This is a genomic window from uncultured Actinomyces sp. (genome assembly GCF_963542285.1).
GTDB lineage: Bacteria > Actinomycetota > Actinomycetes > Actinomycetales > Actinomycetaceae > Pauljensenia.
In genome coordinates, this window is sequence record NZ_CAUTWQ010000004.1 from 57,672 (window position 1) to 115,342 (window position 57,671).

49 protein-coding genes, 1 tRNA gene and 1 riboswitch (2 of these 51 cut by a window edge) are annotated in these 57,671 nt (G+C 57.1%); of the genes, 29 read left to right on the top strand and 21 right to left on the bottom strand.

Annotated features, from left to right (window positions below; all coding sequences use genetic code 11):
- Both RW023_RS02920 and RW023_RS02925 read right to left on the bottom strand, forming a co-directional pair.
- A protein-coding gene (locus RW023_RS02920; RefSeq protein ID WP_315579810.1) for a 3'-5' exonuclease crosses the window boundary here: on the bottom strand, nucleotides 1–1,195 show its 5' portion. 158 nt of this gene lie to the left of the window's left edge; 1,195 of the gene's 1,353 nt are visible here — the first part of the coding sequence; its start codon is at nucleotides 1,193–1,195; its stop codon lies off the left edge, out of view.
- 91 nt (nucleotides 1,196–1,286) lie between these two features.
- Nucleotides 1,287–3,014: a putative PEP-binding protein gene (locus tag RW023_RS02925; RefSeq protein ID WP_315579811.1), complete on the bottom strand. Its 1,728-nt coding sequence runs from the start codon at nucleotides 3,012–3,014 to the stop codon at nucleotides 1,287–1,289.
- Between the two features lie 184 nt (nucleotides 3,015–3,198).
- On the opposite strand from RW023_RS02925, the gene RW023_RS02930 reads away from it, so the two are divergent.
- Entirely contained in the window at nucleotides 3,199–4,515 is a 1,317-nt protein-coding gene (locus RW023_RS02930) for an aspartate kinase (RefSeq protein WP_315579812.1), read from the top strand.
- A gap of 32 nt (nucleotides 4,516–4,547) precedes the next feature.
- Nucleotides 4,548–5,597 carry an aspartate-semialdehyde dehydrogenase gene (locus tag RW023_RS02935; RefSeq protein ID WP_315579813.1) on the top strand — a complete coding sequence of 350 codons (1,050 nt, stop codon included), beginning with the start codon at nucleotides 4,548–4,550 and terminating at the stop codon, nucleotides 5,595–5,597.
- 114 nt (nucleotides 5,598–5,711) lie between these two features.
- Here the strand turns inward: RW023_RS02935 and trxA are convergent, their stop codons facing one another.
- The 3 genes from trxA to RW023_RS02950 form a co-directional block, all read right to left on the bottom strand.
- Nucleotides 5,712–6,086, bottom strand: coding sequence for a thioredoxin (gene trxA / locus RW023_RS02940; RefSeq protein ID WP_178704894.1), 375 nt, complete (start codon nucleotides 6,084–6,086; stop codon nucleotides 5,712–5,714).
- Between the two features lie 116 nt (nucleotides 6,087–6,202).
- Nucleotides 6,203–6,916: a TetR/AcrR family transcriptional regulator gene (locus tag RW023_RS02945; RefSeq protein WP_315579814.1), complete on the bottom strand. Its 714-nt coding sequence runs from the start codon at nucleotides 6,914–6,916 to the stop codon at nucleotides 6,203–6,205.
- 48 nt (nucleotides 6,917–6,964) lie between these two features.
- On the bottom strand, nucleotides 6,965–7,429 hold the full coding sequence (locus RW023_RS02950; protein WP_315579815.1) for an NUDIX domain-containing protein: 465 nt from the start codon (nucleotides 7,427–7,429) through the stop codon (nucleotides 6,965–6,967).
- 75 nt (nucleotides 7,430–7,504) lie between these two features.
- Here RW023_RS02950 and RW023_RS02955 point away from each other — a divergent pair.
- Nucleotides 7,505–7,578, top strand: a tRNA-Gly gene (locus tag RW023_RS02955).
- A 242-nt stretch (nucleotides 7,579–7,820) separates the two neighbouring features.
- Here the strand turns inward: RW023_RS02955 and RW023_RS02960 are convergent.
- The 4 genes from RW023_RS02960 to RW023_RS02975 are packed head-to-tail and all read right to left on the bottom strand — an operon-like array spanning nucleotide 7,821 to nucleotide 13,133.
- Complete coding sequence (locus tag RW023_RS02960) at nucleotides 7,821–8,264, bottom strand: hypothetical protein (RefSeq protein ID WP_315579816.1); 444 nt, start codon at nucleotides 8,262–8,264, stop codon at nucleotides 7,821–7,823.
- A gap of 2 nt (nucleotides 8,265–8,266) precedes the next feature.
- Nucleotides 8,267–10,846, bottom strand: a complete 2,580-nt coding sequence (locus RW023_RS02965) for a DEAD/DEAH box helicase family protein (protein ID WP_315579817.1) — start codon at nucleotides 10,844–10,846, stop codon at nucleotides 8,267–8,269.
- On the bottom strand, nucleotides 10,846–12,486 hold the full coding sequence (locus RW023_RS02970; RefSeq protein ID WP_315579818.1) for an Eco57I restriction-modification methylase domain-containing protein: 1,641 nt from the start codon (nucleotides 12,484–12,486) through the stop codon (nucleotides 10,846–10,848). Before RW023_RS02970 ends, RW023_RS02965 begins: the two co-directional genes overlap by 1 nt.
- Nucleotides 12,483–13,133 (bottom strand): N-6 DNA methylase, encoded by a 651-nt coding sequence (locus RW023_RS02975; protein WP_315579819.1) that lies wholly within the window; start codon nucleotides 13,131–13,133, stop codon nucleotides 12,483–12,485. The genes RW023_RS02970 and RW023_RS02975 overlap by 4 nt, the downstream gene beginning before the upstream one ends.
- 1,183 nt (nucleotides 13,134–14,316) lie before the next feature.
- Here RW023_RS02975 and RW023_RS02980 point away from each other — a divergent pair.
- From RW023_RS02980 to RW023_RS03000, 5 genes are all read left to right on the top strand, one after another.
- Nucleotides 14,317–14,709, top strand: a complete 393-nt coding sequence (locus tag RW023_RS02980) for an MmcQ/YjbR family DNA-binding protein (protein ID WP_315579820.1) — start codon at nucleotides 14,317–14,319, stop codon at nucleotides 14,707–14,709.
- Between the two features lie 181 nt (nucleotides 14,710–14,890).
- Nucleotides 14,891–15,964: an efflux RND transporter periplasmic adaptor subunit gene (locus RW023_RS02985; RefSeq protein ID WP_315579821.1), complete on the top strand. Its 1,074-nt coding sequence runs from the start codon at nucleotides 14,891–14,893 to the stop codon at nucleotides 15,962–15,964.
- Entirely contained in the window at nucleotides 15,961–16,743 is a 783-nt protein-coding gene (locus tag RW023_RS02990; RefSeq protein ID WP_315579822.1) for an ABC transporter ATP-binding protein, read from the top strand. Before RW023_RS02985 ends, RW023_RS02990 begins: the two co-directional genes overlap by 4 nt.
- Entirely contained in the window at nucleotides 16,740–18,032 is a 1,293-nt protein-coding gene (locus tag RW023_RS02995; RefSeq protein ID WP_315579823.1) for an FtsX-like permease family protein, read from the top strand. Before RW023_RS02990 ends, RW023_RS02995 begins: the two co-directional genes overlap by 4 nt.
- 180 nt (nucleotides 18,033–18,212) lie before the next feature.
- Entirely contained in the window at nucleotides 18,213–19,025 is an 813-nt protein-coding gene (locus RW023_RS03000; RefSeq protein WP_315579824.1) for an alpha/beta fold hydrolase, read from the top strand.
- Nucleotides 19,026–19,039: 14 nt separating this feature from the next.
- On the opposite strand, the gene RW023_RS03005 is transcribed toward RW023_RS03000, so the two are convergent.
- Entirely contained in the window at nucleotides 19,040–19,723 is a 684-nt protein-coding gene (locus RW023_RS03005; protein WP_315579825.1) for a GntR family transcriptional regulator, read from the bottom strand.
- A gap of 102 nt (nucleotides 19,724–19,825) precedes the next feature.
- Between RW023_RS03005 and RW023_RS03010 the strand changes: the two genes are divergently transcribed.
- The 6 genes from RW023_RS03010 to RW023_RS03035 all read left to right on the top strand — a co-directional run bounded on the left by RW023_RS03010 (nucleotide 19,826) and on the right by RW023_RS03035 (nucleotide 26,544).
- Nucleotides 19,826–20,635 carry an alpha/beta fold hydrolase gene (locus RW023_RS03010; RefSeq protein ID WP_315579826.1) on the top strand — a complete coding sequence of 270 codons (810 nt, stop codon included), beginning with the start codon at nucleotides 19,826–19,828 and terminating at the stop codon, nucleotides 20,633–20,635.
- Between the two features lie 6 nt (nucleotides 20,636–20,641).
- The gene (locus RW023_RS03015; RefSeq protein WP_315579827.1) at nucleotides 20,642–21,622 is read left to right on the top strand and encodes an alpha/beta hydrolase; all 981 of its coding nucleotides are present in this window, start codon (nucleotides 20,642–20,644) and stop codon (nucleotides 21,620–21,622) included.
- Nucleotide 21,623: 1 nt separating this feature from the next.
- Nucleotides 21,624–23,036 carry a sugar porter family MFS transporter gene (locus tag RW023_RS03020; protein ID WP_315579828.1) on the top strand — a complete coding sequence of 471 codons (1,413 nt, stop codon included), beginning with the start codon at nucleotides 21,624–21,626 and terminating at the stop codon, nucleotides 23,034–23,036.
- A gap of 337 nt (nucleotides 23,037–23,373) precedes the next feature.
- Complete coding sequence (locus tag RW023_RS03025) at nucleotides 23,374–24,741, top strand: extracellular solute-binding protein (RefSeq protein ID WP_315579829.1); 1,368 nt, start codon at nucleotides 23,374–23,376, stop codon at nucleotides 24,739–24,741.
- Between the two features lies 1 nt (nucleotide 24,742).
- Nucleotides 24,743–25,684: a sugar ABC transporter permease gene (locus RW023_RS03030; protein ID WP_315579830.1), complete on the top strand. Its 942-nt coding sequence runs from the start codon at nucleotides 24,743–24,745 to the stop codon at nucleotides 25,682–25,684.
- Complete coding sequence (locus RW023_RS03035; protein WP_315579831.1) at nucleotides 25,684–26,544, top strand: carbohydrate ABC transporter permease; 861 nt, start codon at nucleotides 25,684–25,686, stop codon at nucleotides 26,542–26,544. Before RW023_RS03030 ends, RW023_RS03035 begins: the two co-directional genes overlap by 1 nt.
- A 28-nt stretch (nucleotides 26,545–26,572) precedes the next feature.
- Here the strand turns inward: RW023_RS03035 and RW023_RS03040 are convergent, their stop codons facing one another.
- A complete protein-coding gene (locus tag RW023_RS03040; RefSeq protein ID WP_315579832.1) occupies nucleotides 26,573–27,436 on the bottom strand; it encodes an A/G-specific adenine glycosylase in 864 nt (287 codons plus the stop codon).
- A 114-nt stretch (nucleotides 27,437–27,550) separates the two neighbouring features.
- Here RW023_RS03040 and dcd point away from each other — a divergent pair, with 114 nt between their 5' ends.
- From dcd to RW023_RS03055, 3 genes are all read left to right on the top strand, one after another.
- Nucleotides 27,551–28,132, top strand: coding sequence for a dCTP deaminase (gene dcd, locus RW023_RS03045; RefSeq protein WP_009408384.1), 582 nt, complete (start codon nucleotides 27,551–27,553; stop codon nucleotides 28,130–28,132).
- A 2-nt stretch (nucleotides 28,133–28,134) separates the two neighbouring features.
- Entirely contained in the window at nucleotides 28,135–29,394 is a 1,260-nt protein-coding gene (locus RW023_RS03050) for a hypothetical protein (RefSeq protein ID WP_315579833.1), read from the top strand.
- A gap of 116 nt (nucleotides 29,395–29,510) precedes the next feature.
- Nucleotides 29,511–31,355 (top strand): Ig-like domain-containing protein, encoded by a 1,845-nt coding sequence (locus RW023_RS03055; protein ID WP_315579834.1) that lies wholly within the window; start codon nucleotides 29,511–29,513, stop codon nucleotides 31,353–31,355.
- 233 nt (nucleotides 31,356–31,588) lie between these two features.
- Here the strand turns inward: RW023_RS03055 and RW023_RS03060 are convergent, their stop codons facing one another.
- The 5 genes from RW023_RS03060 to RW023_RS03080 form a co-directional block, all read right to left on the bottom strand.
- Nucleotides 31,589–31,843 (bottom strand): DUF3073 domain-containing protein, encoded by a 255-nt coding sequence (locus RW023_RS03060; RefSeq protein ID WP_314500621.1) that lies wholly within the window; start codon nucleotides 31,841–31,843, stop codon nucleotides 31,589–31,591.
- A 135-nt stretch (nucleotides 31,844–31,978) separates the two neighbouring features.
- Entirely contained in the window at nucleotides 31,979–32,311 is a 333-nt protein-coding gene (locus RW023_RS03065; protein WP_315579835.1) for a DUF3618 domain-containing protein, read from the bottom strand.
- On the bottom strand, nucleotides 32,308–32,733 hold the full coding sequence (locus RW023_RS03070) for a phage holin family protein (RefSeq protein ID WP_315579836.1): 426 nt from the start codon (nucleotides 32,731–32,733) through the stop codon (nucleotides 32,308–32,310). The genes RW023_RS03065 and RW023_RS03070 overlap by 4 nt, the downstream gene beginning before the upstream one ends.
- Nucleotides 32,734–32,802: 69 nt before the next feature.
- Complete coding sequence (locus tag RW023_RS03075; protein ID WP_315579837.1) at nucleotides 32,803–34,146, bottom strand: hypothetical protein; 1,344 nt, start codon at nucleotides 34,144–34,146, stop codon at nucleotides 32,803–32,805.
- Nucleotides 34,147–34,205: 59 nt separating this feature from the next.
- A complete protein-coding gene (locus RW023_RS03080) occupies nucleotides 34,206–34,952 on the bottom strand; it encodes a TetR family transcriptional regulator (protein WP_315579838.1) in 747 nt (248 codons plus the stop codon).
- A 58-nt stretch (nucleotides 34,953–35,010) separates the two neighbouring features.
- Between RW023_RS03080 and RW023_RS03085 the strand changes: the two genes are divergently transcribed.
- Both RW023_RS03085 and RW023_RS03090 read left to right on the top strand, forming a co-directional pair.
- Nucleotides 35,011–39,621 carry an acyl-CoA dehydratase activase-related protein gene (locus RW023_RS03085; protein ID WP_315579839.1) on the top strand — a complete coding sequence of 1,537 codons (4,611 nt, stop codon included), beginning with the start codon at nucleotides 35,011–35,013 and terminating at the stop codon, nucleotides 39,619–39,621.
- A gap of 164 nt (nucleotides 39,622–39,785) precedes the next feature.
- Complete coding sequence (locus tag RW023_RS03090; RefSeq protein WP_315579840.1) at nucleotides 39,786–40,772, top strand: MsnO8 family LLM class oxidoreductase; 987 nt, start codon at nucleotides 39,786–39,788, stop codon at nucleotides 40,770–40,772.
- A 90-nt stretch (nucleotides 40,773–40,862) separates the two neighbouring features.
- On the opposite strand, the gene RW023_RS03095 is transcribed toward RW023_RS03090, so the two are convergent.
- Entirely contained in the window at nucleotides 40,863–41,573 is a 711-nt protein-coding gene (locus tag RW023_RS03095) for a superoxide dismutase (protein ID WP_315579841.1), read from the bottom strand.
- Between the two features lie 125 nt (nucleotides 41,574–41,698).
- Nucleotides 41,699–42,661 carry a DUF808 domain-containing protein gene (locus RW023_RS03100; protein WP_315579842.1) on the bottom strand — a complete coding sequence of 321 codons (963 nt, stop codon included), beginning with the start codon at nucleotides 42,659–42,661 and terminating at the stop codon, nucleotides 41,699–41,701.
- A 146-nt stretch (nucleotides 42,662–42,807) separates the two neighbouring features.
- On the opposite strand from RW023_RS03100, the gene RW023_RS03105 reads away from it, so the two are divergent.
- Both RW023_RS03105 and cls read left to right on the top strand, forming a co-directional pair.
- Nucleotides 42,808–44,385 (top strand): methyltransferase, encoded by a 1,578-nt coding sequence (locus tag RW023_RS03105; RefSeq protein WP_315579843.1) that lies wholly within the window; start codon nucleotides 42,808–42,810, stop codon nucleotides 44,383–44,385.
- A gap of 5 nt (nucleotides 44,386–44,390) precedes the next feature.
- Nucleotides 44,391–45,911 (top strand): cardiolipin synthase, encoded by a 1,521-nt coding sequence (gene cls, locus RW023_RS03110; RefSeq protein WP_315579844.1) that lies wholly within the window; start codon nucleotides 44,391–44,393, stop codon nucleotides 45,909–45,911.
- A gap of 12 nt (nucleotides 45,912–45,923) precedes the next feature.
- On the opposite strand, the gene RW023_RS03115 is transcribed toward cls, so the two are convergent.
- Entirely contained in the window at nucleotides 45,924–46,190 is a 267-nt protein-coding gene (locus RW023_RS03115) for a Txe/YoeB family addiction module toxin (protein ID WP_315579845.1), read from the bottom strand.
- A gap of 2 nt (nucleotides 46,191–46,192) precedes the next feature.
- Nucleotides 46,193–46,456: a type II toxin-antitoxin system Phd/YefM family antitoxin gene (locus RW023_RS03120; protein ID WP_072456901.1), complete on the bottom strand. Its 264-nt coding sequence runs from the start codon at nucleotides 46,454–46,456 to the stop codon at nucleotides 46,193–46,195.
- Between the two features lie 276 nt (nucleotides 46,457–46,732).
- Here RW023_RS03120 and topA point away from each other — a divergent pair, with 276 nt between their 5' ends.
- The 5 genes from topA (at nucleotide 46,733) to RW023_RS03145 (ending at nucleotide 53,794) form a co-directional block, all read left to right on the top strand.
- Nucleotides 46,733–49,456, top strand: coding sequence for a type I DNA topoisomerase (gene topA, locus RW023_RS03125; protein WP_315579846.1), 2,724 nt, complete (start codon nucleotides 46,733–46,735; stop codon nucleotides 49,454–49,456).
- A gap of 84 nt (nucleotides 49,457–49,540) precedes the next feature.
- Entirely contained in the window at nucleotides 49,541–50,275 is a 735-nt protein-coding gene (gene tmk, locus RW023_RS03130) for a dTMP kinase (RefSeq protein ID WP_315579865.1), read from the top strand.
- Nucleotides 50,272–51,519, top strand: coding sequence for a DNA polymerase III subunit delta' (locus RW023_RS03135; RefSeq protein ID WP_315579847.1), 1,248 nt, complete (start codon nucleotides 50,272–50,274; stop codon nucleotides 51,517–51,519). Before tmk ends, RW023_RS03135 begins: the two co-directional genes overlap by 4 nt.
- Nucleotides 51,520–51,539: 20 nt before the next feature.
- The gene (locus RW023_RS03140) at nucleotides 51,540–53,189 is read left to right on the top strand and encodes an alpha/beta hydrolase (protein WP_315579848.1); all 1,650 of its coding nucleotides are present in this window, start codon (nucleotides 51,540–51,542) and stop codon (nucleotides 53,187–53,189) included.
- Nucleotides 53,190–53,314: 125 nt separating this feature from the next.
- The gene (locus tag RW023_RS03145; protein WP_009408404.1) at nucleotides 53,315–53,794 is read left to right on the top strand and encodes a hypothetical protein; all 480 of its coding nucleotides are present in this window, start codon (nucleotides 53,315–53,317) and stop codon (nucleotides 53,792–53,794) included.
- Here the strand turns inward: RW023_RS03145 and RW023_RS03150 are convergent.
- Nucleotides 53,776–54,180, bottom strand: coding sequence for a DUF2218 domain-containing protein (locus RW023_RS03150; protein ID WP_315579849.1), 405 nt, complete (start codon nucleotides 54,178–54,180; stop codon nucleotides 53,776–53,778). The two genes, RW023_RS03145 and RW023_RS03150, sit on opposite strands and share 19 nt — an antisense overlap.
- A gap of 64 nt (nucleotides 54,181–54,244) precedes the next feature.
- On the opposite strand from RW023_RS03150, the gene RW023_RS03155 reads away from it, so the two are divergent.
- The 3 genes from RW023_RS03155 to RW023_RS03165 all read left to right on the top strand — a co-directional run.
- Nucleotides 54,245–55,672 (top strand): amino acid permease, encoded by a 1,428-nt coding sequence (locus RW023_RS03155; protein ID WP_315579850.1) that lies wholly within the window; start codon nucleotides 54,245–54,247, stop codon nucleotides 55,670–55,672.
- A gap of 14 nt (nucleotides 55,673–55,686) precedes the next feature.
- Nucleotides 55,687–55,786: riboswitch (TPP riboswitch) on the top strand.
- A 47-nt stretch (nucleotides 55,787–55,833) separates the two neighbouring features.
- Complete coding sequence (locus RW023_RS03160; RefSeq protein ID WP_315579851.1) at nucleotides 55,834–56,919, top strand: thiamine ABC transporter substrate-binding protein; 1,086 nt, start codon at nucleotides 55,834–55,836, stop codon at nucleotides 56,917–56,919.
- Nucleotides 56,916–57,671, top strand: the beginning of a protein-coding gene (locus tag RW023_RS03165) for an iron ABC transporter permease (protein ID WP_315579852.1). Its footprint extends 912 nt past the window's final position; the window shows 756 of its 1,668 coding nt (coding positions 1–756); it begins with the start codon at nucleotides 56,916–56,918; the stop codon falls past the right edge of the window. The genes RW023_RS03160 and RW023_RS03165 overlap by 4 nt, the downstream gene beginning before the upstream one ends.

Genomic DNA, 57,671 nt, shown 5'->3' on the forward strand with positions numbered 1-57,671 from the left:
TCCGATAGGAACAGAAGAAGTCGCTTGGCAGCGTCTGCGTCCGGAAGAACTCATCCAGCTCTTGCCAGACTCTTTTATCGAAGGATGCGTTGTGCGCATACATGGGAAGTCCGGCAGAAAAACGCAGTGCATAGGGTGCAACATCTGTCCATGACGGGGAGTGATGGACGTCGTGGGCAGTAATCCCGTGGATGTGCGTGAATTCAAAGTGATCGTAACCCGAAGGGGGTTTAATCAGCGTCGACATGCGGTCAATGACTTGGCCCTGATGGACTTTGACAAGTGCGATCTGGCACGCAGAGACGCCACCCATGCGATTTGCGGTCTCGAAATCGACAGCGACGAAGGTTGGCGCCGCAAGGATTTTTGATGGAGCGGACCACGCTGAACTGCGTAGCTGCTCGCTTCTTGACGAGGCCGCTCGTGCGGGCGCAGATGAGCGTGCCTGCGCGAAGGGGCGGCGGTCCGGACTGTGTTGCTCTGTGATGCGTGGGGTTGAGTGCTCTTCACCGGTGATTGATGTGTAACCGGTTGTCGGCGCGTCAAAATACGTTGTGTTTTTGACGTGTTTTTCAAGCTCGACGAGCCGTTTCCATTCGGCGTTATACGCGGAGGCATCCTCACCGCGTTGTTTAGCAAGCATTTCCTGTGCTTTGGCGCGGCGCTTCTGAAGGTCGATGCGGTAATCCTCGCGAGGCGCGGGAAGACCCAGCGAGAACCATCTGTCCAAGGTTGCGAGCTCGCCAGAGTAGTCCTTCATCTTGTGCTGAATGATGGTTACCTGCGCGACGTAGTATTCCATAACGCATTGAGGGTTTTGGAGTGCAGCTTTGACCATTTCTGTGAGGCAAGCTTGGGCAAGCGCCAGCGCCTGGTCGAGGTCTCCCGAGCGCTTGAGAGCTTTGATGTCATCGATCCATTCGAAGAGGAAGCGCCCGTTGTAGCGAGGGACTAGGCACTCGGTGGTATTCGCAGCGGGAGAAGTTGTGGCGAGTGGAGACGTGGGGAAAGAACCTGTGGGAGTAGGAACAACTGGGGCAGCAGAGCCATTGAAGGGCTGAAGGAAGGACTCCACGCGAGACTGAACCGCACCGACGCGCGATTGCACGGCCTCGACGTGGGACTGAACTGTGCGATCAATGTTTCCGGGTACGGTTAAGTTCGAAATATCGCGAATGATGTCACGCAGACCCACTGTAACTCTCCTGATAACGACGTCGTCATCGCTGATAGTACAGCATTTCTTCGGCCAAATTGCAGGCTTTTTGGACCTATTCTCGCGAGGCCTAAAACTCCACCTGGAGCGCCCCGCGTGCACGGTAGCGCGCCTCGCCGGGATCAGAGGCCTCGACAACGGAAGCGGCAGCTAAGCGGCACTGTGCCAGACTGACCTGAGCAAGCTGCGCGCCCACCGAGGGAATTGCCAAGCGCGGCATCGACAGCGCGGGGATACCCATACCAACGAAAACGCAGGCGAGCAGCGGGTCTGCCGCGGCCTCGCCACACACGCTCACACTTACCCCGTGCTCAAGGCCAGCGCGCGCAACCTGTGCAATCAGGCGCAAAGGTGCGGGCTGCCAGGGATCGGAATACTCGGCCAAGTCAGGTGACATGCGATCTGCAGCCATCGTGTACTGCGTCAGATCATTCGTCCCAATCGATACGAAATCGACGTATTTCATCATGGAATCGATCAAAAGCGCCGCGGCTGGAACCTCGATCATAATTCCCGCGCGCAGTTCAACCTCGAAGCGTTCGGAAAGCTGACGGACGGTCGAAGCGAACCACTGGGCTTCGGAAATCGTTGAAATCATGGGAGCCATGATTGATACCGAGGTTTCTCGGTGTTGGATGGCTGCCAGAGCGATCGCTTCCAGTTGGTCGTGAAGGATCTGCGGGTGAGGACCAGAGGTTCGGATTCCTCGGACGCCAAGCGCGGGATTGTCTTCGCCGGGGATTGTCGCATAGGCCAGTGGCTTATCTGAACCCGCATCCAGGGTGCGCACGCATACCGAATGCCCGCGGAATTGCTCAAAAACCCCGGAGTAAAAGTTCACTTGCTCGTCAATTGTTGGCTCGCTGTGTGCGTTCAAGAAGGCCAGTTCTGAACGCAAGAGGCCGATTGATTCAAGGTGGGGGGAGTGAGCCGCGGCCTGCGCGCTTGCGAGGTCGTGAATATTGGCCAAGAGCTTCACTGGGTGTTCATCGCTGGTGTGAGCGGGCGCGTTCCAATGAGCTACCGCCTGTGCGCGCTTTTGATCTCGCTGAACCGCTGCCTGTGCCTCTTCGGCAGGAACCTCAGTTGCCAAAGACCCCACAAAGGCATCCATCAATACAAGATCCCCCTGGCGCAATTCACTCAAGTTGCGCACGGCGACGATGCAGGGGATCCCCAACTGGCGCGCAATAATCGATGTGTGCGAGGTCGGACCGCCCAGTTCCGTTGCAATTCCAACGCAATACTTGGGATCAAGGCTCGCCGCATCCGAAGGGGATAGGTCGCGTGCGCACACAATATAGGGAGCGAAAGGGGCCGCTTTCTGAGAAGCAGCGACTGGCGTCCCCGCCCCTGACGCCATCCCAGAGTCGGCCTCGGCAAGGTGAGCAAGGACCAGGTCACGGACGTCGTAGAGGTCAGCGATGCGCTCCAGCATCAGACCACCGGAGGAACGAAAAACCTCGACGAATTTATCGGTCGCGCGAACAACTGATTGCGGCGCCGGAACACCGGAGAAGATCCACGACTGAGCTTCGCGGATCCACGTCGGGTCAGTCGCTAAAGACGCGGTCATGACGAGGACGTCTGAGACGTCGCCCAGTGCCTGCGTTGAGCGCTCGAAGAGCTCCTCGCCGACTTTCTTGCAGACCTCCTCAAGGGATGCGGCAATGGCGGGGCGGTCCTCGGGCGGTAGGGGAGTGAAATCGTCGGAAGGAAGGGCTGGGTGGGACGTCCAAACAAGCGGCGCATAGGAGACACCGTGAACAACCGGGGTCCCGTAAATCGTGTGCGGCATCGAGGACTCCTTCCGTGGATGTAGCTCAACCATATTCGTTGGTCCTAGGAATATGCCAAGTGTGCCGAAAGTTACGCTCATAAATTGACACAAACGTTCACGTGTTGGTCAGTACTCGTCATATTTACGAGTTTTCAGGGACGATAAGAACAGATAACCCAAACGCAGACAGTTAGGACCACTCGTGGCGCTCATCGTGCAAAAGTACGGAGGCTCATCCGTGTCCGATGTTGAAGCGATTAAACGCGTTGCAAAGCGCATCGTTGAGACTCGGAACGCGGGACACAAGCTTGTTGTCGTCGTTTCAGCAATGGGCGACACAACCGACGAGCTCCTGGACACCGCCGCGCAGATTACCGACAACGCACCCGAACGCGAGATGGACATCCTTCTCACCGCCGGCGAGCGTATTTCGATGTCCCTTCTGTCCATGGCAATTAACGAGTTGGGTGTTCCCGCACAGGCCTTCACCGGCGCACAGGCCGGAATCCACACGACTTCCGCTTATGGTCGCGCCCAGATCACCGGCATGGTCCCCGAACGCGTCGCCCGTTCAATCTCTGAAGGTCGGGTCGCAATTGTCGCCGGTTTCCAAGGAATTTCTGACGATGATGATGTGACGACTTTGGGCCGAGGCGGTTCCGATACGACCGCGGTTGCGCTCGCGGCTGCCTTGCACGCCGATGTGTGCGAGATTTACACCGACGTCGACGGCCTGTTCTCTGCTGATCCGCGAATCGTTGCCAAGGCACACCGCCTGCGCTCGATCTCAACGGAAGAAACCCTGGAACTTGCTGCGCATGGTGCAAAGATTCTTCACCTGCGCGCGGTCGAATTCGCCCGCCGCTACAAGGTTCCCCTACACGTTCGTTCCTCCTTCTCCGAGAAGGAAGGAACCTGGATTTCAGACCGCCCGGCCTCGCCGGCGCTCAAGGGATTGGTCCCTGACGCCGCATTCCTCGACCCGAAAGAAGGAAAGATGGAACAGCCCATCATCTCTGGAATTGCCCACGACCGCGGCCAGGACAAGATTACGGTTGCCGGTGTCCCGAACCACCCCGGCCGCGCCGCGATGGTTTTTCAGACGATCGCCGCTGCGGGCGCGAACATCGACATGATTGTTCAGAACATTCCCGTTGCGGATCCGACCCGCGCGAACATCACCTTCACCATTCCCGAGGCCGATGCCCAGGTTGCGCTAGACGCGCTTGAGTCCGCGAAGGAAGAGATTGGCTTCAAGGAGGTGCGCTACAACCCGAATATCGGCAAGCTTTCGCTGGTGGGAACGGGTATGCGTACGAATCCCGGTGTTGCCGCGCGACTCTTCGCTGCCCTGTCTGAGGCGGGAATCAATATTGATCTGATTTCCTCTTCCGAGATCCGTCTGTCGATTGTGACGAAGCTGGATGATCTGGATCGTGCAGTTGCCGTTGTTCACTCCGCTTTCGGCTTGGACGCTGAGGTTTCCGAGGCCGTTGTGTACGCGGGTACTGGCCGCTGAGTCGGTCCATCGCTAGTAAGAGAGGGTTGAAAATGTCAGGTTTGACTGTTGCAGTTGTCGGTGCGACCGGCCAGGTTGGTCGTGTTATGCGCACGATCTTGGAAGAGCGCAATTTCCCGGTTGAAACGATTCGTTTCTTCGCATCTTCACGTTCGGCGGGATCTACCCTGCCGTGGAAGGGCACAGAGGTCGTCGTTGAGGACGTCGCAACCGCTGACTTCTCGGGGATCGACATCGCGATCTTCTCCGCGGGAGCTACGGCCTCGCGCGAGTATGCCCCTAAGTTCGCGGCAGCCGGCGCCGTAGTCGTCGACAACTCCTCCGCATGGCGTAAGGACCCCGAGGTCCCGCTGGTCGTCTCCGAGGTCAACGGTGACGACGTTGCGAACCGCCCCAAGGGCATCATCGCAAACCCGAATTGCACGACCATGGCTGTCATGCCTGCAATTAAGCCACTTGCGCAAGCTGCGGGCGGAATTGATCGACTGACTGTCTCCTCCTACCAGGCGGTTTCCGGCTCTGGCCTCAAGGGCGTTCGCGAGCTCATCGACCAAGTCCGTGGAGCTGCCGATCAAAATCTTGAGGGGCTGACCACCGATGGTCACGCTGTTGATTTCGGCACCCCTGAGGTCTACGTCGCGCCCATCGCTTTCGATGTCGTTCCTTTGGCCGGCTCGATTGTCGATGACGGCAGCTTTGAGACCGACGAAGAGCAGAAGCTTCGCAATGAATCGCGTCGCATCCTTCACGTCCCGAATCTTCTGGTGAGCGGGACCTGTGTGCGCGTGCCGGTCCTGACCGCGCACACCATGACCGTTCACGCTGAGTTCCCCTCCTCGATTTCTCGTGACGAGGCCGTGGCTGCGCTCAGCAGTGCTCCCGGCGTTCGCGTCGTCGACGTTCCGACCCCTCTCGAGGCCGCGGGCGAAGACGATGTCTTCGTCGGCCGTATTCGTCAGGATCAAGCGGTTCCGGATAACCGCGGAATCGTGTTTGTCGTCAGCGGAGATAACCTGCGCAAGGGAGCGGCTTTGAATGCGATTCAACTAGCAGAGCTGGTAGCTCAAGAACTGCTTGGCTGAGCACTCAAAGCTGCTTTTTATTAGACAGAAAAGGGGGTTGGAGACGGCCAAGCCGTCTCCAACCCCCTTTGAGTTTTGGCGGTGTGCACATTGATCGCACACCGTGTTCAAGCATCAGTCGTTGTGAGATTCCTGGTGCTTCTGAGCTTCTGCGTGAACCTCTTCCATGTTCAGGGCTTCTGCCTGAGAGATCAGATCCTCAAGAGCAGCGGCCGGAAGGGCGCCGGAGTTACGGAAGATCAGGACACCTTCGCGGAAGATCATCAGGGTCGGGATCGACGAAATCTGAGCGGAAGCAGCAAGTTCCTGCTGCGCATCAGTGTCAACCTTGCCGAACACGATGTCGGGGTGCTTCTCTGAGACGGACTCGAAGATGGGGCCGAACTGACGGCACGGGCCGCACCAAGTCGCCCAGAAATCGACCAGGACAATCTTGTCGGAATTAACGGTCTCGCTGAAGTTTTCAGTGGTGAGCTCGATGGTACTCATTGAAGGGCACTCCTTTGATTCGTATTGGGGCACGTGCCCCGCTTCATGTCCAGCTCAACGGTTCGTGCCGGCCACTTATTCCCCGATCCTATCGGAGTTAGCTGATTCACACGATGTCAGGCACTGACGGGACAACGCATATACGAATTATCGCGAGCGTCCCCTTCTGGCGTTGCTGCAGTCGAAGCCTCCTGAACTGCGGTGGAAGATCCCGGGCGTTCAGCTGAAGAGGGAACCTCAACATCAGCCCCTATGCCTCGCAAGATGAAGGCTTGGACAGTGCGGATTGTTGCTTCGCGGGTCTGAGGGTTGGCCGGAAGGCGATTCCCTGCAAGGCATGAATGAATGAGTGGAATCAATACGTGGGGGTTTTGCCGCGGAATTGCACCTGTTTCCATGCAGCGCGCAAGGATTTGCAAGAGCCGCGTCGAAATAATTGTCGCATGATCGTGCAGGTGCGCAGAGTTTTCACGTGAAACTTGAGCGCGCAGATTAAAGGTCGAGTTCAGGTGATAACGGGTGGTCATCTCCAAATGCGCACGAATATAGATGCGCAGTTGGGCAAGCGGATCATCAACTTGATCAAGCGCTTCTTGGAGTTTTTGGGAGAACTGCAGAGTGACGCGACGCATGAACTCAAGAAGGAGGACTTCCTTGTCGGGGAAGTGGTTGTAGACCGCGGTGCGTCCAACCTTTGCCCGCGAAGCGATCTGCGACATGGAGATTGAATCGAATGGCTGCTCAGCAAGGAGGCTTGCAAGTGCATCAAAGAGACGGTTGCGCGTGAGCTCACGATGGTCGGCCAGCGAATCTCCAATAATTTTTGGCATAAAGCTATTCTGACAGAAATTCTGGATCTGTCTTGATCATTCGCCGATTCACATGGATTTCCCAGATGAGAACTGATTGATTGCCGCCTGGACGATGGGGAAATCAGCAGGGATCCACGGTAAATCCATCACTTGATCAAGAGGAGTCCACAGTAACTCGAGATGCGAGGCTCCCGGAGTCAAGGTTTGGGTGGGGTCAGCAAGGGTGCATCCCCACACCGCCATCACCCGACCGTTGAGGATCGGCCACCACTTTCCCTCGGGGGTGAGGACCGGTTCAGCAATCCTCAGTGCGCACCCCAGTTCTTCGTCGATTTCGCGTACGAGGCCGCGCACGGGGTCTTCCCCTTCCTCAACCTTTCCGCCGGGGAGCTCGAAGAGGCCTCGTAAATCTTCTGGATAGGAGCGGGAAGCGCACAAAAGCGCGCTTGGGTGGGGGAGGCGATCAAAGATTGCAGCGGCAACGACGGGGCGCGGGTTGGGTGAAGTCACGCCTTTAAGTCTAGAGGTCATGCTTTGGACTGCAGCCGGGGGAGCCGCTATGATGAACGAGTTGTGCCGGTCATACCGATTGGTATCAGGCGCTTCGCGGGCGTAGTTCAATGGTAGAACTTCAGCTTCCCAAGCTGACAGCGCGGGTTCGATTCCCGTCGCCCGCTCCAAAAGGACGTCACTCTGGATACTTAGATTTGTGGCTTTTCTAGTAAGCATCTCGAGACGACGTCTTCGCTGTGCTGGTGTGCTTGTTCATGGTGCAGGGTCCGGTCGCGTGAAGCTGCTTGGGACTCTTGGTGCTGGTAGATTACCGGCTAGGAGTGATCTCTTAGGGTGCTGTCAGGCCGATCAAGTACGAAGTGTCAAAAAAGATGGCTTCGTCGTAAAAGGAAATGGCTTACCACTTAATTTAAGGGATGTTGCGCCGTGACTGCTGGCACTCGGCAGAACCTACAAATCGCCATTCAATGATTAGCATTTCTACACGCTGGTCCATGACCCCTAGAATCTTTATGGTGAGCTTATCTCCGTAATCAATGATCTGAGGAAGTTCCGGAACGTGCACTGTCCACGCTGCCTCTTTCGGGAAAGGTAAAACTGAACAAATCTCGATTGTTTGCCCTGACTGATTCCTTAGTGTCCACTTAGATTTGTCGACTTGTATAAGTTCGCTGAGCGGCGGTGGAGCCTCGCGTTGTGCGAGCTCAAGAGCTTGAGAGCTTATTTCATTGGCCTTATCTGCGATCTGGTTTGACTCATCTGCTCTCGAATTGGCTCGATGCGATTCAATAGCTGCCCAGAATGCTATAACAACCGCAATGGCGGACAGGACAATGGAAATAATGCCGGTCATATTTACTCCACATTAAGGGTGATGACGGTGTCGTAGAGGCCGACTTGGTGCAGGTCTTCACGGCGCTTCTGTTCCGCATGGGAGGCGTAGCCCACGTAGGACAGTGAGGCATCCTCGTAGCGGCGGAACGCAAAGACCGCCTGGTTCATGTGGATGGAGTTGAAGACTCCCAGGTTCACCAGGAGGTTGAAATCCTCAACGGACAGGCCGGTAACCCGCTTGAACAGATCTGGTTCGATCTTGGTGATGACGTCGAAGAGCGTGTTCTCCCTGAAGTCGGTGAGGTACATGAAGGCAGGGATCCGGGTGGCGAACTTGATGAGCTTTTCCTGGATCTGCTTGCGCTTGGACTTGTATTCCTTCTCCTCTGCGGAGAGTTCCTTCTTCTCCTTCTTGGTCAGCGAGTCGCCCTTTTCCCTCTTGGTCTTAGATACCGCCTCGCTCTTGTTCACCACGGTCTCGAAGATGCCTGCGCCGAGAGCACGGAAGCCTTCAATATTGAGGATGGCTTCCATAGCGCGCTCGTCGTTCATGATCTTCTTGAGCGTCATATTGTCGACGTTGACCAGGATCGCGGACTCCCACTTCTTCGCCAGTAGGGTGGCTGAGGTGCCAGACATGGCGATATCGAGCACCTCGCCTGCGTCAATCTCCTTCATCGAGGCACCGTCGTAGGCCAGCACTGGCAGGTAGTTGACGAGCTCGGCGACGGCATGCTCGGGGCTCTTCGCCTCGGGGTGAAGCCCCGTGCCGTAGTCGGCGATCTGGCGCAGAGCACGAGTGGGTGCGAAGTCGAAAACGAAACCGACTGGCTTGAGGATCTCCTCCCGGTTCGGGTCATCCCCGTCAGGGTTCTTGATGGCCCACGGGGACTGCACCCGGAAAGCGGCCTGGAAGTAGGACTCCGGGCTGGTGAGGTTGCGCAGCATCAGGATTGATGACCATTGCTTGACGGTCACCCCGGTCGTCAGCTTGCCGCACGAAAGCGTAATGGTCTTGGTGTCGTGACCATCCCCGATTGCCTCACGCACGGGCGGGAGTGCTTCAACCCCAACCCCAGCGCCCGCTCCAGCAGCGACGATCACCTGATACTGGTGCCAGAAGGTGTTGTGCCGGGCAGCGAGCAGGTTCGCCATGGCCTGGCAGGCAGCAACGTTCGGCAAGTACCAGAACGAATGCTGGAGGTACGGGAGCAGGCGGGCATCAGCGTACGGGAAGGGCGGGCGGCCACCGGCTTTGAGCATGTCCATCTGCGTGGGCGCATGCTCACCACGGATGAGGTCCAGCCACTTCTGTACGTCAGACTCGTGCGCGAACCGCGCAGTCTCATTACTGCCTGCGGCTTCGAAGAAGGTGTTGAGGTCGAACTCGTCGAACTCACCCTGATGTGCGATAGCCACCAGGTCATCAGGCATCCGGTAGGTGAGCAGCCGCATTTCCGGCAGAGCCGCATACGGGTTCCATTCGCCGGGGTGCTCGCGCACCCATTCGCGTTTCGCATTCTGCTCGTCGGTGTAGGTCCAGTTGAAGATCTGCTCCTCGATGAACTCACCCGTTGCCAGAGCCTTGAAGGGTGTGCCCGAGAGGTAGAGGTAGGAGCGTGTCGTAATGGGAAGAAAGTCATCCTCATCACTACCTAGCTCGTCGAGCTCTTCGTCGAAGGCAGCTAGCCCCTCGTGGTACTCAGCTTTGAGTTCCTTGGCAGCTTCCTTCTCATCCTCACCTTCGAAGAGAGCTTTGGCGTTCTCCCGCCAGGCACCGAAGTGGTACTCGTCGAAAACCACGAGATCCCAGTTGACGGTGTGAATCCACTCGTTCTTCGGCTTGATCAGGTCGGTCTTCTTGTCCCGCCCGAGGAGGTCCTGGAAGGAGCCGAAATACACCAGAGGCTGATCGCCGGCAATGTGCGCACCCTCGGACAGTGCTTTGGCACTGAGATACTGCCAGCCCTCAAAGTCCACGTGGCTAGCCAGGTCTTCACGCCAGGCGTCTTGCACGGCGGGTTTAAATGTGACGACGAGGACGCGCTTGGCACCCATGCGCTTGGCGAGCTGATAGGTGGTGAAGGTCTTGCCGAAGCGCATCTTCGCATTCCATAAGAAGCGCGGGACCGCACCCGGATCCTCCTCCCAGATGGAGCTGTAATAGGCGAGAGTTTGCTCCACGGCTCGGGCTTGCTCGGGGCGCATCGCGAAGGTCTGGTAGCGCTCGCCCGTGTACTCCACCCCGGCGCGGAGTTCTGCAATAGCAGTGAGCACATCAGCAGGCTTACAGCGCACCCACTCCGTCGCAGACCCAAAATGCGGGTTCTCAAAACCCTTCGCCTTCAGGCGCTGGATGACGTCCTTATCGCGGAAGATACTGCCATCCTCACGCTCCGCAATGATGTCGACGTGCAGGGTGAACTCCTGCTGCATCTGCCCCTGCGACTCACGGATTCGGTCGCGGACGTCTTCTTTCGTTGTCTGCCCGACCTTAATGAGCCCCTCATAGCCGGATGGAGGATTCTTCGGAGACCAGGCATAGATCCGCAGGCGCGCCGAGGGCTTTGAGGGAAGGAGCTCCTCATCCCGCCTGGCCATCAGTCCAACTCCATCGGACGAATCAACGATTCAATGTAAGAAACTTCCTCATCCGAAAGTCCGTACTTGGCATAAAGTTCCTCATCAGTCCATTCCCTGTCCCACGATTGCATCGGAACCCACGAATATGTTGAGTGGGTTGCATGTTGCGTGATCTTTCTAAGGGAAACGAGGAACCGGAAGAATTTCGTTGAATAATATGAGCGGATTGAAACAGCCTCAGCCTCAGTGTCGGAGTAAAAGAAAAGAAAGGATTGTGTACAAACTGATGGGGCAGCGACAATTTGTGAAGGTCCAAGCACAAGATCAACGCCGGCTTTTTCTCGCTCTCGTCCGGAACCGACAGCAGGTACCAGTACTTTCCATTTGTCTATGAGCTCGACGCTCTTGGTGACTTGCGCGCGACTAATATAGCCAACTTTGCGCTGCATTTTTTCGATGTAGTGAATCGGAATTAGACCTTCCTGAGGGTGAACGCTGAAGTCTCGAAAGTTTGAAGTCCAGCCAAACTCTTTGTCGCGTGCGAGAATCGAATTAATCGACATCGGGTTGTCTGCCAGGACCTTTCGGAGAATGGGCAGAGCTTCGGCGTCGCGTACCAGGATGTCGAATTCGTCGAGTCGCCTGATGGTTGGGGATGATGCGATACCCCCACGGATGGTAGTGACTTCACAATCTCCATCGTGTGTGGCATCGCGGAGGAAATAGCATGCACCGCCGTTGAGTCCAACACCCGGAAATACCTCTGCAGCGTTTTGATAGTCCACAAGTACCGAGAGCTTGCGATCGCTCAGCATATACTGGCGAAATTCATTGAGTCCCAACCCTGTCGCCATCCAGCGTGAGGGGATGACCATAGTGAGAAGCTGGGGGTCAAGTTCTTTGGCTTGGGCCACGAACTTCTGATAGATCGGAATATCTCTTGTGCCACCTGCAGATCCAAGCTGGTATGGAGGGTTGCCGACGATCAGGTCAAAATGCATGCTAGCTCCAAATACTTCGTTGATTCGTTGCTTAATGTTGTTTGTGTGGATGAAGGCGTAGGCGTGGGTCTCGAGATCCTCGCCGCGCCCATAGTCCTCTTCTCCAGCCCCGCAGAAAGTACACCGGCGCCCATGACGAACAATGATTTCTTCTCCCGTAAAGGGATCGATTTCGGCTGAGCGACGCCCAGTCTTGTCATCCCAAGTGTGTTCGGTGCGTTCAAACCAGATATTTCCCTCTGGGGTATCGAAGGCAGTGCAGATGGAGTGCTCACTGTTGGCGTACTTCGAGCAGTACACACTGCGGCGGGCCATGAGAGCGGTGAGCTCAGTGATAGCGATCCCGAAGATCTGCTTGGTGAGGATGTGGTTGACTCGCTCCTGAGGATCTGGGATCAGGGAAGCCAATCCATCGTTGAATCGGTGAGTCGCCTCCCGCAAAAATACCCCGGTTTTTACGAACGGATCTAGCACCCGGGCGTTCGGGTTCGCCCACAGGTTCTCCCCATTGTGGTCACGCGCCCACGCCTCGGCGGCGAGGTCAAGCATTGCGGCAGCCATCTCTGGAGGTGTGAACACCTCATCGTTCGAGAGGTTCGCGATGCAGGTGAGCACATCAGGGTTGTGCTTGTTCAACAGGAGGTTCGACACGCTCATGCTGGCTGCGCTCCTCTTTCGGCAATCTCGGCCACAGTCACTGGGGGGAATGAGGTATCGGGGGCGAAGATTTCGGCCATGTCCATGGAGCCGAACAAGGTGTCCTCCCCAAAAGCCGCACGCTTTGTCAAATCCTGATACTGGAAGTCACGCCGCTGGAACTTACCCGCCCCAAGGTAGCCCCACTCGGCGAAAGTCAGGGGCTCGCCGCTGGGGATCGTCATGGTCAGAGCATCGGCCTGAACGATGTTGATTGCCAGAACTGTACGAGCCGCCGCCGCCCACGTGCCGTCTGGATCCTCGCCGATGAAGTCCGTGAAGATTGCGAGAAGGTTGGAGCGGCAGATCTCAGCGTTGTCGGCAAGCAGCTCGATGCCGTAGGTACTCATCAGGGCCAGGAGTGCGTAGTGGCGGCGCTCGAAGTCGTTCTTGCCGTAGCGGGCGTGGACAGTTGAGAGCTTGCGGCGCAGGATCTCTTGGAGGAAGGCTCCCTCACCGCAGGCTGGTTCCAGGACTCGGGCGTCGATACGCTCCGACTCGTCCTTGACCAAGTCAAGCATGTCGTTGACCATCCACTCCGGAGTAAATACCTCGCCGTGGTCGGCCACGCGCTGCTTCGACTTCACTAGTTGTCTCTGCTCGCTCATATCTCCTCCTCGCTTGCTTCAGTGTGGAATGTCATTGCTGCCTTGGCCGCCTCAACCTGATGCTCGAGGCGGTCGCGAGGAGACGTAGCGTCTCCCCATTGTCTGCCCGTAAATCTGTCCGAGGGTTGAAGAGAGACCGTGTGTCCTGCAGTATCTAGCGGATTTCTTAGTTGAGGTGTCGAAGCTGAAGGTTAACTGCCCCGATCCTTACGCCTCTTCTGGAATTTGGGTAGGCGATATGTCGGAATTCCGAATTACTGGGCGTTCGTCGGTAGGCAGTCTCGCAAGGCTTCCGAAGAAGTGCTCTCGGGCTGCAGTGAGGGGTATTAGATTGTCGTCAGCACTCCTACTTGAGTTTGGCGTGCACTTTTTGATTGCTCGGCTCTTCTAGCAGTTCACTTCTTCGTTCATACTGTCTAAGGGCTAGGTTAGCGTAAGGGATTTACACTTGGATTTGTGACTATTGGTCAAGCAGTTACCTAGGTAACCGTGTGGAGGAGTGTTCCTTGATGAGTTGATGTCTGCTCAGGTCGCGACTTTCGCCAGTCTTTCCGTGTTGAACTGGGGGGATTTCGGTAAATTGATGCCAGTCTGCGGCTGTTGTCGGAGGTCATCTTTTTGCGGGACTGTCTGTGGGGAATGTAATCTTTTCGTGCCGCTTTTGAAGAGCTCAACGTGGGGGTGAGTTTGTCGCGTCTAGCAGGACGCAAGTCGGGGTCAACCATGTCACTGACCAAGACGTGTTGGGTGTGGGTATCCTATTTTCCTGCAAGATTTTACGAAATGCGTGTATCTGCAGTGGTAGTTCCGGGAATGGTGTAGGGCTTGTCGCGGAGGGGCGCCTACTTGGCGGCGTCCTCGTTTGGAGCGGCAACTCGCAAGCACTCAAGACCGTACTCGCCCAAGCAACATGGGTGTGGATAGTGTTGTGGTTCGGATAAGCGAACTCATCTGTGCTCGAAGTCGGGCAGCTGTACCAATTCAACGAAGCAGACGCTATCGGAGCCAGGAAATAAGAGATTGAGGTTAAACGCTGCCGTAGTCGCATTACACCACTAACGCAGTGAACGCCTTATCATTAAGTGCGTGACCAAAGCGCCGTAGGCGCTGGTCGACTCTGCTAGCGGCCCCTTGCGGCCCGCTTTTTGTTACTCGGACGACGTGCTGAATGGGGGATGCTAGCGTGCAGCCTGACCTAGATGATGAACAGCTTTGGAAGGCTGTCGTCGACGCTGCGCTCGAGCTTCCCGCAAGCGAGCTCTATCCCTTCAATGAGGAGTGGGAGGTCGCGCGAGTATGCGGTAAATGGTTCATGATCTCAACCAATCGCGGGAAGCGGATGGTGAATCTCAAGGCCGATCCGCAGGAGGCGCGGGCACTCTGTGAGAGCTTTGTCTCAATCACTCCGGGTTACCACATGAATAAGAAGCACTGGATTACCGTCATGCCGGGCCCGGGGATTCACGAGGAACTCATCCGCGAGCTTGTTATGGACTCGTACCTGCTGGTAGTTGACGGACTGCCGAAATATCAACGGCCCGTCGATCCCGCGAGCTATGGGCGCCGCGAAGACTGAGGCATTTGCTCTCAGCTAGGTGATGCCTTTCGTGGATTCGTCATCCAACGTAGGGGCAAGGATGTGCGACGCCCAGCAGGCGGGACGCTCCTCGAGAAATCTCTGAAGGGCGGGATAGCGTTGCTGTGAGAATGAGATGCACCCTACAATTGGGCAATACCGCTCGTCGAAGGAGATGTACGTGGCACAAAAGATCCGCACCGCCCAGGTGCTCGATGTTGTCAAAGTTCTTGCTTGGGTAGTAATCGCTGTGGCCTTGGTGAAGTTTGCGTTCTTCCCGGCCGCGCAGGAGAAGCAGACGAGCGACAGCCTGGATCCGGGCGGGTCCTTCGGGCAGATGACAATCTCCGTCGGGCGCGCGGACATCACCAATACGGTGACCCTGACGGGCACGATTCAGCCCGACGAGCCGGTCGTAGCCCGCGCGACCCTGGACGGCAACGTCGTGCGCACCTTCGTCAATGACGGCGACAAGGTTTCCAAGGGTGACGCGCTCCTCCAGATCCGCAAGGAGATTCCCGGCGAGACCCGCCAGGTTACCGACGAGGAAGGTAACGTGAGCGTCGAGACCGCGGATCCGACCTATAAGTACGAGACCGTCGTCTCGCCCGGTGACGGAACGGTGTCGACGGGCGTGCTCGTTGGCCAGCAGTTCGCGATCGGCGACACGGTTGCGACGGTCGCGCCCGCGACCTTCTCCGCGGTCGCCTCCCTGAGCGCGGACCAGATGTACCGCATGCAGGATGCTCCTTCGACGGCGACCGTTACCATTAAGAACGGCCCCGCACCCTTCGAGTGCTCGGGTGTGAAGGTAGTGAGTTCGACCGGCAAGGCACAGGACCTGAAATCGAACACCGGGTCCGACAACGGGACTTCGGCCTCGACGGACCTGAAGGCCCGCTGCGCGATCCCCTCCAACCAGACGGTGTTCGCCGGCCTGCAGGTCACCCTCGAAATGACGGCCGGATCGGCGACGGGCGTCCTCGCGGTGCCGATCTCCGCGGTCGAGGGCCGCTACCAGTCCGGCTCCGTCTACCTGCCGACCGATGACCCGACGAAGCCTGAGAAGCGCGCCGTCACGCTGGGCATCACGGACGGCAAGATGGTCGAGATCAAGAAGGGACTGACGGAGGGCGAGGAGATCCTCGAGTTCACCCCGACCTCGAATAAGGATAATCAGGACGGCCAGACCGGCCCTGACGGCATGGACTCCGGCATGGCTGGAGGCTCGGGTAACTCGGCGGGCACGCAATGAGTCTCGTGTGCCTGCGGGACGTGACCCGCACGGTGACCCTGCCTGACGGGGATGACTTGCATATTCTGCGCGGTGTCAACCTGGACGTTGCCCAGGGCGAGCACGTCTCCATCGTGGGCCGCTCGGGCACGGGTAAGTCCACGATGCTCAACATTATTGGCCTCCTGGACACCCCCACCTCGGGCACGTACGAGCTGGACGGCGTGGACACCACGCGCCTGGGCGAGGGGCGCCGCGCGCGCATGCGCGGGGAAGACTTCGGCTTCGTGTTCCAGCAATTCAACATCTTCTCGGCGCGCACCGCCGCCGAAAATGTTGAGGTTCCTCTCCTGTACGCCCCCGGCCCCCAGCTGCTGCGCAGGCGCTCGATCGCCGTCGACATGCTTGAGCGCGTGGGCCTAGGTGAGCGCGCGGACTCCTACCCGGGCGAGATGAGTGGCGGTGAGCAGCAGCGCATCGCGATTGCGCGCGCACTCGTGCGCCGCCCGCGCATCATCCTCGCCGACGAGCCGACGGGTGCGCTCGACCCGGACACGGGCCGCGTCGTCATGGCCCTCCTCGAGGAGGTCGCCCGCGAGTCCAACGCCGCGCTCATCGTCATCACGCACGACATGGCGGTGGCCGCGCGGGCGCAGCGCGCGTACGAGCTCTACGACGGCACGCTGCATGAGGTCGAGGATCCTGCCGCTCTTACTCACCGCGCGGAGGTCGGGCACTCGGGCGACCCGGAGGTCGGGCAGGCCTCGTTCCCCGGGACATCGGAGGAGGGTGAGCAGTGAATGCCGTGAGTCAGCTCCTGGGCGCTCTTATCGAGGCCTGGGGTGAGGTCAAGGTCCAGAAGGCGCGCGTCGTCCTCTCCCTCGTGGGTGTGGTCGCGGCCGTGGCCGCCATGACGATCGTCATCGCGCTCGGCGACCTGCTCTTGCAGTCCTCGCGCGAGTTGGCGGAACTGTACGAGGGGCGCTCCGTCACCCTGCGCCTGACCCCCGAAAGCTCCTCGAATGCCGCGGAAGGACCGGCGGCCGATGGCGCGCAGACGGCGAAGCGCCCCGACGAGAAGGACATGATCGGCGAGGCCATGGGGACCCTGGCCGAGCGCACAGATATTCACTACTGGTCGCGCTTCTCCAGCGGCGGCGGTGACATCGTCGAAACGCGACAGGCTCGCTCCAGCGGACAATTCCGCGGATACCCCCTGACGAACATTGCCGACATGGTCGACGGCGTGACATTCCAGGGCGTCGACCCCTCCTACGAGGTCATCTTCCGCACCCGCATGCTCGCCGGACGCTGGGTCGTGAGCAGCGACGCCGACCAGCGCCTGGTCCCCGTCGTCATCTCCGAAACCCTGTGGAACCAGCTGGGGCGCGCCCCCATCGACCAAGTTCCGATCGTCCTGCACACGAGTGACGGCACTGCGATGCGCGTCGTCGGCGTCACCAAGTCCAAGAGCTCCTACGACGTGCCCACCGTGTTCGCGCACTACGACGCGGCGCGCGTCTCCTTCCCGCAGATGAGTGCCCCGTCCATGATTGCGTGGGTGGGCACCGAGAACGCTGATCTGGCTCGCGAGAACCTGCCGCGCGCCCTGGCCTCGATCCTCGGCGAGGGATGGAAGGTCTCCGTCTCCGGCGGCGAACACGAGGACATCGGCGAGGAACAGCTGGGCACCATTTCCAAGGTCATCATGGTCATCGGCGGCATCATCGTGTTCCTGGGCGCCCTGGGCCTGCTCAACGTTGCGATCGTGACCGTGCGCCAGCGCGTGCGCGAGATCGGCATCCGCCGGGCTGTCGGCGCCTCCGCAGCGCGCGTTTTCTTCGCGGTCTTCATGGAGTCGGTCGTCGCCACCTTCGTCGCCGGCGTCATCGGCGTGGGCATCGCGGTCGTCGTCGTGCGATTCCTGCCCCTCGAGGCCCTGGGCGTCACGCTCAGCGACACCCCGGCATTCCCCGCCGGCGCCGCCATTGCGGGCGTCGCCATCTCCACGAGCATCGGCGCCCTGTGCGGCATCATCCCGGCGCTCGCGGCCGTGCGTATCAAGCCGATCGACGCGATCCGCTACTGATTGATCGGCGAGGTCCTGTCCCTCCCAAGCGCCACTTGTGTGAGCATTCATGAGAAAACCACCTTGTCCAATCGCTCTCGCTTGGTTCAGACTCATGTTCGGATCTCAGGGTGGTCAAGATCTCCTCATGAATCCTGTATGCTTCCTGCACATGGAGCAGATGCTCATGGAGGAGAAGCAATGACGCCGGCAAAACTTGCTATCAATACCAGTGGAACCCCCACCAAGGGACGTATCTATGCGCTTCATGGGGTGACAGATAATGCTGCTGCCCTATGCGATGTCAGTGAGCGTTGGTCCGGTGAGTTCGAGGTCGTCTGCATTGATGCTTTGGGGCACGGGTGCTCCCCTCGTTTTACCCCCGAGCAGCTTGAGGATCCTTTCGAGGCCTTGGTGCAGAGCGCGGCCGATGTGATTAACCGTATTGAAGCTGATGATCCTGCCCCCTTTGTCCTATTGATGGGGCATTCGATGGGTGGCGCGACCAGCGCCGATATTGTTTCACGAGGCCTGGCCCATGTTGATGCGTTGGTACTGGAGGATCCGGCACTATTTACTGCCGAAAATCAGCGAGATTCCGAGGCATTTGGTGAGCATCTGGTGAAGTGGTGCGATCACGTGAGCGACAATCTTGGATACGAGGTTGAACAGCTTCTGAAGGACTATCCGCTGTGGAGCCGCGCCGAAGCAACCGGATGGGCGCAGGCAAAGGTGCAGGTGGATCGCAATTTCCTATCGAATATTGCCGTCAGTAGTGCGCGCACGCGAAAGGAAATTCTGGAATCTCTTCAGACCCCGACTTTGCTGATTACAGGGGATGGAGACGATGTTGTCATCGGCCCAGCTGGTGTTGCTGACATCGATAAATTGGGCTTAAAGAAGGTCACTACCCTTCTGATCCCCACGGCTCGGCACTGCGTGCGTCGCTCAACGCCTGAACCCTTCTATGCTGCGGTCGAGTCCTTTATTGCAAAGCTCGCTCTAGCTAAGTGATGGTTACTAACTGTTTAGATAGTAATCTCGTACGAATCCCCGCGGTATGTGGACGTACAGATCTCGAAAACTCGCCCATTTTGGTCCGCAGTAGCTGTTGTTGCTATTAAGACTGGTGCCGGAGCACTCACTTTAAGTTGTTGACAGAGTGGTTCACTTGCTAGCGCTGCCTTGATGCGAAAGCGGGTTTTCATAGGAGTAATGCTGTATTTCTTTGTAAATATTTCGTAGAGAGAACCAGTTAGGTCTTCTCCTAAGAGCTTTGGAAAATAGTCCGACCGGATGATTGAGTCTTCGACGCATAGGGGAACATCATTCCCAAAGCGGATGCGGGAAATCGCGTAGATAAAAGTATCTTTATCAATTCCTAGTGCTTCTTCTTCTCCCCGTGTCGCCTGCCTTAATGTCGCGCTTATCAGGTGCGCCGACGCAACTTTCCCAGCGGCAAGCATTGAATCGGTAAATGATGATGTGTCAGCACGCTTTGCATAGAAACACTTGCGTACAAATGTGCCTTTTCCGGGTATGGCTGAGGTGTATCCCTCTGTTGACAGCTTATGAAGAGCGCGACGTACTGTCATGGGTGAAACCTGAAAACGTTGCGAGAGCTCGCGTTCGCTTTGAAGCTGCTCTCCTGGAGGCATCCTCTCCATCTCGTCAATGAGCGTGGAGAAAATTCTCAGATATTTTGAATCCACAGCTGTATCGTACTACCGCTCTTGATCTGCAGTTTTGTATTTTGACTGCCCTAGGGAGGTCGGTGCTAGCATGTGGCACGTGATACTCACTGAGGAGGAATCATGACACCGGCAAAGCTTGCCGTAAATACATCCGGTATTCCTATTCGAGGGCGGATCTATGCCCTTCATGGCGTCACTGATAACGCCGCATCGCTGAGCGACATTAGTCAACGCTGGTCTGAGACTTTTGAAGTTGTCTGCGTTGATGCTTTGGGCCATGGCTGTTCTCCACGTTTTTCGGATGGGGAACTATTGGATCCATTCGAAGCCCTCGTACAGAGTACGGCAGCGCTGATTAATAGCACCGAAGCAAAGAATCCTGCACCCTTCGTTGTTTTGATGGGACACTCAATGGGAGGTGCTACTGCTGCTGAGCTTGTTTCGCGGGGCTTGGTCCATATTGATGCATTAGTTCTGGAGGACCCTGCTCTTCTAACTCCTAGGCAACGCGAAGATTTTCGGGAACTGGGCCCTAGCCTCGTTGCGAGGTGCGATGAAGTGACCCAGAATCTTGGGCGTGAAATAGCCCTTCTTCTTAAGGACTATCCACTGTGGAGCCCCTCGGAGGCCGCGGGATGGGCACAGGGGAAGGCACAAGCCGATCGCGAGTTCCTTAAGCGAGGAGTAGTTGGGGGCGCACGCGCTCGGGAAGAAATCCTTTCTGCATTGAAGGTGCCTACGCTACTTATCACAGGTGATGGTGATGATGTCCTTATTGGGCCGGCTGGAGCTGAGGCCATCGATGTATTGGAAAACCGAAACATTACAACCCATGTCATCTCGACTGCTCGGCATTGCATCCGTCGTTCCGTCCCCGAACCGTTCTACGGGGCAGTTAATTCATTCCTAGATGCCCTTAAGAAGAATTGATCAAAGATGTGTGAAGTTCCTTATTTCATTCGTCCCGAGCTTTTGCCGGTAATTGAGGCGACCCCGGAACAAACAACGTGGGATCTTAGTGCCATGCGGGCAGGTGGCGATGCTTTGCTAGCCACGCCATACGATCCTGAAAATACATTGGAAGTTACCTCCCTAGGGCGCGCTTTTATCCCTAAGAGCGTGTCTGATGAAGCACCGTTGCTAGTTTCTATTCACGGTGGTGGTTACGTTGCAGGTCGAGCGGCTTTTGATGACGCAAAGAACGATGCGTTGGCCAGTCGATTTGGAATGATTGTTATCTCTCCCGAATATCGGCTAGCACCCGAATTTCCCTTCCCGATGGCTGTAGATGACTGCATCTCTTCCCTTAAGGAAGCGGTTCAGCGCTTTGGGGAGCATCGAAGAATTTTCATTTTCGGGGACTCTGCCGGGGCAGGCCTCGCGTACTCAATGGTTTCTCGAATCTTTGGGGTCGGTGACCGGAACCAAAATAATGGACATGTAGAAGCTAAGAATGCCTTGGCATCTGCAATCAGAGGGATCGTTCTGCTAGAGCCATGCATCGATCCTGATTTAGCAACTCCTTCAAGCACATTGTTTGCTGATGGCCCTATCTGGACGCGACGAGCAGCGGCTGATTCTTGGCGCCATTTCTATGGTCTACCCCTAGGCGTAGAAGGTAACGGAGAAGTGGAGGAGATTCCGTCTGCACTTAAAACGGCGGCTTTCCCTGTACCAAGTCCAGTTTTTAAAGAAAAGGGGTTCCCTCCTGCGCTCATAGTGGTCAATCCGGTTGACCCTTTGCGCGATGAAGGAATATCACTTGCGACCGGCTTAGTTTCCGCTGGTTGCATCTCAGAATTGCACATGTTCGCGGGTACCTTCCACGGGTCGCTCTCGCTTCCGGACTCAGTGACGTGGGCAGAAATCCAAATACTCATGACTCGTTTTATGAGTGAAAATTCAGAAAGGAACTGAAATGTCGAGCAATCAGACCCGACGACTTTGGGGCGTTGCGATTGCCGCGGCACTGGGCGGATTCCTCTTCGGTTTTGACGTTGCAGTCATTAACGGAGCAGTCGCAGCATTTACCGGTGCAGAAGTGGGATTTGGCCTAACGACCTGGCAAACAGGTCTGGTCGTGTCCATTGTTAGCCTTGGAGCAGCGATCGGTGCTTGGTTTGCGGGTCCTGCATCGAACCGTTTTGGCCGTGTTCGTGTCATGGTCTTCGCGTCCATCCTGTACTCGATCTCAGCGTTGATGTCGGGTCTTTCCTTCTCGTTGACGGCACTTGTGCTCTGGCGACTTCTGGGTGGTTTTGGCGTCGGAATTTCTGCGGTTATCGGCCCCGCGTACATAGCTGAAGTGGCGCCTGCCGATAAGCGCGGACGTCTGGGAACGCTCCAGCAGCTTGCCATTGCATTCGGTATTTTTGGTGCGTTCATTTCTAACTACATCTTGGTTCAGGTCACAGGTTCTGCCGAGTCTGTTGCTTGGTTTGGACTCCACACGTGGCGCTGGATGTTTATGTCTGAACTTCTTCCTGCTGTTCTCTACGGCATTATGGCTCTCACTCTGCCTGAGTCTCCGCGTTACTTGGTTTCGATCGGGAAGACTGAAGAAGCACAGAAAATCATTGTTGAGGTCGGTGCCGATGCGCATCCTGTCGAGCGCATCAAAGAAATTCGAGCTTCGCTTTCGGAGCACCGACCGCGCGTTTCGGATCTTTTTGATAAGAAATTTGGTTTGAAGCCTATTGTTTGGATCGCCGTTGCGTTCGGTTTCCTGATCCAGATGGCAGGTATCAACAACATCCTTCTGTATGCAACGGACCTGTGGTCGACGGTTGGTTTTACTGGAAATATCTCCGTGTTCATTCCGGTTGTCACTTCCGTGATCGGTATCGGAATGACCGTTTTTGGTATGAGTGTTATCGATAAGGTTGGTCGTCGTCCCCTTCTGCTCTGGGGCGCCATTGGAATGTTTATTTTCATGGTTGCTGCTGCCATTGCATTTGCACAGGGAACCCTGACTCCAGAAGGTAACCTCCAGCTGCCGATGGCTTGGGCTTACTTTGCACTGATTGCAGCACACATGGTCTACATCGTCTTCTGTGGAACCTGGGGAGTTGTCCTCTGGGTGTTCCTCGGTGAAGTTTTCCCGAACCAAATCCGTACTGCTGGTCTAGGCCTGGCAACCGCTGCAAACTGGATTGGCGGCATGTTGGTGACCTTCCTATTCCCCGTTCTCAAGGGCGCATTTGGTTTGTCGGGAACTTACCTCTCCTACGCAGTTGTGGGAGCGATCTTGATCTGGCTGGTCGTCAAGTTCATTCCTGAAACTCGTGGAGTCGAGTTGGAAGATATGTCCTATGAGGTCGGTAGTAAGTAATTGTCGGGGCATTGGTTCTCCGGGTGCTTTTCTCACTATTAGTGGGGATTAAGTGAGGAACCTAGTCTTGACGATTGAAGGGTGTAACGTCGGCAGTGTGGCGACGTTGCACCCTTCTCTATATGCCCCGTGAGCTGCAAATATTCGCTCACCAAATATTCAGGGAACTTTGTCAAGATCGTGACCGAAGTGTAATCATCGAGGCTGGAAAGCCGTTTCTACGTAGTAATACAATTCACACCAAGGACTTCCGTGTCATAGGGGCGCGGGGAAGCCGGGCGACAGCGAAGCCGCAGGCAAACCGAAGGAAGTCACCGAACTATCAAAGGAGAGTTCAATGGCACGACGTGCACTCGCGGCTGTTGCCGTAGTCGGTATCGCAGCTGTGGGCCTGACCGCCTGCTCTGGATCCAAGGACAAGACGACATCTGGAAGCTCAGAAGGAAAGTCGCTTGTTGTCGCCTATTACAAGACAGCGTCCTTCCCGCAGATGGACGAATTCATGAAGCGCGCAAAGGATGAATTTGAGTCCACCCACCAGGGCGTGACCATCGATCTTCAGCCAGTTGAAGCCGACGCTGACCAGTACTTCACCAAGCTCGCGCTGATGAATAAGTCGAAGTCGAAGGCTCCCGACATCATCTACGAAGACACCTTCCAGGTCATGAGTGATGCTGCAGCCGGATACCTGCTGCCCATCGACCAGTACGTGAAGAACTGGGATGAGTGGAGCCAGTACCCCGAAAGCTCAATCCAGGGCGCAAAGGGCCTCGACGGCAAGATCTACGGCGTTCCTTTTGGTACCGATACCCGCGGTATCTACTACAACAAGAAGATCTTCGAGCAGGCCGGTCTTCCTACTGACTGGCAGCCCAAGAGCTGGGACGACTTACTTTCCGCTGCCCGCACCATTAAGGAAAAGGTGCCCGATGTCATCCCCATGAACATCTATGCGGGTCGCGCCGGTGGCGAACAGACCAGCATGCAGGGCTTCGAAATGCTGCTCTATGGAACTCAGGACACCCTCTACAACACCGACACCAACAAGTGGGTCAGCGGATCACAGGGCTTCAAAGATGCCCTGACCTTCTACCAGACCGCATACTCGGAGGGCTTGGCGCCCTCTAACGATGTCGCACTGGACAAGGCTGTCGGAACCCGCGTCTCCACCGAACTCCTGCCTCAGGGCAAGCTCGCCATCAATATTGACGGCTCGTGGCTGCCCTATGTCTGGATGAAGGATGAGACCAAGTGGCCCGAATGGCAAGAAACCATTGGCCTTGCCAAGATGCCGACACAGAAGGGACAAGAACCTGGATTCACCACGCTCTCCGGTGGCTGGGTCCTCTCCGTTGGATCGCAAACCAAGGATCCCGAATTGGCAGCTGATTTCGTCAAGACCGCGCTGAACAAGGAGGGCTCCCTGCAGTACTCGATCGCAACTTCCGCGATCGCCGTGCGCAAGGACATCGTCTCTGACCCCGAGTACCTTGCATCCAACCCAAGTTTCGAGTTCTTCGCTGGACTGGTTGAGTACACCCACTTCCGTCCCGCAACTCCCGACTACCCGCAGATCTCCACAAATATCCAGACGGCCACCGAATCCGTGGTCACCAAGGAACAGACCCCCGAACAGGCCGCAAAGGCCTATGACGAGGGCTTGGTAAAGATCGTCGGCGAGAAGAACATCGAAGCGGCGAAGTAACATGTCCACCTCGGTTCGTGTGGGGACCGAGAGCACTGCGACCCTTGGCGGGCGACGCGAGACACTGATTTCTCGCATCGCCCGCCAAACGGGCCGAATGGGCCTGCTGTTTCCAGCAGTTGCTCTTATGGCGGTGTTCCTCGTCGGTCCCATTGCATACTCGGTATATGGGTCTTTGACCAATGCCGCCCTTTCAGGCTACAAAGCGGCAAATCCCGAATTTGTTGGCCTCGAAAACTATGCGGAACTGCTGACCAGTAATGCTTTCTGGAAAGCAGTCCTGCTTACCGTGATCTTTGTATTTGCATCAGCGGTTGTCGGCCAGAACATCTTGGGTCTGGCTTTGGCAATGCTCATGCGCAAGGCACCGAAGATCCTCTCCACACTTGTCGGTGGCGTTGTTGTGATCGCCTGGGTTATGCCCGAAATCGTCGCTGCCTTCGCGCTCTATGCTTTCTTCTCTACTGACGGAACGCTCAACGTCCTGCTCAGTTACATTGGCCTCGGCGGAACAACCTGGCTCCTGACTTTCCCCATGTTTTCGGTCATCATGGCGAATATTTGGCGTGGTACGGCCTTCTCAATGATGGTGTATTCCGCGGCTCTAGCTGAGGTTCCACCGGAAATTCAAGAAGCGGCAAAAGTTGATGGGGCACGAGGATGGCAGCGATTCTTCTTTGTCACCCTTCCTATGATCAAGGGCTCCATCTCCACCAACCTGCTCCTTACCACCCTTCAAACCCTGGGCGTTTTTACGCTCCTGTGGGTGATGACGGGCGGCGGTCCGGGAACTCAGTCGACAACCCTGCCGGTCATGGCCTACCAAGAAGCCTTTAAGAACTCTCTGATTGGCTACGGTACTGCGATTGCCACGGTGACCATTGTGCTGGGTGCGCTCTTCGCTATGGTTTACATTCGCGCCTTGAAGCCGGAGGTGGACTGATGGCTACGCAAGCTAAGGAAATCCCCTCCGTCGCTAATCCGCGTGAGAAAACGGTTCGCTTGATCTCAAGCATCGTCTTGGCATTGATCGGAATTTCATTCCTGATTCCATTGGCGTGGGTGCTTTTTGCCTCGTTCAACCCAACGGCAACCGTATCCCTGAGCGTTCCTGAGCACTTCACGACCTCGAATTACTCGGATATCGCGACATTTGATCGCACATGGCTGCCGCTGTGGAATTCTGCGATCCTCTCCTTTGGTACGGCCATCTTGACCGTTGTCGTCGGTGCACTCGCGGCCTACCCGCTTTCTCGTTACAAGAGTCGTTTCGCTCGCGGATTTATGTACACGATTCTTTTTGGAACCTGCTTGCCCATTACGGCACTGATGGTTCCCGTGTATTCACTCTTCGTCAGCCTCGATCTGATCGATTCGATGCCCGGCATCATCTGCTTCATGACTGCAACCTCACTGCCCATGGCCGTGTGGATGCTCAAGAACTTCATGGACTCTGTCCCTGTGTCTCTTGAAGAAGCAGCCTGGGTCGATGGCGCCAGCGCACTCAAAGCGCTGCGAACCATTGTTCTTCCCCTGATGAAACCCGGTCTGTTGGTCGTCTTTATCTTCATATTCACCGCGACCTGGGGGAACTTCTTCGTTCCCTTCATCTTGACGACTGATCCGGATATTCAGCCAGCTGCCGTCGCTATTTACCAGTTCTTCGGAACCCACGGAGCCGTTGTTTATGGAAAGCTTGCCGCATTCGCGGTGATCTATTCCAGCCCAGCTTTGGTTCTGTACGCAATCATGCAGAAGGTTTCCGGAGGAAGTTTCGCAATGGCAGGAGCAGTCAAGGGCTAGGCCCACCCTCCAGGGTCCGGTCCCTTCCTCACTCCCGAGGAAGAGTGATGTGCCTGGTTGCTACCTCTTCGGCAACCAGGCCATCGCGTATCAGAGCCTCAATGACGCGAGGAGCCTGCTCCGGATCAGCGCCCTCTAAGCGTGCCGCGGCGACGGCCTCGTCAATCGAAATTCCCAAGGGGGAGGCGCGCAAAGCCGCCATCACTCGCCCCCGAGCCTGCCGGTCCGTCCCTTTCCACGCCTGACCACGAGGCCGGACCTCGGCGGGTGGGAAACCAGCCCCCGCCCAGGCACAGTTTGTGCGCAGCGGGCATTCCTCGCACTTGGGGGAGCGTTGGGTGCAGACAAGCGCTCCGAACTCCATGATCGCCACATTCCACAGTGCGCATTCTGCGCCGTCTTCGGGAAGCCACTCCATCGCGGCAGCGAACTCAGAGCGCGAAGGTGCGGAGCGTCGCGCAAACTCAACCCCGTCGCAGATGCGCGCGAAGACCCGCCGAATATTCGTATCAAGGACGGGGATGCGCTGATGGAATTGGAAGGATGCAATTGCACTGGCGGTGTAGGGGCCAATTCCCGGCAGCTCTAGCAAGGCCTCGTAGGTGGAGGGGAGGACGCCCCCGAAATCGCGCGTGATACTCAGTGCGCAGTCGCGAAGCCGAAGAGCTCGAGATGGGTAGCCCAGGTGGCTCCACTCGACAAGCACCTCGGCCGGGGATGCTTTCGCAAGGTCTGCGGGAGTAGGCCACAGACTCATCCAGCGCTCCCAAATCGGTTGAACGCGTGGGATGGGGGTTTGCTGGCTCATCACCTCAAAAACAAGGGTGCCCCACGGAGAAACGTCATCGGCGCGCATGGGAAGATCGCGGCGATGAAGGCGGTACCACTCCATGATGGCACTACGGGCAGTTTCTCTTTCGGTCACAGGCACACAGGTAGCTTAGCCGTCACCCAACGCGCCCGCTGAGGCGCGTAGGCTCACCCCAAACTGTGCGAGAATGGCACCATGCTGCTCAGTGATCGCGATATTTCAGCAAGCCTTGATAGCGGACGTATTCAATTGGATCCGCTTGATCGCTCGCTGATTCAACCCGCAAGTATCGACGTGCGTTTGGATCGACTCTTCCGCCTCTTCGATAATCACCGCTATCCGGTGATCGATCCCGCTGCCGATCAATCTGACCTGACCCACAGTGTGGACGTGGGACCGGACGACCCCTTTGTGCTGCACCCCGGTGAGTTTGTTCTGGGCGCAACCTATGAGCTGGTGACACTGGGCGACGACATTGCTGCGCGCCTTGAGGGAAAGTCTTCGCTGGGGCGCTTGGGCCTGCTCACGCACTCAACCGCTGGCTTCATTGATCCCGGCTTCTCTGGCCACGTCACCTTGGAACTGTCGAATACTGCAACCATGCCGATCTTGCTCTACCCGGGCATGAAGATCGGTCAACTGTGCTTCTTCGACCTCTCCTCGCCCGCCGAGCACCCCTACGGCAGCGAAGGCCTGGGTTCGCACTACCAGGGCCAGCGTGGGCCAACGCCCTCGCGTACTCACCTTCGTTTTAGCCGCACCCGTATCGAGCGTTGATCGTGGGCCAAGAAGCATCGCTGCCCCCCAAACGCCGGTCGTATCGCGAGCGTTTGGACGCGGCTCCTGCTGGGCAGGCTCATGATTCCGCGCGAGGTGTTCACTCCTCTTTGAGCCAGACGGCTTCGCACCCTTTGACTGAAACCTCGATGACCTCAGTCGGGGGGATGCATGCTTTCGACACCGCGCTGAGAGTAAATGGCACCGGCGAGATTCGCCTTGATGACCATGTTGCGCGCGTATCTATGGGTACCAGCTCCGCTGCGCGCGAGGTTTTGCCGCTTCCTGTTGAGTTGGGACTGGCGAATCACCTCTTCTGCGTGGGTGCGTCGGTTGAAGATGATGAGCTTGAGGCCCTGGCTGTTTCCGCGTGGGACGAGGCCCATTGGGTTGCGCCCGGCCGCCTGCACCTTCGAGGGGGAGTAGAGCTTTCTGGCCCTTGGGCGCTTCCCGTCAACGTTCGAGGCCCTCTTGGCTTGGGTGCAGATCTCACTCACGCCTGGGTTGTGGAGTGCGAGCCGATGCGCGGGGAGCCTGCACCGCCTGAGCTTGCGGCGAGTGACCGCTGGGCTGCGGCTTTCCCGGAGGGATTGCCCGTCGGCCTTGAATATCAGGTCTTGCTGGTGCTGGAGCGGATGGCTCGGCGCTTGGCCGGGGCTGTGCGCATTGCCGGGAGTGGCGTTGTTATGCAGCCCGATCCTGATTCCGCAGTGTCCTTGGCCGTGTATTCACCGCGTTGGGTGGGTCCCGCTGAGCTTGCCGAGGCCTTGGCTGGGGCTTTCCCAGAGACGATTGATTCGCGTGAGTTAGTTGCTGGTGCGCAGGAAGAGCCTTCCCGCCAAAGTCGTCGCGATGCCGAGGCTGAACGAGAGCTGCGTTCCGTGGTGCATGAGTTGAGTGATGAGTTGCGAGAAGCCTTAGCGCGAGATCGTGAACGTGCACTCAGTGCTGAACAAGTTGTTGACGGTTTTGCTTTGCTCAGTCCTATTGGGAATCAGTCGATCATGATGGTCGAGGTGCATCAGGTTGAGCAGGTTCCTCATGTCTTGCGCTGGGAAGAATGGGCGCAGGGAGCGGTTATTGAATATCGACTGCGGTGGCTTCCTAAGGGAAATGTTGAGGTCCCTGAGAATATCGTCACTCGTTCCGAGCGTTTGGAGCGTATGCGTTCGACTCGCGATATAGAGTCTGCAGCAGCAATTATCCTTGGAATTACGGGTGGAACTGCGGTTGACGAGGACGACTTCCTGGTTTCTTTATGAAATATTTATGGATGAAATCTGAATAAATTTAGCTGAGAAAACACTAGGAATTTAACTCTGAATAGCTGTAATATATTTTTGAATCTGTCAAACTTTGGATTTTTGGAGTTTTTCCTATGACGACCCTCCGCACTAAGCGCGCGGTTTCTGCGCTCGCAGCACTCACGCTTGCGGTTGGTGGAATCGGTGCCATTGAGATCTTCTCTGACGCTGCCGCTCCCGCCGCTCATGCCGCAACCTGTCCGGCGCCCACCACGGATATCACGTCGAAAATGACGATCAGTGACCCTGAGCTGACTGATCAAAGCGGCACCCCGAAGACAAGTTTCACTGTCGGAGCGACCGTTGGTTTCAAGGTGACCTGGTCCACCAGCTCGAAGGTCCATGCCGGCGAGTACTTCCAATACAAGGTTTCAACTCAGTCCGCTAAGCCGGTCGTGCCCTTCAACTTCGACGTGAAGTCTTCGACGGGCACAGTTATTGGCTGTGGCACCTGGGATCAGGATGGTAACGTCAAGGTTGTCTTTAACGATGCGGCCGAAGGCGCAGCCTCTTGGGACGGTTGGGTGATTACCACCGCACAGCTGACCCTGTCCACGAATGAGGTTGGTAAGACGCAGCCTTTCAAGCTGACCGAGACAAAGTCGGTTGACGTCAATATTCAGCCTGGCATCGGCGTTGGCGTGGATTTCCGCAAGGACGGCTGGCTCTTCAACCAGTACAACAGGAACCGCACGCTCGCGTGGCGTATCACGGTTCCTGGTGGCGACACTGGTCTGAAGAACGTCAGCGTTGTTGACAACTCCGAAGACACGAAGTGGGACTTCAACTGCGATGATCTTGAACCGCTGTTGAAGAACAACGAAGCGAATCTTAAGCTTGTCGACTCGGTCGCCAACGGCTACGACGGAGCAGATGTGTCCGGTGGAGCAATTCGTCAGAATGCGACCATTAGCTGCTCGGCGAACAAGCTGGAAATCAAGCTTCCCGAGGTTCCCGCAAATAAGTTCGCGATCATTGTTCTGTACGGTCACACCCCCGAGCTTGTTTCCGGCCACTACTGGAACACCGCGACTATCACTGCGGATGACATGGAAAGCCGCACGGTCTCTGCTCAGGATGTCGTCCTTGGCGCAGATGCGGGTGCCGCAGCACGTCAGGTCTTCTCCATCGCTAAGAAGGTCGATGACTCTGCCGCAGCGCTGACCGAGAACCCGGACTTCACTTTCGAGGTCACCCTGAAGGGCCCCGGTGTTGACCGGACTGAAACGGTCACTGTTAAGAAGGGACAGACCTACACCTACCCGGACAAGCTGCCTATCGGAACAAAGGTCACCATCAAGGAAAAGAACCTTCCCGATGCAAGTGTTCTGTGGGATAACGCGACCTCAGGTGTCTTCAGTGAAGCTGATGGCATCACCTTGGGTGCCGACAAGAAGACCGCAACCCTGACGGTTAACCCTGAAAAGGACTACACCGCAACGGTGACCAACGTGACCAAGCCGAAGCCGACCCCGACGCCGTCGACCACCACGCCGACCCCGTCTCCGACGCCGTCCACGACGACCCCGACGCCTTCGCCGACACCTTCGACGACGACGCCGACCCCGTCTCCGACTCCGTCGACGACCACTCCGGCGCCCACCCCGTCTACGACTACCCCGGTGCCGACGCCTTCCACAACGACACCTGCACCGACGCCGTCCACGACGACTCCGACGCCTGAGCCGACCCCGAGCACCACCACGCCCGAGCCGTCTCCGTCGACCACCACCTCGGTGCCTCCCGCACCGACCGAGTCGACTCCTCCCTCGACGCCTTCTGAGCAGCCCAAGAAGCCGAAGAACCCCAAGTCTTCCCTGGCAAAGACCGGTGCAGACAGCGGAATTCTGCTGGGCCTTGGAATGGCAGCACTGATCGCCGGTGGCGCTGCAGTTGCAACGCGTCGCAAGATGGGCTGAACCCATCTAGCGCACTGACGCTATAACGCTGGTCCCGGTGGCGAGAAATCGCCACCGGGACTGTGTTTTATCCGGGGGAAGAGTAATGATGCCCCTTAAGCCTTCAGGGAGCTTCTCGATGCCCTACATGGCCTTACCCCTTAGAAATTGAAGTGGATACAAAAACACCGTCAGCAGGGTGTCACAAACCCGTCTGACGGTGTTTCCGTATGTCTTAAAGCGGAAGAGCTCAGCTACTTTCGCGATTGCGAGGAAGGGGACGTCCAGTAGTCCTCGTCATCCCAGTGGTCATCCTGGGAATCCTGGTCATCTTCGGCGTAATCAGCGTAGCGTGCGTACAGATCGTCTTCGTCTGTCTGCTCTTCACTATGCGTCTCATGCCCGGCTGCAAGCTCCCTTTGGAGTGCATCCAGGTCGGTGTCAGGGCTGAAATACTTCAGCTTGCGTGCGACTTTCGTCTGCTTGGCCTTTTGACGGCCGCGCCCCATGGCGTCGACCCCCTCTACTTCGGTCGGGTCCGCACAAGCGGTGCCCTAGGTGTTCAAAATGTTTCGTGGGAACATCATACCTAAAAACGATGCCCGATCCCCACCCGAAGTGTTGGATGGGGCCAAATTACGCCTTCAGCGGGAGTTCTGAGAACCCGAACGCCTCACGCGCGAAGTAATACGCCATGCAACAAGGCCGACAACCGCCACGACAGAGCACGCGGCAATTCCCAGAGTACGAATCGCGTCAGTGTCACCTTCGCGTGCCAGTTCCCAAGTTGAGCGAGCACGTTCCTTCAGTTCCTCAACCTTTGCCTGAGCATTCTGCTTTGCCTGCTCAATCTGGTACGAAGGGTGAAGTTGTGTCACAAGCTGATCAACCGTGTTGGTGAGCTCAATACGCGTCATACGTAGCTGGGCTTCAATCTCATCTGCGCTCAGGTCCGCTGGAGTCTGCTCGTTGCTCACTTTTGAGCCCCTTTCTTCACGGCATCCACATTTTCCTTCAGGCCCTGCTGGGGTGCGGGAATGTGCTGGCTGGACTTCTTCAGCTTCGAGATGCCAACCAGAGCGAAGATGATCACGATCAAGAAGATCACGCCGCACACAATGAGTGACGCTGCCCAAGCGGGAAGGATCAAAGCTAGGGCAAGCTCTGCGCTGTGCAGAAGCCATCCCAAGCCGTAGAGCGCGAAAACGCCCGCAATAACAAGTGCAATGATCCCCGCTTTTGTGAAGTTGAGGAAGGTCATCGCCTTGGTCTTCGTCAGTTCAATTTCTCCGCGGATGAGCGTGGAGATTTGCGCCGTCATACGGCCGAAAAGCTCGCCAATGCTGGGGGGTTTGGGCTCAGACGGAACCTGCCCCAAAGAGGGACGGTAATTACTCATACCTTCATCGCTTCCTACGAAGATGGGCACCGAAGTGCAGTCACTCTTTAATTTTGACACGAATACGTGTCACTTAGCATCCGACTCGGGTACAGAATCCTCATCCGGCATCACCGAACCGGGGAGCTCGCCCAAGATTTTTTGTGCGTGTTTGATCAGTGCGAGTTCCTCGGGGCTTGCCTCAGAACCGGAAGGCAAATCTTCGTTAAGTTGTTCTTTGAGTTCATCACCCAATGAAGCGCGCGCCTGATCAATGCGATGGAAACGCTGTGCCTCAGCAATTGCAGCGAGAGCAATCTCGGCAGTCTCGGGATTGTCCTCCCACTGTGAAGTCACTGGCTCGGGGAGCGGAGAGTCTGCTGTGCGCACAACCCGAGTAGTCAGCGGGTGCCAATTGGGCGTAATCGCGGGTTCCTCGTCCTCTTCCTCGATCTTCGAGGCCGAGCTGGATTCCTCGTGACTGCTCTCCTTCGCAGGGTGGGCTTCTTCTTCTGACGCCTCGTCGTCTTCGTGGGGAAGGTCGGGAGCGTCTACCGCGGTGCCGGCGTCGGCGGGGGAACTGGCCTCGTCGCTGGGGGAAGAAGGTGGAAGAATCGGATCGCCCGCGCGTGGAATCGGTCCAAGGTAGGAGGAGGGGTCTTCGTTGATCGCCTCGTAGGCCATGCGGATGAATTGCGCGTCAACCTTTCCGGTGTCTGCGGCGACCGTACTATTCGCAATGATGAGAAGACGGTCGGCGCGCTCGGCAACTTCGGCAAGATCGGTAAAGAAAACGACACACGCGCCGCTGGAACGCAGGGGAGTGAGAGCATCGAAGAACTCGTCAAGGAAATCACCCTGGTCGACATCGGCGGGAAGGTCGCTGATGATCACCAGGTTTGCGCGGTACACGATCGCGCGCAACACCTGGAAATCCAGCAACTCAGAGGCGGAAAGATCAGTGGCGGAACGCGTGAGATCAATGCCAAGGCGAGAAGCCGTTGACTCGATGACCTCGGGATCAAGGGTTTGCCCCATCGTCGCGCACGGAATCACCAAGTTTTGGAGGAGCGTGAGGGAGGGGTTGAGGACTTCGTCCGGGCTGATCAGGGTAGTCCTGCTGCCGGTCGGCATCCACACCGAACCTTCATCGAGTGGACTGATACCAGAAAGAGCGCATGCGACATGATGGCGGCGTGCAGCCTGGGGGTCGAAAACAGCGACCGTTGAATCCGCGCGGAAAGCAAGATCTGAGCGGTCTAGGTAGTGAGCCTGGGTGAAGGGATCAATAACGGTTGCACTTCGGGCGAAATAGACGACTTTTCCCCCAGCGGTTCCGGCTGCGGTGCCCTTACGCGTTTGCCACCAGTGACGCTTGGGCCGGGGGGCGACAAATGCTGCGCGTTCTTCAGCAGTGGGAGCGTGAGTTGTCATGCTCCAATTGTGCCAACAGCCTTGCGGATTGATGCCGTGCGCGCGCCGAAAGTGGCGTTTTATTGCGGAAGAAGTGAGGCGAATATGTGATCGATGCGCTGTTGCACAAGAGGGGTCAGGCTTTCGTGGATGCGTTGACGTGGCATGGTTGCCAGGGGTTCTAGAGCAATGATGTAGCGCATGGTAACGACGCCGTACAGCATGGAAAGGATGATCTCGAGTTCCTCGCCAAGGCGTCGAGCCCGTTCAGGGTCCGCGGCAAGGAATTGGCTGATCTGCTCTAAGACATCGCTTCGGATATATGTGCGGAAGCGCTGGGAGGTTGAGGTATCAGTGATCAGTGCACGCATGAGTGCCAAGAGTGTATCTGAAGTCAGCGTGTGCTCGTAGAGGTCCAGGATGTAGTCGACTAAGCGTGTGGCAGCTCCCTGTGGGCCTGGGGTAAGAAGCGCGATGATTTCCGAGGCAGGGTCCAGGGGAAGATCCATGCAGGCGCGGAAGAGCTTTTGCTTGGTGTTGAAGTAGTAGGTGATCAGTGCAGGATCACAGCCCGCGCTACGGGCAACCGACCTCATTGTCGTGTGGTCGTAGCCTCGGGTGACAAACTCGCTGCGCGCGGCTTCGATGATGCGTTTCTTGATTTCTCCGCGGGAGGCGGAGGGCCCTCGATGGATTTTGGAAAGAGGAGATGTTTCTTTATTCAATTCAGAAGTTTCACCATCTGATGAAACTTCTGAGGGCTCCTTCAGGGAATCCGAAGGCTCTTTTCGCTGTTTTTGTGCCTTTATCTCCCGTGCTTCACTCATGCCATCAGTCTAATTTCAACAGTTTGGAAATTAGAAATCTGCGTCATAGTTTCGCAGCATGGATACGCAGATCATTGAAGGCTCGCGTCTACACGTCGAAAGCACGCCGGATCACCCGTGCCAGCTTGGTATTGACGTGGGGTCAACGACGGTCAAAGCCGTTGTTTTGGATGGCAATCGCATCCTCTTCTCCGACTATCGCCGCCACAACGCAGATGTTCGCGCCGAACTTGGACACCTCCTCGAAGACATCGAGGACATCTACCCGGGACTGGTCGTCCAAGCTGCGATCACCGGTTCTGGCGGCCTGACGACAGCCCGAGCGATGGGCATCCCCTTCGTTCAGGAAGTTATCGCGGGAACAGAATCCACCCAGCGGCTCCACCCAGAAGTCGACGTCGTCATCGAATTGGGCGGTGAAGACGCAAAACTCACCTACCTTCACCCCACCCCTGAACAGCGCATGAACGGAACCTGTGCGGGTGGAACCGGAGCCTTCATCGACCAGATGGCCACGCTGCTCCACACCGACGCCTCGGGACTGAACGCGCTGGCCGAAGCGCACACTCAGCTCTACCCGATCGCCTCGCGCTGCGGTGTCTTCGCGAAATCGGATATCCAGCCACTGATCAACCAGGGCGCCGCTCACGAGGACCTCGCGGCCTCGATCTTCAGCGCGGTCGCAACCCAAACCATTGCAGGTCTCGCCTGCGGTCGCCCCATCCGCGGAAACGTCATGTTCCTTGGCGGCCCGCTGCACTTCCTCCCTCAACTTCGCGAGGCCTACAAGACCCTGCTCCCCAAGGCAGACTCTTTTATCACCCCGGAAAACGCGCAACTGTACGTCGCTATTGGGGCCGCACTCTTGGCCTCGAAAGAAGCAAAGAAACGAGGCGAAGAAGAAGGAACCGCGCTCGAGCAACTGATCGACCGCCTCGCCACCGCACACGTCGAAGCGGAATCCGCTCGCATGCGGCCCCTCTTCGCGACCCCAGAAGAGAAGGAAGAATTCGTCCAGCGTCACGCACAAGAAGTCATCCCCAAGGCCGACCTCTCGCAAGCCCGCGGGCGCTGCTGGCTTGGAATTGACGCAGGTTCAACCACCATCAAAGCCGTCGTCATCGACGAAGACGACAGGATTGTCTTCACCCACTACGCCTCAAACGAAGGCGACCCCGTCGCTGCGGCCGTGAACATCGTCCGCCGCGTTCGCTCGGAACTGCCCGAAGGGACTGTGATTGGTCGATCCTGCGCAACCGGATACGGTGAAGGTCTGGTCACCGCGGCCCTGACCATGGACGAGGGCGAAATCGAAACTATGGCGCACTATCGCGCCGCGGAATTCATCCAGCCCGGCGTCACCTCGGTCATCGACATCGGTGGCCAGGACATGAAATACCTGCGGATCAAGGATCACGCAGTCGATTCAATTTCTGTCAACGAGGCCTGCTCCTCAGGTTGTGGGTCCTTCCTGCAAACCTTCGCGCAGACCATGGGAACCGACGTGCGAAACTTCGCGCAGATGGCCATGGAATCGAGCAGCCCCGTCGACTTGGGAACGCGCTGCACGGTCTTCATGAATTCATCGGTCAAGCAGGCGCAAAAAGAAGGCGCGGACGTGCGCGACATCAGCGCCGGCTTGTCCTACTCGGTCGTGCGAAATGCCCTGTACAAGGTCATCAAGCTCAAGGATCCCTCGGATCTAGGCGAACGTGTCGTCGTTCAGGGAGGAACCTTCCTCAATGACTCGGTTCTTCGCGCATTCGAGCTGCTGACCGGCCGCGAGGTCGTTCGCCCCGATATTGCCGGACTCATGGGAGCTTACGGCGCAGCGCTCACGGCCCGCATGCACGACAGTGGCGAAGGTGAGTCGACACTCGCTCGCGTGGAAGACCTCGAGGACTTCCAGGTCGAGACCACGCGCAAGACCTGCCGCCTGTGCCAAAACCACTGCCAGATGACGATCTCGACCTTCTCCAATGGAGAAAGGCACGTATCGGGTAACCGTTGCGAACGCGGGGCAAGCCTCGAGAAGGTTCCACGTAAGTCGGACCTTCCCAACCTCTATGACTGGAAGTACAAGAGGATTTTCGGATACCGGCGCCTCACCGAAGCCAAGGCATTCCGCGGAGACATCGGCATTCCCCGTGTTCTGGGCATGTACGAGAACTACCCCTTCTGGTTCACGATGCTCACCGAACTCGGTTTCCGCGTGATGATCTCCGGGCGAAGCAACCACGAACTATTCGAGCAGGGAATGGAATCGATCCCTTCCGAAAACGTGTGCTATCCGGCCAAGCTCGTCCACGGACACATCGAATCCCTGTTAGATAAGGGGATTACAACGATCTGGTACCCCTGCGTTGATTTCGAGCAAAAGCTCACCGATGCGGATAACAATTTCAACTGCCCGGTCGTTGCAACCTACCCCGAAGTGATCCGCAACAATATGGAACGCCTGAATGAGCCGGGCGTGAAGTTTATTAGCCCCTTCATCAACTTCGGCAACCGTGATTACTTACCCGCCCACCTCGTGCGGACCTTCGCGCAGTTTGGCTACGACATTAGCGTTGAAGAAATGACCCGTGCACTGGACAAGGCGTGGGAAGAAGACGCCGCGGTCAAGGCTGAAATCAAGGAAAAGGGCCGCGAAGCACTCGAGTGGATGCGCGAACATGGAGTACGCGGAATCGTCTTGGCGGGCCGTCCCTACCACCTCGACCCCGAAATCAACCACGGTATCCCCGAGGTCATCATTGGCCTGGGAATGGCTGTTCTCACCGAGGACTCCATCATTGACCAGCGCTTGGAGCGGCCCCTTCGCGTGCGCGATCAGTGGTCCTACCATTCGCGCCTGTACGAGGCCGCTGCCCGCGTGGGCGATGAGCCTGACCTTGAGATGGTTCAGCTCAACTCCTTCGGTTGTGGCGTTGACGCAATCACCGCCGACCAGGTTCAAGAAATCCTCGAGGGCCGAGGCGATGTTCACACGGTCCTCAAGATTGACGAGGTATCGAACCTGGGTGCCGCGAAGATCCGCTTGCGTTCCCTGGAAGCGGCCGTTGCGGAGCGAGGAACCATGGCCTCGGGAACGATCAACACCGCGGTGCACGAGGACCCCGCATCCGTTGCTGCGCGCGAAGAATCCGAGCAGGTCAAGGCTGGACACATCGAAGCGCGAGCCGTCTTTACCGAGGAAATGCGCGATGCGGGATACGAAATCCTTGCCCCGCAGATGTCGCCTATCCACTTCCGTTTCCTCGAGCCGCTGTTCAGGCGCGCGGGGCTCAATGTTCGAGTCCTTGAGCACACCAGTCGCCAGACCATGGAAACGGGCCTGAAGTACGTCAACAATGACTCTTGCTACCCGGCGATCGTCGTCATCGGTCAGCTTATTGACGAGTTTGTATCGGGGCGCGCGGATCCTGATAAGACCGCGGTCGGTATCACTCAGACGGGCGGTATGTGCCGTGCAACGAACTACGCCGCACTGCTGCGTAAGGGCCTTCGCGATGCGGGATATCCGCAGGTCCCGGTCATTGCTCTTTCCGTTCAAGGCTTAGAAGACAACCCTGGCTTCAAGATCGGAATTCGCCATATCCACAAGGCGATTCAAGCCTTCGTCATCGGTGATGCGATCCAGTCCATGCTTCTTCGCGTGCGTCCCTACGAGGCCGTGCCCGGAAGTGCGATGGAACTGTACCGCCGCTGGGATCAGATCGTGCGCGAGTGGGTTGTGAGCGATCGCTCTGAGACCTTGGGACGCGTCGGTCCGACGGGTCTCCTGACGGGGCGCCTGCGCTATTCGACGCTGATCAAGCGCTGCGTTGCTGAGTTTGACGCCCTGGAATTGCGTGATATTCCGCGTAAACCTCGCGTTGGGCTGGTGGGAGAGATCCTTGTAAAGTTCCACCCCGATGCGAATAACCACGCGGTTGACGTCATCGAGGCTGAGGGCTGTGAAGCTGAGCTTCCTGGCCTCATGCAGTTCTTCCACAATTCGGTTGCGACCGCGGAGTGGGATTACGAGAACCTGGGTATCGACGGCAAACAGCGCAAAATCTTACCCATGGCTCTGTGGCTCCTCAAGAAGTATGAGGTTCCGGTCCATCGCGCCTTCGAAGAGACGAATGGGAAGTTCGAAGCCCATCGCGATATCGAAGAGATGATCTCGCGTTCGGAAGACATTGCACGCCTCGGTAATCAGGCTGGTGAGGGCTGGTACCTGACGGCTGAGATGGTCGACATGATCGAACACGGATGCCCGAACATCATCTGCGCGCAGCCATTTGCATGCCTGCCGAACCACATCGTTGGAAAGGGTATGTTCCGTGCGCTGCGTAACCGTTACCCACAGGCGAATATCGTCGCTGTCGACTACGACCCGGGCGCCTCGGAAGTCAATCAGCTGAACCGAATCAAACTGATGCTGGCAACCGCTGTACAACAGCACAATGCCGCCGAGCGCGATGGTGAAGACGATGGTGTGCTGCAGTTGGTCGGGATTGATTTCGATTCCGAAGACCTGGGTGGCGAGGCCGTTGCCGGTGCCTCCTGCGGTGGTTGCGGGTGCGGATCCGGTGGTGGTTCCTCTGATGGCGAGGGACACCGCGTGGTCGGCTTGGGCATGCCCGCGATTCCGCCGAGGCGTGGCGCCGCTTTCCGCTGAGGTGAGTGTGAGCTTGCCGGCTGGGTGACGCCTGCTTTCCTAGTTGGCACTTGTACTGACGCTTATGCGGACAACCGCTCGGTCGGCGCACTCCTTCCTAGGGGAATATCCTCAGGAATAACCGCGTTTAAGTTGCGGGTATTGTGTGAAACGGAAGGGTAACAATGCGCCTCTCAGCACTGGAACAGGTTCCGCTTTTTGACGGGTCGACTCCGCATCAGGCAGTGGAAGACATGGTGTCCTTGGCTCGCGGGCTGGAAGAATTGAATTTCCACCGCTTCTGGATCGCAGAGCACCACAACACACCGGTCTTTATGTCCTCTGCCCCTGAGCTGGTGATGACTCACCTTCTGGACCGGACCTCGCGTATTCGCATTGGTTCGGGTGGCGTGATGGCCATGCACCAGGGCAGCTTGCAGATGGCAGAAAAGTTCTTCACCCTGGCAACTTTGTTCCCCGGCCGCGTTGACATGGGATTGGGACGTGCCCCCGGTGGAGACATGATCTCCGCCCGCGCACTCAACCAGGGGGCAACGATTGATCCTGGGTCGATCAATGCTCTGATCGACGAAACTTTGGCTTTCATGCGAGGAACCCTGCCCGAGGGACATCCCTACACCTCTGTTGGTGTCTATCCGCACCCCGATGAGCTTCCCGAACTGTGGCTGCTGGGTTCTTCAGGCCAGAGTGCGGCCTGGGCGGGGACTCGAAACATGAACTACGCCTACGCGCAGTTCTTCAGCGGTCAGCAACAGCCCGAGGTCATGGACCATTACCGTGCACACCTGCCCGAAAACCTGGGTGAGGGCCAAGGACAGACCCTATCAGCGCTCGCGGTGAGCGCTGCAGAAACTGAAGCGGAAGCCCTAGAACAAGCCCTTCCCGCATTGAGCTTCCGTATGTGTTTACGACTGGGACGTCCCGTGCGCTTCCAACGCCCCGAGCAGATGAGCGCCGAAGACCGGGAAGACGCACTGCGATGGGCACAGCGCGATCGTTCGATCATCATCGGCACCTACGACCAGGTCGCCCAGACGATTGCGAACTTTGCGCGCAATCACCGCGTCGATGAAGTCATGCTGATCAGCTACATCGCTGATGTTCAGCAAAAGCTTGCACAATACCGAGAGCTCCAGACACGTCTGGGCTAAAGCCTCTGTGCAGCCGGTAACTACACCAGTGGATAGAGTTGTGGCCCTCGCCTTTAGGCGAGGGCCACAACCGTTAACAAGTTAGGGAGCTCAGTTCCGAGTCCTCCACCAGTTCTTGACGTTTTCAAGAGCTGCGGTGCCCAGCTGCGAAGCCTGCGAACCCAAGTCCGACAAACCTGCGTAAGCGTTCACCAAACCGGAAGACAGGCGTGCCTGAGCGAAACGCTGTGCAACGTTCTCCCAGTTCACCACGTTCCACCAGGCCTTGACGTAGTCGGCCTTGACGTTGAGGTAGTCCAGGTAGAAAGCGTGCTCCCACATGTCCAGCATGAGCAGCGGAACGGTTGCAACCGGGATATTGCCCTGCTGATCGGTCAGCTGGAAGGTCACGAGGCGCTTGCCCAAAGTATCCCATGCGAGAACGGCCCAGCCGGAGCCCTGCAGGCCAAGAGCTGCAGCGGCGAACTGTGCCTGGAAGCCTTCGAAAGAACCGAAGAATTCGTTGATTGCGTCGGCCAGATCACCTTCAGGACGAGACGAACCATCACCGGTCATATTCGTCCAGAAAATCGAGTGGTTGGTGTGTCCACCCAGGTTGAAAGCCAGGTTCTTTTCCCACAGGTTGATCGCGGCAAAGTCACCAGCTTCGCGGGCTGCTTCCAGCTTCTCCAGTGCGGTGTTTGCGCCAGCAACGTAGTTGGCGTGGTGCTTATCGTGGTGCAGCTCCATGATCTTTGCAGAGATGTGGGGCTCCAGTGCCGCGTAATCGTAGGGAAGTTCGGGAAGGGTGTAAACGCTCATCGGGCTCTCCTTACAGTTAGGGGTTGATACCTCAAGCCTAGTACTTAAGTCCTTAGGTGTGGGTAAAGAGGTGGGCGAGTTCACTCAGCGCTCAACGCATCACACAAAAGGGGAACGGGAAAGGCTCAGTGGCCTCGGCCTCGGCGGAAAAGATGGGAAACCCCAACGACAACTCCGGTGATCAGCGAGCCGAGCACGATGCCAAACACTGCCGCACACGCGGTCTCAACGAGCCAGCCAAGGAAACCGCCGCCCGAAGCGAGCGCGTGCTCGATCGTCGACACCACGTTGTGGAAGACCTCGACGCCCACCTTCGCGAGGTTTTCGATGACCAGGTGGCCGCCGACCCACAGCATCGCAACCGTTCCAACAACGCCGATTGCGTTGAAAACCTTGGGCATCACGCGCACAATTCCACGACCGATATTATCCACAGGACCGGGGCGATTATCGTCCGGATGAGTCGCGCCCTTAGCCAAGCGAAGCCCGAAATCATCCATTCGTACCAGGAGTGCAACGATCCCGTAGACAAAGAACGTCATGAAGAAAGCGACCGCGATCAGGACTGCAACGCGCATCGACATGGATTCGGTGTTCAGCCCGTCCATGGAGACCAGCATGATTTCTGAGGAAAGAATGAGATCGGTGCGCGAGGCGGAGGAAATAATCCCCTTCTCAACCTCCTCAGGGCTTTGCGGGGCTTCTCCAGTGGTCGCCTCGTGTTCGGGGAGCCAATGGAGGGACTCGAGAACTTTCTCGGCCCCCTCAAAACACAGATATGCTCCGCCCGCGATCAGTAGGTAGGGCAGCACCGCAGGCGCGAACCAAGTGAGTAAGAGCGCGATGGGTAAAATGATGACCAGCTTGTTGATCAACGAGGCCTTGGCGATTTTCCCAATAATCGGCAGCTCGCGCTTGGGGGAAAGCCTGGAGACGTACTGTGGAGTAACAGCGGTGTCATCGATCACAACGCCAACCGCTTTGGACGATACCTTCACCGCGCTCGATGCGACATCGTCGATAGACGAAGCCGTTGCTTTTGCCAGAGTCGCAATATCGTCCAATAGCGCTACCAGTCCGCCAAACATCCACTCATCCTTTTCCTTAGGGACACAGGCATTCTATTGGGCGAGTGGGGCGGCCTGCGCGGTGTGGAAGCACGTGGGAATATATGCGTGAGAACTTGCATGAATAAGTCGACGCAGATGCAGGTCAGGCGTGAGAAAGTAATGCTATGACGGAATCACTGATTGACACTCTTCCCAGTCCGACACCGGGATTGGAACCCGGATTGATCGCCCGCTTGGCCGCCGACCTGGGGAGCGCCGGGTGGAGTGTCGACGCGCTGGAGACCATGATCAGCCCCACGGCGCGCGCTGCGCTCATGCGTAACCAAAGGGTTCCGGCCCTTCGCGAACTTCAGCGGAAAGATTCCCCAGCTGCGGTCTTGACCCGATTCTTTGTCTTAGGTTGCGCGGAAAGTGGGGATGCTCTTGCCCAGGCTCTGCCCACTCTTGGGGTGCGCGGCGCGGTCGACTTAGGATTGATTTTTCCCGCACTCGATGTGGAATCGCCTTCGGACCAGCAACTTTTCAAAGCAAATTACGACCTGCGTCCTCACGCGGCACAGCTTCAAGGCGGCCTCAAAAACTGGTGGATCCTGTCGGACCTAGGTGAAGACGTGACGGGTGAACCCATTCGCCCGGACCACGTTCTGGGAATCGGCGGGGCAACGACCTCGCTCTTGAAGGCGACACTTCGAACTCCTGTCGAATCCGCCTTGGACCTGGGGTGCGGATGCGGAATCCAAGCCTTGTATTTGGCCACACACGCTACTCGCGTTGTCGCAACAGACCTGTCGGCGCGAGCCTGTGAGATCACGCGCTTCAACGCCGCGCTCAATGGTGTCGAATTAGATGTTCGCCAAGGATCCCTCTTTGAACCGGTCGAAGGCGAAGAATTCGATCTGATCGCCTCGAACCCGCCCTTTGTCATCACCCCAGATTCACTTCGCACCTCGGGGGTTCTGGAATACCGAGACGGCGGAATGAGCCGCGATCATCTAGTGCGCACGGTGATCCGGGAAAGCCCGAACTACCTCAAGCCCGGCGGCGTGACGCAACTCCTTGCAAATTGGGAAATTCCTGGACGATTGGGACACCCCGATGACTGGGAAAATGTCGTGCGCTCATGGGTCGAAGACCTTCCCGTCGACGCATGGATTGTGCAGCGCGATCGGCTTGATCCCGCTCACTACGTTGAAATGTGGCTTCGCGATTCTGGTCAGCAATTGCATCAGCGCGAAGACTACGAACGCGAATACGCCCAGTGGCTTGATGATTTCGTTCAGGCAGGAGTCGTCGAAATTGGTATGGGCATGGTCGCCCTGCGCAAGCTCGATACGCAGCGTGCCGGCGTATGCGAATGCGATGAACTTGAAGGGGGAAAATCCCCATCCGGCGAAGACGTCCAGCGCGCGCTTGCATCCTTGCGGCTTCCCGATGATCTCAGCGATCTTCACCTGTACTTCGCTTCCGATGTGACGGAAGAACGGCACTTCCTGCCTGGAGCGAATGATCCTTCCGCCTTGGTCCTACACCAAGGGGGAGGGCTTGGGCAATCGGTTGCCTCGACCACTGCTTTGAGTGCCTTGGTCGGTGCATCAGATGGCGAACTCAGCGTTGGTCAGATCTGCGGGGCTCTTGCAGCCCTATTGGAATGCGATTCCCGGCAGCTTCAGGATGAACTTTTCCCACAGGTACGGACCTTAATTCGTTGGGGATTCCTTCGAGTCGAATCGAATCAGGAGTAACTGAGATGCCTCTCCCTCCGCCGCTAACCCAGCAGCCGCCCCTGTGGGTGTGGCTCCTCGTTGGCACATTCGAATTAGCGATTCGACTGATCGCATTGGGCGTAGTCCCGAAGCGGAGGCGTGCATCCACGTCAACCGCGTGGCTGTTGCTCATTTTCTTATGGCCAGTTGTCGGCGTTCCGCTCTATCTGATCTTCGGATCTTGGTGGGCAATGGGAAAGTCTCTGCGCTCTGATCCACAGGCGCATCAATTGGTTAAGCGCATTCTGGGCGCGGCTTCTCACAAAGCGCACACTGGCGGAAACCCCCATGAATCCACAGAAATTGACGAAGGCATCAGCGCTCTGGCTGAGCGAACGGCCTCGTTAATGCAGCTCAATAGGAAGCAGACCTCCTTTCCAGCTAGCAGCGGAGAAGTTGTTGAGCTTCTCAATGACACCGATGAGACTTTCAAGGCGATGGCCCGCGAGGTCGATCAAGCGACTCATCACGTGAATGTTCTGTACTTCCAGACCTCGTGGGATCATTCCACTGATCCGCTCTACAAAGCCCTGGTTCGTGCCTGCGCTCGCGGGGTGACCGTGCGTTTACTGGTAGACCATCACGGGGTGCGAACAATTCCGGGCTGGCGCGACTTTTGTCGAATCTTGGACGAATCCGGCATCCAATGGCACATCATGCTTCCCTTCAATCTGTTCAAGGGGGAAATTCGACGGCCAGACCTGCGCAACCACCGCAAACTTCTGCTGATTGACGGTAAATTCGGATTTATCGGTTCGCACAATATGGTGGCCGCGGACTATAACACTCCCGCCTATCAAAAAGCAGGGATTGAATACCACGACACTTCGGTTGAAGTACGTGGCGATATTGTTCGCCAGATGGAGGCAGTGTTCGCGGCGGACTGGTACTACGCCTCGGGCGAAGAGCTAACGGTCGACGATCTTAACCTTGATCAGGTGACATCAACTCAAGGCCAACCCATGCAAATCATTCCCTCAGGGCCGGCCTACCCGACAGAGCCCAACCTGCGGATGTTCGTTTCGATGATCTCACAGGCTCGGCAGCATGTCTCTATCGCCAGCCCGTACTTCATTCCGGATGAGTCACTCCTGACGGCGTTGACTTGCGCAGCGATGTCGGGGGTTGACGTCCATCTTTACGTTTCCGAGCAATTCGACCAGTTCTTGGTAGGACATGCTCAGCGTGCATACTACGAGCCTCTTTTAGTATCAGGAGTTAATATCCACCTGTATGCGCCACCCCATATGCTCCATTCGAAGTATGTGGTGATCGACGGGGAGCTTGCCGCTATCGGCTCATCGAATATGGATTACCGATCCTTCGGTTTGAATTACGAAGTAATGCTTTTGGCTCAGGATCCTCATCTTGTCCAACTTCTGGAGGGGAATAACAAGCGAATCGAAGCATCTTCGCGACTGCTCAGCCTTGAGGAATGGAACGCGCTTCCCTGGTACAAGCACTACATCGATAACATCTGCCGCCTAGGCAGTGCGCTGCTTTAAAACTGCGGGGGGCTACTGGCCGTAGTGATAGCGGCAGGAGATGATCCAAGGGGTTTTACCGTCGTCGCTGATCTGGTAGATCAGGCGGTGACGTGAGTTGATCCTGCGCGACCAATATCCCGAAAACTCGTAGCGGAGGGGTTCAGGTTTGCCAATACCCTCGTTTCCGTTGCTTTGGATGTCTTTGATGAGTACGTTGATGCGCTTGAGGGTCTTGCGGTCCTCGAACTGCCACCAGACGTAGTCGTTCCAGGCTTCCTCGTCCCACGTGATGTGCATGGTCAGTCCTCGTCGGGCTCAACGAGGTCATGGACGACACCCTCGCCAGCGCGGTGACGTGCGATCGATTCGCGCAGGTGGCGGGCGTTTGCGGGGGACTGCATGAGGTAGACGGTCTCCATGAGGGACTCGTACTCGTCAAGGGCCATGATGACGGCGCTCTCGTGACCTTGGCGGGTGATGATGATTTCCTCGCGGTCGTTGACGACTTGGTCGAGGACCTCGGCGTAGCGTGCGCGCGACTCGCTGTAGGTCATGGTCTTCATGGATGCTCCTCTGCTCGCCTATGTACAAAATATTGTACAGATGCTTATGGCATGTCTCTAGTTGATCTGCTGCCGATGGATATGGTGTGCGCCCGCCCGCAAGACGCCACCTAGGCCTCGGGAATTATCCACAAAAGACGCGCGGAAAAGCACATCGGTTCCCGGAAAGCCCCGTAACGCGGTAAGGTCCTACCCAGTGGTACTCCGCCGGCGCTCGCCATCGGAGGACCAGCAAAAAGTGCTACAAATACGAGGTAGCAACGGAAGGGACAAACAATGGCAGCGACCAAGCTGGTAATCGTGGAGTCTCCCGCCAAGGCGGCGACGATCGAAGGATACTTGGGACCCGACTACCACGTGACCGCCTCGATCGGTCACATTCGCGACCTGCCACAGCCCTCTGAGCTTCCTGCCGATATGAAGAAGGGCCCCTACGGGCGCTTCGCCGTCGACGTTGAGGATGGTTTCACTCCTTACTACGTTGTCAATCCCGACAAGAAGAAAAAGGTCACCGAGCTCAAGAAGCTCCTGAAAGAGTCAGACGAACTCTTCCTGGCGACTGATGAGGACCGCGAAGGTGAGGCTATCGCTTGGCACCTTCTGCAAGTCCTTAAGCCCAAGGTTCCCGTGCGCCGCATGGTCTTCCACGAAATCACGAAGGAAGCGATCCAACGCGCTCTGGAAAATACTCGCGAGCTCGACACAGACCTTGTTGACGCCCAAGAAACTCGCCGAATCCTTGACCGTCTTTACGGCTACGAAGTTTCGCCGCTGCTCTGGCGCAAGATTCGCCCCTCCCTGTCCGCTGGCCGTGTGCAATCGGTCGCAACGCGCTTGGTTGTGGATCGCGAGCGCGACCGCATGGCGCATGTGAGTGCCGAGTACTGGTCGATCGATACCCAGTTTGCCGCTTCGGGTCAGTCTTTTGGCGCAAAGGTTTCGCACATTGACGCTTCCCCCGTTGCAACCGGTTCTGACTTTGATGAAAACGGTCGGCTTTCCGCGAAGGCTGTGAAGAACGAGGCCTTCCACCTGGATGCCCATTCTGCGCCGCTCTTCGCCGCAGCGCTCGAGGCCGCGCGTGATTCCGCGATCGATTCTGTCCAGCAGAAGCCCTACCGCCGCCGCCCGGCAGCGCCCTTCACGACTTCGACGCTGCAGCAGGAAGCTTCCCGCAAGCTCCACTGGAACGCTTCTTCGACGATGCGGACCGCTCAGTCCCTGTACGAGTCGGGTTTCATCACCTACATGCGTACCGACTCTACGGCCCTGTCTTCGCAGGCCATCAAGGCTGCTCGCCAGCAAGCCACGGAACTTTATGGGGCCGAGGCCGTGGCTGAGAAACCGCGCATCTACGGCACCACCTCTAAGGGGGCGCAAGAAGCTCACGAGGCCATTCGCCCGGCCGGGGATCACTTCCGCACTCCCGCACAAGTTGCCTCGGTTTTGAATCGTCAGCAGCTTGCACTGTATGACTTGATCTGGAAGCGAACCGTCGCTTCGCAGATGGCGGATGCCCTTGGCTTTACCGCAACTATCCGAGTGCGGACCGATGTCGAGGTCGAGGGTCAGCCTCACGCAGTACTGTCCAGCGCCTCGGGAACTGTTATTACTTCCCCCGGCTTCAGACTTGCCTACCAAGAAGGCCAGGACAAGGGACGCTACGACGCGGAAACAACCGATGCTGAGAAGACCCTCCCGCAGGTGAGCGAAGGGGAAGTTGCGCTGCTTGAAGAGGCGCAGGCGCAGGGACACCAGACTCAGCCCCCGGGACGCTACACCGAAGCGACCTTGGTGAAGACCATGGAAGAGCTCGGAATTGGTCGCCCCTCGACCTATGCGGCAACGATTCAAACCATTGGTGATCGCGGCTACGTCACCCACCGGGGCCAGTACTTGGTTCCGACTTGGCTGGCCTTCTCGGTCACGCGACTGATGGAAGAGAACCTGTCGAACCTAGTTGACTACGACTTCACGGCATCGATGGAAAACGATCTGGACCAGATCGCGGCGGGAAGCGAAGATCGCCACGAGTTCTTGAGCACCTTCTACTTCGGTGCAGACGGTAAGGGCGACGCTGACGGCCTGAAGTTCCAGGTTGAATCCCTGGGAGACGATATTGATGCTCGCGCAGTGAACTCCATTGACATGGGAAATGGTGTCACCTTGCGAGTGGGGCGTTACGGACCCTACATGGAGAAAGCCGATGGGACGCGCGCAAATGTGCCGCCTGAGGTCGCTCCCGATGAACTGACCGAAGAGAAGATCGCGGAACTCTTCGCGCTTGCTGCAGATGATGGACGCGAATTGGGAATCGATCCCGCAAGTGGGCACATGCTGGTTGCGAAGAACGGCCGCTACGGTCCCTACGTGACGGAGATTCTGCCCGAAGAAGTCGAAGAAGCGGAAGCTTCTGAAGATGGGAAGCCCGCGAAGAAGACGCGGAAGAAGGCTGCGGCAAAACCGCGCACGGCCTCGTTGTTCAAGTCGATGGATCTGGCGACCATCACGCTGGAGGATGCGCTTGCGCTGCTGTCGCTTCCGCGCGAGGTCGGTGTTGATCCCTCTGACGGTGAGGTCATTACCGCGCAAAACGGTCGCTACGGCCCGTACCTGAAGAAGGGGAGCGATTCACGCACCCTTCCCAGTGAGGATCAGCTTTTGACGATCACCTTGGATGAGGCGCTTGAGATTTACTCTCAGCCCAAGCAACGAGGCCGTGGGGCTGCCAAGCCGCCGCTGCGTGAGTTTGGCGAGGACCCGGTTTCGGGCAAGAAGGTCACCGTTAAGGACGGCCGTTTCGGTCCCTACATCACCGACGGTGAAACTAATGTGACCGTTCCTCGCGCCGAAACCGTCGAGGATTTGACCGCTGAACGCGCCTACGAACTTCTGGCCGATAAGCGCGCGAAGGGTCCGGCTCCCAAGCGCACCCGTAAGACGACTGCGAAGAAGACAACAACTCGGCGCACAACGAAGAAGACTTCGGCAAAGAAGTAACGAGAAGGAATTTTCTTTCGCCCACCCGCTGCCAAAATGGACGCAAATGCGGGTGGGCACTGTCAAGATAGAGACATGAGATCAATGGGTAGTGGTGCACAGGCGGGGCGCGGACTCTTCATCACCTTCGAAGGGGGAGATGGGACCGGTAAAAGTACCCAAATTCAGCGGGTTCGCCAGTGGTTTGAAGAACGCGGACAACAGGTGGTTGTCACCCGAGAACCCGGTGGAACAGAGCTGGGGACGACTTTGCGTCAATTGGTTCAGAACGGACCGGAAGATGTTGATCCCCGCACCGAAGCACTTCTGTATGCCGCTGATCGTGCCTACCATGTCGCAACCCTGATCAGGCCGGCCCTTGAACGTGGGGAAATTGTTCTGGTCGATCGCTACATCGACTCGTCTTTGGCTTATCAGGGAGCTGCGCGCAGCTTAGGTGTGGATGAAATCCGCAGCCTGTCTATGTGGGCAACGGAAAGTTTGCTCCCCGATCTCACTTTGCTGATTGACGTTCCGCCGGAAGTTGCCGCCAGGCGTCGCGGTGGCGAACCGGACCGAATGGAACGCGAATCTATGGAATTTCATGAGCGCGTACGTCACCAGTACTTGGCGCTTGCGGACTCTGAAGCGGATCGCATCGTCGTCATCGATGGCGTGGGAACTGAAGATCAGGTTTTCAGTGAAATTCGTGGAGTTCTGGAAGAACGTGTTGATGCGGCGTTCCAGGGATTGCCCGAAGAAGCTGCAGAAGACACCAAGCCCGTTGAGTCTCAGGCAACGCTCTGGGCTCTTCTGGAAGAGGATGGCATTCTTCTGTGAGCGTTTGGGATGAATTGGTCGGCCAGGAACATGCCCTGGCGGTATTGCAACAGGCGGCTCAAGGCGCCCGAGCAATCGTCGACCACGCCCAAGAGGTGCATCCAGCTGTGGAAACGTCCGGCTCCGTGCGCGCAGATGCCTCGTCGCTTACTCAGCCCACTGATGACCCATCTCGCTCAATGACCCATGCATGGCTCATCACGGGGCCTCCCGGTTCGGGGCGTTCGGTTGCGGCAATCGCTTTTGCAGCGGCCCTTCAGTGCACCGGAGAGTTCCCCGGATGCGGACAGTGTCCAGGATGCCGCACCACAGTTGCTCGGACAAATGGCGATGTCTCGATCCTCACCACGGAATCCACGCAAATTCGTATCGATGAGGTTCGCCAGATCGTCTTGCGTGCACAGACCGCACCTTCACAGGGACGTTGGCGGGTCATCGTCATTGAAGATGCTGACCGCATGATGGAACGCACGGCGAATGTTCTCCTTAAGGCAATTGAAGAACCGCCAGAGCGCACAGTGTGGCTGCTCTGTGCTCCCAGTGCAGAAGACATGATCACCACCATCCGTTCGCGATGTCGGCATCTGGGACTGCGAATTCCAGATCCGCACGCTGTCGCGGACCTTCTTGTTCGTCGTGACGGTGTTGATCCTGCGGATGCGCTATCCGCAGCCCGTGCAGCCCAATCGCATATCGGCTTGGCTCGGGCCCTCGCGAAAGACCCCAAGATGCGTCAGCGTCGCCGGCAGATCATCACTGCCCCGGCACAGGTGCGTTCTGTTGGTGAAGCGGTCTTTGCTGCAGAGGACCTCCTCTCCATTGCGAAAACTCAAGCAGAATCCCAATCTGAAGAACGCAACGCCCGCGAAAAGGCCGAACTCATGCGCCAATTGGGAATGGAAGAAGGCCAGAGCCCGGCCTCGCATCAGCGCGCACGTATCCGTGAACTCGAAGAAGACCAGAAGCGACGCTCAAAGCGAGCCATTCAAGATTCTCTTGACCGAGCCCTCGTCGACCTCTTGGGAATCTATAGGGACGTTCTCCTGCGTCAATTGGGAACGGATCAAGAACCGATCAATGATGACTGCCTAGATCTCATCGACCAGCTCTGTTCTCAATCCACCCCGCAGCAGACCATGAAGAGAGTCCAAGCAATTGAGGAAGCTCGAAAGCGGCTGACAACAAACATGTCAGTACCTCTGATTTTGGAGTCGATGGCACTCTCACTTCGACCGCAGGTCTAGACATCGAATAGGGTAGAGGCATGAATTCACGCTCCCGCCTGATCGTCTCCGTGTTGATCGTACTTGCGCTTGCCACAAACTTTGGCATCGCATACTACGCGAAGAATGCCATCGATCAGGCTGCCACCAGCGCCAATGCAGGCACCTCGAACCAAAACAAGGTGACGGTCGCGCATGCGGCAGACCCGCTTCCCGGCAAGCCCACGAAAGAGCAGTTTTACTCTCAGCCGCTCAATTGGCGACAGTGTGAGGCCTCGGAAATCACAAGCACCGGGGTGTCTGCACCGCGCGATATCGACAAGTATCAGTGTGCGTCGCTGACTGCACCGCTGGACTGGGAGAACCTCGATGGGAATCAAATCACCCTTGCATTGGCGGTCCACCGCGGAGATCAGAGTGAAGGCAAGGCTCTTTTCTACAACCTTGGCGGTCCCGGTGGAGCATCGGTGTCCGCAATTACTTCACAGGTCACCAGCTCTTTGGGCACGGGGCTTGTCTCAGCTTTTGACATTGTTGCTCTGGATCCGCGAGGCGTCGGAGCATCAACCCCTGTTCGTTGCCGAACTGATGAAGAGCGTGACGGCGACGCAGCTGGAACGCGAAACCCGATCGACCCAAACGCAAGTCCCGCGGAAATGATCAAGCTCGCAGAAGATACTTCTCGAGATCTCGCCAAGGGCTGTCAAGACCTCAGCGGTGACATCTTCAAGCACATCGACACCGTGAATGCATCGAAGGACTTCGATATGGTTCGTGCGCTGCTTGGACAAGAGAAATTCAACTACCTGGGCTACTCCTACGGAACTTTCCTGGGCGCCACCTATGCCGAGCAATTCCCCGGAAACGTGGGTCACATGGTGCTCGACGGTGCGCTTGACCCCTCGGTGAGCGGTGATGAGCTCTCCGCCATGCAGATGCGTGGATTTGAGGCTTCCCTGCGTCACTGGGTGGAGGATTGCCAGGCAGCACGTAACTGCCCACTCAAGGGCGATGCAGATGCCGGCATGAAGCAGATGAAGAACTTCTTCGACAGCCTGTACAACTCTCCGCTTCAAACCTCAGATCCGAATCGCCCGCTCACTCACGACCTCGCAATGAGCGCTGTCGTTGGGCTGCTGTACTCGACGCAGACGTACTCAATTCTCACGCAGGGAATGCAGCAAGCGCTGAACTCAGAGGACGGCTCGACGCTGCTCTATGTTGCGGACTTGCTGAGCGAACGCAATAAGGACGGAAGCTACTCATCGAATTCGATGGATGCGATCGTTGCTATTAACTCCTTGGACTTCGAGCCTGTTGGTAACGCAGCCCAGTGGGAGAAGGACGCGACAGCACTTAAGCAAGAGCTGATGATCTTTGGTGATCTGGCCGGCTTCACCTCTGCCGCACTTGAAGGCTGGCCGACCACGCATGCGAAGCGCCAGGCAATCAAGGCTGAGGGTGCAGCCCCCATCATGGTTGTTGGTACGACTCATGATCCTGCAACCCCCTACGTGATGTCCCAGAATCTGGCGAAGCAGCTGTCGTCGGGCGTGTTAGTGACTTGGGACGGTTGGAACCACACCGCGTACTCGAAGAACGGAAGCAAGTGTGTGGCGACAGCTGTTGAAGGTTACTTCCTGCGTAACGCCGTTCCCAGTTCCGATCTTCAGTGCGGGGCTGACTCCTAGAAGCGCTGGTTCCTCAAAGATGCGCGTCGAAATGAGTGGGACCGTCTAGGTCCGTAGAGGCTTGCCCTATCGTCAATTTCTCCGATGGCCTTGGCAGCGGGACCTTAGCTCGCTAACGTTGAGCTATGGACTTCTTCGGTGATGACGAAACAGAAACTCCCGGTCAGAACACGGATAGTGTTGAAGCCGACGTGCTCATTGACACCACCATCGAGAATGCCTGGGCCCTGGTCTCTGAGCCCGGCTGGTGGATCAATGATGGACCGCTGGGCGACCATGATGTTGAGCACGGTGATGACGGGCTGTACCACGTTACCGATCCGGAAGCGGGAACATGGCTTGTCGAAAAACTCGACGAAGATCCCATGGATGTTGTGCGCTTCCGCTGGTACCCCGTGGCCAGTGATGAATTTCCCGAAGAGACACTGACGACTATCGAGGTCTCACTCTCAGAAGAAAAAGGCAAGATCGCACTTCACGTTGAGGAATCGGGAATTGCTGCCCTCAGCGATGATGAGGACGAGGCCTACCAGCTTTGGGAAGACGAAGCCGGCTTGTGGGATCAGGCCGTTGATAGCGCGAAGGATTACTTAGAGCGCCGGTGACGCTCGATATCCTCTGCTGTTAAGGGACCCTGCGTGGTTCCGGGAGTTTCCTCACCATCGCTAGGATTCTTCCTCATCCACGCAACCTCGAGCCCGTCGTGATACCCAAAGCGAGCCAGGTGAATCCCGACGACAAATTCAAGGTGCGCCACGGCCTCGGGAGAAGTCTTCAGCTCAAGACGCAAGTGCTGGTCTGTACACGAGATTGTGCACTCGCCACCGGGCATCCCCTCACGAGTGAAGATCAGCGTTCCGCGAGCTGATTCATCATCCCACTGTGCGTCGATTTTTCGTCCCATATGTGAGGCAAGCTGATGCCCATATCGGCGTGCACGCTCGGTGGGAACAATGGCGACGGAAATGATCACTTCACTCATAGAAGCCATTTTCCCCTATCTATCCAGGCGGGGCATGCTAGCGTGGAAAGCTCAACTGGGAGAACGGATCACAATGAGCACCAGCGAACACGATGAGCAGAGCTTCGGCGACGCCTCGGGCCGCGAGCTTCAGCGCAATCTAACGAACCGCCATATCCAGCTCATCGCTATTGGCGGCGCAATCGGTACCGGCCTCTTCATGGGCTCTGGAAAGACCATTGCAACTTCTGGTCCCTCGATCCTTCTGGTTTATCTGATCATTGGCAGCGCGCTCTTCCTGTTCATGCGAGCGATGGGCGAGATCCTCCTCTCGGATAAGAGATACGGCACTTTTGCCGATATCATTCGGCACTTTCTCGGCCCAACCCTAGGGTTTGTCATGGGATGGACCTACTGGCTGTGCTGGGTGGTTACAGGTATTGCTGACGTCGTTGCCGTTACCGGTTACGTGCGTTATTGGTTTCCGAACCTTCCCGCGTGGATTCCCGTTCTTGCTACAGCACTGCTTCTTTTCGCACTCAATGCGATGACTGTCAAGGCTTTCGGAGAGACCGAATTCTGGTTTGCGATGATTAAGATCGTTGCAATCATTGCTCTGATTGTCGTCGGCGTCGTGATGATCGCCATCGGTATGCGTGACAGCAACGGTACAACCGCAGCGGTTTCGAACTTGTGGAGTCACGGAGGCCTATTCCCAACAGGACTGAGCGGATTTCTGGGTGGCTTCCAGATCGCAGTTTTTGCTTTCGTTGGTATTGAGCTTGTTGGAACGGCCGTCGCCGAAACCTCGAACCCCACGCAAACTCTTCCCAAGGCGATCAACTCGATTCCCGTTCGTGTTGTTCTGTTCTACATCTGCTCTCTTGCGGTCATCATGATGGTGACGCCCTGGGATCAGATTGATAAGACACAGTCGCCTTTCGTCACGATGTTCTCAATGACGGGACTGGGCGCAGCTGCCTCACTGGTGAACTTGGTGGTGCTAACTTCTGCGGCCTCGTCGGCCAACTCGGGGATCTACTCCACCTCGAGGATGCTCTTCTCCCTCTCACTTCAGGGTGATGCGGCACCATTCTTTGGTCGTCTGTCAAAGCGCCACGTCCCCCAGAATGCACTTTTCCTTTCGTGTGTGTTCTTGCTTTCCGCCGCTGTTCTTCTGGGTTTTGGTGATTCAATCTTGAGCGTTTTCACCGTGGTGACCGCAATGTCGGCAACCCTCTTCATGGTTGTATGGGTTTTGATTGTTATTGCCTACCTGTTCTACGTGCGCAAGTACCCGGACAAACATCGGAATTCGCCCTTCCCGCTTCCTGGCGGCGTCTTCTCCGCCTGGGTGTTTATCGCCTTCATTGCTGCAATGGTCGTCGTGCTCTCCTTGGATATGGAAAGTCTGCAGGGGCTATTGATGTCGGCTGCGTGGATGGTTGGCATCACTGTTGTCGGTGTGATTCGTCGCCACCGTTCTCTGGGTCGCCGAGGCCGTACATCCCTCTCTGCTTGATGCGCTATGCTTGCCGAGTAAGACAGGGGAGCCCACCGTGGGCTGAGAGTGCGAATGCAGACCCTTACACCTGATCCGGATTATGCCGGCGTAGGAAGTCGCAATCTCCAGACTGCCTCCCCCGAGGCAGTCCAGCCCTCCACCATTAGCGGAGGAAGATAATGTCTATTTTTTTGGCGCACCGTCGCGTCCGTTTGATCGCATCAACTTCGATATTTTTGGTTGCAGCAGGCTCTCTTGCAGCTTGCGCGGGAAGCGCTCAGGATGGTGCTGCAACGCAGGCTGGCACGGCCTCGACACAGGGTGATCAAAGTGTCACTATTCTTGCCTACGATTCATTCGACTTCCCCCAAGATCTTCTGGATAAGTTTCATGAGAAGACCGGAATCACTGCGAAAATCCAAGCAATCGGTAACGGAGGGGAGCTGGCCAATCAGCTGGTTCTTACCAAGGATTCACCCCTGGGAGACGCAGTTTTCGGCCTAGATAATACGGTTTCAACCCGTATTGGCGGTCAGGGAATCATCGAGGATGCACATATCACTTCGCCCAACGCAGATGACAATTTCCAGGGCGAACCCGGTCTGGTTCCCATCGATCGCGGCGATGTCTGCGTGAACTACGACAAGAAGTGGTTCGCCGATCACCAGCTTGCTGTGCCGACAAGCTTCGAAGACCTGACGAAGCCTCAATACAAGGACATGCTTGTCGCCATGAACCCGGCATCATCAACTCCGGGAATGGCATTCATGCTGGCAACGATCGCAAAGTTTGGTCCCGATGGGTACACCCAGTACTGGAAGTCACTCAAGGACAACGGCGTGAAGATCACCGAGGGCTGGTCGCAGGCATTCAATGTTGACTACAGCGCTGGTGAAGGCAAGGGCAGCTACCCCATGATGGTGTCCTACGGTTCCTCTCCCGCCTATGCGGTCAATGATGCAGGAACCGAAAGCTCGACCGGTGTCATCACCGATACCTGCTTCCGCCAGGTTGAATATGCCGGTGTCCTCAAGGGAGCGAAGAACCCCGAAGGAGCAAAGAAATTCATCGAATTCCTGCTCTCTGACGAAGTCCAGAGTGCAATTTCGAAGGCAACCTACATGCACCCCTACAAAGGTCAGGCACCCGAGGCTCTGCAAAAGTTTGGCCCTCTGGCCGATAAGCCCCTGCGTGTTGATCCTCAGGAGGTTGAGAAGAACTCGACCGCTTGGCTCAAGTCCTGGCAAGAAACGGTTCTTGGGTGACAGATTTTCGACAGCGTGCGCTTAGGGTGGGCGCCGGGGCAGTGGCCCTCGGCGTCCCCCTGGCGTTTCTTACGCTGTTTTTTGCGTGGCCAGCGGCGACTCTCATCGCTCAGGGATTTAGTGCTGAAGGCGGTGGGATTGACCTTTCGGGCCTAGGTGAGCTTTTGGGGGCTTCTCGAACCTGGAAAGTCATTGGCCGTACCCTGTGGATGGCCCTTCTGGGTACGACCTTTTCATTGATTTTGGGAATTCCGGGTGCCTACGCCCTGTACTGCTGTCGTTTCCCTGGACGTCGATTCTTTCGCGCAGTCATTTCGGTGCCCTTTGTTCTGCCCACAGTTGTTGTGGGTGTTGCTTTTCGCTCTCTTCTTGCGCCTCAGGGGTGGCTAGGCTTCTTGGGGCTGGATGGCACGATGACCGCGGTCGTCGCAGCAATGGTGTTTTTCAATTACTCGCTGGTTGTGCGCAATGTTGGCAGTTTTTGGTCCCAATTAGATGAGCGTCCCGCTCAGGTCGCCTCATGTCTGGGGGCTCCTCCACGCCGCGTTTTCCTGAGTGTCACCCTTCCGGCGCTCCTTCCCGCGATCGCCTCTGCGGCCTCGTTGGTCTTCTTGTATTGCGCGACTTCCTTCGGGATTGTGTTGATTTTGGGTGGTTCGAAGCTCACGACCGTCGAGTCCGAAATCTATATGCTCACCACGCAGTTCTTGGATCTTCGCAGCGCCTCGGTGCTGTCCATTGTTCAGTTAGTT

Coding starts and splice junctions, on each gene's coding strand:
- RW023_RS03090 (WP_315579840.1), top strand. CDS start 39,786: ATGCGCCTCTCAGCACTGGAACAGGTTCCGCTTTTTGACGGGTCGACT.
- RW023_RS03060 (WP_314500621.1), bottom strand. CDS start 31,843: ATGGGGCGCGGCCGTCAAAAGGCCAAGCAGACGAAAGTCGCACGCAAG.
- RW023_RS02965 (WP_315579817.1), bottom strand. CDS start 10,846: ATGGCCAGGCGGGATGAGGAGCTCCTTCCCTCAAAGCCCTCGGCGCGC.
- RW023_RS03025 (WP_315579829.1), top strand. CDS start 23,374: ATGGCACGACGTGCACTCGCGGCTGTTGCCGTAGTCGGTATCGCAGCT.
- RW023_RS03150 (WP_315579849.1), bottom strand. CDS start 54,180: ATGGCTTCTATGAGTGAAGTGATCATTTCCGTCGCCATTGTTCCCACC.
- RW023_RS03100 (WP_315579842.1), bottom strand. CDS start 42,661: ATGTTTGGCGGACTGGTAGCGCTATTGGACGATATTGCGACTCTGGCA.
- RW023_RS02945 (WP_315579814.1), bottom strand. CDS start 6,916: ATGCCAAAAATTATTGGAGATTCGCTGGCCGACCATCGTGAGCTCACG.
- RW023_RS02970 (WP_315579818.1), bottom strand. CDS start 12,486: ATGAGCGTGTCGAACCTCCTGTTGAACAAGCACAACCCTGATGTGCTC.
- RW023_RS03115 (WP_315579845.1), bottom strand. CDS start 46,190: ATGCACATCACGTGGGACGAGGAAGCCTGGAACGACTACGTCTGGTGG.
- RW023_RS03070 (WP_315579836.1), bottom strand. CDS start 32,733: ATGAGTAATTACCGTCCCTCTTTGGGGCAGGTTCCGTCTGAGCCCAAA.
- RW023_RS03010 (WP_315579826.1), top strand. CDS start 19,826: ATGACACCGGCAAAGCTTGCCGTAAATACATCCGGTATTCCTATTCGA.
- RW023_RS03035 (WP_315579831.1), top strand. CDS start 25,684: ATGGCTACGCAAGCTAAGGAAATCCCCTCCGTCGCTAATCCGCGTGAG.
- dcd (WP_009408384.1), top strand. CDS start 27,551: ATGCTGCTCAGTGATCGCGATATTTCAGCAAGCCTTGATAGCGGACGT.
- RW023_RS03075 (WP_315579837.1), bottom strand. CDS start 34,146: ATGACAACTCACGCTCCCACTGCTGAAGAACGCGCAGCATTTGTCGCC.
- RW023_RS02925 (WP_315579811.1), bottom strand. CDS start 3,014: ATGCCGCACACGATTTACGGGACCCCGGTTGTTCACGGTGTCTCCTAT.
- RW023_RS03055 (WP_315579834.1), top strand. CDS start 29,511: ATGACGACCCTCCGCACTAAGCGCGCGGTTTCTGCGCTCGCAGCACTC.
- RW023_RS03085 (WP_315579839.1), top strand. CDS start 35,011: ATGGATACGCAGATCATTGAAGGCTCGCGTCTACACGTCGAAAGCACG.
- RW023_RS03145 (WP_009408404.1), top strand. CDS start 53,315: ATGGACTTCTTCGGTGATGACGAAACAGAAACTCCCGGTCAGAACACG.
- RW023_RS03040 (WP_315579832.1), bottom strand. CDS start 27,436: ATGGAGTGGTACCGCCTTCATCGCCGCGATCTTCCCATGCGCGCCGAT.
- RW023_RS03105 (WP_315579843.1), top strand. CDS start 42,808: ATGACGGAATCACTGATTGACACTCTTCCCAGTCCGACACCGGGATTG.
- topA (WP_315579846.1), top strand. CDS start 46,733: ATGGCAGCGACCAAGCTGGTAATCGTGGAGTCTCCCGCCAAGGCGGCG.
- RW023_RS02990 (WP_315579822.1), top strand. CDS start 15,961: ATGAGTCTCGTGTGCCTGCGGGACGTGACCCGCACGGTGACCCTGCCT.
- RW023_RS03140 (WP_315579848.1), top strand. CDS start 51,540: ATGAATTCACGCTCCCGCCTGATCGTCTCCGTGTTGATCGTACTTGCG.
- RW023_RS03095 (WP_315579841.1), bottom strand. CDS start 41,573: ATGAGCGTTTACACCCTTCCCGAACTTCCCTACGATTACGCGGCACTG.
- RW023_RS03000 (WP_315579824.1), top strand. CDS start 18,213: ATGACGCCGGCAAAACTTGCTATCAATACCAGTGGAACCCCCACCAAG.
- RW023_RS03160 (WP_315579851.1), top strand. CDS start 55,834: ATGTCTATTTTTTTGGCGCACCGTCGCGTCCGTTTGATCGCATCAACT.
- RW023_RS02975 (WP_315579819.1), bottom strand. CDS start 13,133: ATGAGCGAGCAGAGACAACTAGTGAAGTCGAAGCAGCGCGTGGCCGAC.
- RW023_RS03030 (WP_315579830.1), top strand. CDS start 24,743: ATGTCCACCTCGGTTCGTGTGGGGACCGAGAGCACTGCGACCCTTGGC.
- RW023_RS03015 (WP_315579827.1), top strand. CDS start 20,642: ATGTGTGAAGTTCCTTATTTCATTCGTCCCGAGCTTTTGCCGGTAATT.
- RW023_RS02935 (WP_315579813.1), top strand. CDS start 4,548: ATGTCAGGTTTGACTGTTGCAGTTGTCGGTGCGACCGGCCAGGTTGGT.
- RW023_RS03080 (WP_315579838.1), bottom strand. CDS start 34,952: ATGAGTGAAGCACGGGAGATAAAGGCACAAAAACAGCGAAAAGAGCCT.
- trxA (WP_178704894.1), bottom strand. CDS start 6,086: ATGAGTACCATCGAGCTCACCACTGAAAACTTCAGCGAGACCGTTAAT.
- RW023_RS03155 (WP_315579850.1), top strand. CDS start 54,245: ATGAGCACCAGCGAACACGATGAGCAGAGCTTCGGCGACGCCTCGGGC.
- RW023_RS02950 (WP_315579815.1), bottom strand. CDS start 7,429: ATGACCTCTAGACTTAAAGGCGTGACTTCACCCAACCCGCGCCCCGTC.
- cls (WP_315579844.1), top strand. CDS start 44,391: ATGCCTCTCCCTCCGCCGCTAACCCAGCAGCCGCCCCTGTGGGTGTGG.
- RW023_RS02960 (WP_315579816.1), bottom strand. CDS start 8,264: ATGACCGGCATTATTTCCATTGTCCTGTCCGCCATTGCGGTTGTTATA.
- tmk (WP_315579865.1), top strand. CDS start 49,541: ATGGGTAGTGGTGCACAGGCGGGGCGCGGACTCTTCATCACCTTCGAA.
- RW023_RS03020 (WP_315579828.1), top strand. CDS start 21,624: ATGTCGAGCAATCAGACCCGACGACTTTGGGGCGTTGCGATTGCCGCG.
- RW023_RS03120 (WP_072456901.1), bottom strand. CDS start 46,456: ATGAAGACCATGACCTACAGCGAGTCGCGCGCACGCTACGCCGAGGTC.